64 protein-coding genes and 1 CRISPR repeat array (2 of these 65 cut by a window edge) are annotated in these 55,632 nt (G+C 39.0%); of the genes, 45 read left to right on the top strand and 19 right to left on the bottom strand.

Annotated elements, in window-relative coordinates:
• The 5 genes from H7T93_RS01235 to H7T93_RS01215 form a co-directional block, all read left to right on the top strand.
• A protein-coding gene (locus H7T93_RS01235; RefSeq protein WP_175057489.1) for a CPBP family intramembrane glutamic endopeptidase crosses the window boundary here: on the top strand, nt 1-423 show its 3' portion. The gene continues 327 nt to the left of window position 1, outside the view; the window shows 423 of its 750 coding nt (coding positions 328-750); its start codon lies beyond the left edge, outside the window; it ends in the stop codon at nt 421-423.
• Nucleotides 424-586: 163 nt separating this feature from the next.
• Complete coding sequence (locus H7T93_RS01230; protein WP_201041591.1) at nt 587-1,630, top strand: FecCD family ABC transporter permease; 1,044 nt, start codon at nt 587-589, stop codon at nt 1,628-1,630.
• A gap of 4 nt (nt 1,631-1,634) precedes the next feature.
• The gene (locus tag H7T93_RS01225; protein ID WP_002886099.1) at nt 1,635-2,390 is read left to right on the top strand and encodes an ABC transporter ATP-binding protein; all 756 of its coding nucleotides are present in this window, start codon (nt 1,635-1,637) and stop codon (nt 2,388-2,390) included.
• 20 nt (nt 2,391-2,410) lie between these two features.
• Nucleotides 2,411-3,427: an ABC transporter substrate-binding protein gene (locus H7T93_RS01220; RefSeq protein ID WP_175057490.1), complete on the top strand. Its 1,017-nt coding sequence runs from the start codon at nt 2,411-2,413 to the stop codon at nt 3,425-3,427.
• Nucleotides 3,408-4,097 carry an alpha/beta hydrolase-fold protein gene (locus H7T93_RS01215; protein ID WP_037611460.1) on the top strand — a complete coding sequence of 230 codons (690 nt, stop codon included), beginning with the start codon at nt 3,408-3,410 and terminating at the stop codon, nt 4,095-4,097. Before H7T93_RS01220 ends, H7T93_RS01215 begins: the two co-directional genes overlap by 20 nt.
• A 293-nt stretch (nt 4,098-4,390) precedes the next feature.
• Here the strand turns inward: H7T93_RS01215 and H7T93_RS01210 are convergent, their stop codons facing one another.
• The 3 genes from H7T93_RS01210 to H7T93_RS01200 form a co-directional block, all read right to left on the bottom strand.
• Nucleotides 4,391-5,272 (bottom strand): diacylglycerol/lipid kinase family protein, encoded by an 882-nt coding sequence (locus H7T93_RS01210; protein WP_155222274.1) that lies wholly within the window; start codon nt 5,270-5,272, stop codon nt 4,391-4,393.
• Between the two features lie 102 nt (nt 5,273-5,374).
• Nucleotides 5,375-6,400, bottom strand: coding sequence for a DUF389 domain-containing protein (locus H7T93_RS01205; RefSeq protein ID WP_201041590.1), 1,026 nt, complete (start codon nt 6,398-6,400; stop codon nt 5,375-5,377).
• Nucleotides 6,375-6,869, bottom strand: coding sequence for a hypothetical protein (locus H7T93_RS01200; RefSeq protein ID WP_230310551.1), 495 nt, complete (start codon nt 6,867-6,869; stop codon nt 6,375-6,377). The genes H7T93_RS01205 and H7T93_RS01200 overlap by 26 nt, the downstream gene beginning before the upstream one ends.
• A 581-nt stretch (nt 6,870-7,450) precedes the next feature.
• On the opposite strand from H7T93_RS01200, the gene H7T93_RS01195 reads away from it, so the two are divergent.
• From H7T93_RS01195 to H7T93_RS01155, 9 genes are all read left to right on the top strand, one after another.
• On the top strand, nt 7,451-7,690 hold the full coding sequence (locus H7T93_RS01195; RefSeq protein WP_201041589.1) for a GlsB/YeaQ/YmgE family stress response membrane protein: 240 nt from the start codon (nt 7,451-7,453) through the stop codon (nt 7,688-7,690).
• A gap of 61 nt (nt 7,691-7,751) precedes the next feature.
• Nucleotides 7,752-8,318: an alkaline shock response membrane anchor protein AmaP gene (amaP, locus tag H7T93_RS01190; protein WP_070574846.1), complete on the top strand. Its 567-nt coding sequence runs from the start codon at nt 7,752-7,754 to the stop codon at nt 8,316-8,318.
• Between the two features lie 11 nt (nt 8,319-8,329).
• Entirely contained in the window at nt 8,330-8,500 is a 171-nt protein-coding gene (locus tag H7T93_RS01185; protein WP_070574849.1) for a DUF2273 domain-containing protein, read from the top strand.
• Nucleotides 8,501-8,514: 14 nt separating this feature from the next.
• On the top strand, nt 8,515-9,075 hold the full coding sequence (locus tag H7T93_RS01180; protein WP_049546105.1) for an Asp23/Gls24 family envelope stress response protein: 561 nt from the start codon (nt 8,515-8,517) through the stop codon (nt 9,073-9,075).
• Nucleotides 9,076-9,160: 85 nt separating this feature from the next.
• A complete protein-coding gene (locus H7T93_RS01175) occupies nt 9,161-9,364 on the top strand; it encodes a CsbD family protein (RefSeq protein ID WP_038675683.1) in 204 nt (67 codons plus the stop codon).
• Nucleotides 9,365-9,922: 558 nt separating this feature from the next.
• A complete protein-coding gene (gene lpdA, locus H7T93_RS01170) occupies nt 9,923-11,263 on the top strand; it encodes a dihydrolipoyl dehydrogenase (protein ID WP_201041588.1) in 1,341 nt (446 codons plus the stop codon).
• Nucleotides 11,264-11,367: 104 nt separating this feature from the next.
• Nucleotides 11,368-12,441, top strand: coding sequence for a thiamine pyrophosphate-dependent dehydrogenase E1 component subunit alpha (locus H7T93_RS01165; RefSeq protein WP_014634179.1), 1,074 nt, complete (start codon nt 11,368-11,370; stop codon nt 12,439-12,441).
• Nucleotides 12,442-12,457: 16 nt separating this feature from the next.
• Nucleotides 12,458-13,489 (top strand): alpha-ketoacid dehydrogenase subunit beta, encoded by a 1,032-nt coding sequence (locus tag H7T93_RS01160; RefSeq protein WP_004182823.1) that lies wholly within the window; start codon nt 12,458-12,460, stop codon nt 13,487-13,489.
• A gap of 10 nt (nt 13,490-13,499) precedes the next feature.
• Complete coding sequence (locus tag H7T93_RS01155) at nt 13,500-14,729, top strand: dihydrolipoamide acetyltransferase family protein (protein ID WP_201041587.1); 1,230 nt, start codon at nt 13,500-13,502, stop codon at nt 14,727-14,729.
• Nucleotides 14,730-14,928: 199 nt separating this feature from the next.
• On the opposite strand, the gene H7T93_RS01150 is transcribed toward H7T93_RS01155, so the two are convergent.
• A complete protein-coding gene (locus H7T93_RS01150; RefSeq protein WP_201041586.1) occupies nt 14,929-15,522 on the bottom strand; it encodes a class I SAM-dependent methyltransferase in 594 nt (197 codons plus the stop codon).
• A 154-nt stretch (nt 15,523-15,676) separates the two neighbouring features.
• Here H7T93_RS01150 and H7T93_RS01145 point away from each other — a divergent pair, with 154 nt between their 5' ends.
• The 3 genes from H7T93_RS01145 to H7T93_RS01135 all read left to right on the top strand — a co-directional run bounded on the left by H7T93_RS01145 (nt 15,677) and on the right by H7T93_RS01135 (nt 17,532).
• Nucleotides 15,677-16,264 carry a TetR/AcrR family transcriptional regulator gene (locus H7T93_RS01145; protein ID WP_201041585.1) on the top strand — a complete coding sequence of 196 codons (588 nt, stop codon included), beginning with the start codon at nt 15,677-15,679 and terminating at the stop codon, nt 16,262-16,264.
• A 110-nt stretch (nt 16,265-16,374) separates the two neighbouring features.
• Nucleotides 16,375-16,686, top strand: a complete 312-nt coding sequence (locus tag H7T93_RS01140; RefSeq protein ID WP_037600327.1) for a hypothetical protein — start codon at nt 16,375-16,377, stop codon at nt 16,684-16,686.
• A gap of 96 nt (nt 16,687-16,782) precedes the next feature.
• Nucleotides 16,783-17,532, top strand: coding sequence for a CPBP family intramembrane glutamic endopeptidase (locus tag H7T93_RS01135; protein WP_037600331.1), 750 nt, complete (start codon nt 16,783-16,785; stop codon nt 17,530-17,532).
• A gap of 257 nt (nt 17,533-17,789) precedes the next feature.
• On the opposite strand, the gene H7T93_RS01130 is transcribed toward H7T93_RS01135, so the two are convergent.
• Complete coding sequence (locus H7T93_RS01130) at nt 17,790-17,987, bottom strand: hypothetical protein (protein ID WP_048674353.1); 198 nt, start codon at nt 17,985-17,987, stop codon at nt 17,790-17,792.
• Between the two features lie 99 nt (nt 17,988-18,086).
• The gene (locus tag H7T93_RS01125; protein WP_038675691.1) at nt 18,087-18,506 is read right to left on the bottom strand and encodes an SP_0198 family lipoprotein; all 420 of its coding nucleotides are present in this window, start codon (nt 18,504-18,506) and stop codon (nt 18,087-18,089) included.
• Nucleotides 18,507-18,681: 175 nt separating this feature from the next.
• Here H7T93_RS01125 and H7T93_RS01120 point away from each other — a divergent pair, with 175 nt between their 5' ends.
• The 5 genes from H7T93_RS01120 to H7T93_RS01100 all read left to right on the top strand — a co-directional run bounded on the left by H7T93_RS01120 (nt 18,682) and on the right by H7T93_RS01100 (nt 20,905).
• Nucleotides 18,682-19,074 carry a YbgA family protein gene (locus tag H7T93_RS01120; protein ID WP_145516292.1) on the top strand — a complete coding sequence of 131 codons (393 nt, stop codon included), beginning with the start codon at nt 18,682-18,684 and terminating at the stop codon, nt 19,072-19,074.
• Nucleotides 19,071-19,433 (top strand): TIGR02328 family protein, encoded by a 363-nt coding sequence (locus H7T93_RS01115; protein ID WP_145516290.1) that lies wholly within the window; start codon nt 19,071-19,073, stop codon nt 19,431-19,433. The genes H7T93_RS01120 and H7T93_RS01115 overlap by 4 nt, the downstream gene beginning before the upstream one ends.
• A 12-nt stretch (nt 19,434-19,445) precedes the next feature.
• Nucleotides 19,446-19,823: a hypothetical protein gene (locus H7T93_RS01110; RefSeq protein WP_145516288.1), complete on the top strand. Its 378-nt coding sequence runs from the start codon at nt 19,446-19,448 to the stop codon at nt 19,821-19,823.
• A 202-nt stretch (nt 19,824-20,025) separates the two neighbouring features.
• On the top strand, nt 20,026-20,190 hold the full coding sequence (locus H7T93_RS09925; protein WP_254594409.1) for a hypothetical protein: 165 nt from the start codon (nt 20,026-20,028) through the stop codon (nt 20,188-20,190).
• A 103-nt stretch (nt 20,191-20,293) separates the two neighbouring features.
• On the top strand, nt 20,294-20,905 hold the full coding sequence (locus H7T93_RS01100; RefSeq protein WP_145516284.1) for a CPBP family intramembrane glutamic endopeptidase: 612 nt from the start codon (nt 20,294-20,296) through the stop codon (nt 20,903-20,905).
• Between the two features lie 84 nt (nt 20,906-20,989).
• On the opposite strand, the gene H7T93_RS09895 is transcribed toward H7T93_RS01100, so the two are convergent.
• Nucleotides 20,990-21,145: a hypothetical protein gene (locus H7T93_RS09895; RefSeq protein ID WP_207185596.1), complete on the bottom strand. Its 156-nt coding sequence runs from the start codon at nt 21,143-21,145 to the stop codon at nt 20,990-20,992.
• A 171-nt stretch (nt 21,146-21,316) separates the two neighbouring features.
• Between H7T93_RS09895 and H7T93_RS09890 the strand changes: the two genes are divergently transcribed.
• The 7 genes from H7T93_RS09890 (at nt 21,317) to csn2-St (ending at nt 30,190) form a co-directional block, all read left to right on the top strand.
• Nucleotides 21,317-21,589, top strand: coding sequence for a hypothetical protein (locus tag H7T93_RS09890; protein ID WP_260313900.1), 273 nt, complete (start codon nt 21,317-21,319; stop codon nt 21,587-21,589).
• Between the two features lie 95 nt (nt 21,590-21,684).
• A complete protein-coding gene (locus H7T93_RS01090) occupies nt 21,685-22,299 on the top strand; it encodes a hypothetical protein (protein WP_048790566.1) in 615 nt (204 codons plus the stop codon).
• A 239-nt stretch (nt 22,300-22,538) separates the two neighbouring features.
• Nucleotides 22,539-24,200: a SulP family inorganic anion transporter gene (locus tag H7T93_RS01085; RefSeq protein ID WP_107372847.1), complete on the top strand. Its 1,662-nt coding sequence runs from the start codon at nt 22,539-22,541 to the stop codon at nt 24,198-24,200.
• Nucleotides 24,201-24,341: 141 nt separating this feature from the next.
• A complete protein-coding gene (gene cas9, locus H7T93_RS01080) occupies nt 24,342-27,728 on the top strand; it encodes a type II CRISPR RNA-guided endonuclease Cas9 (protein WP_201036173.1) in 3,387 nt (1,128 codons plus the stop codon).
• A gap of 176 nt (nt 27,729-27,904) precedes the next feature.
• The gene (gene cas1 / locus H7T93_RS01075; protein WP_155212942.1) at nt 27,905-28,816 is read left to right on the top strand and encodes a type II CRISPR-associated endonuclease Cas1; all 912 of its coding nucleotides are present in this window, start codon (nt 27,905-27,907) and stop codon (nt 28,814-28,816) included.
• Between the two features lies 1 nt (nt 28,817).
• Entirely contained in the window at nt 28,818-29,141 is a 324-nt protein-coding gene (gene cas2, locus H7T93_RS01070) for a CRISPR-associated endonuclease Cas2 (RefSeq protein ID WP_002946754.1), read from the top strand.
• Nucleotides 29,138-30,190, top strand: coding sequence for a CRISPR-associated protein Csn2-St (csn2-St, locus tag H7T93_RS01065; RefSeq protein ID WP_155212943.1), 1,053 nt, complete (start codon nt 29,138-29,140; stop codon nt 30,188-30,190). The genes cas2 and csn2-St overlap by 4 nt, the downstream gene beginning before the upstream one ends.
• Nucleotides 30,191-30,253: 63 nt before the next feature.
• Nucleotides 30,254-31,673: a CRISPR direct-repeat array (repeat unit 36 nt; unit sequence GTTTTTGTACTCTCAAGATTTAAGTAACTGTACAAC).
• Nucleotides 31,674-31,714: 41 nt separating this feature from the next.
• Here the strand turns inward: csn2-St and H7T93_RS01060 are convergent.
• The 3 genes from H7T93_RS01060 to H7T93_RS09920 are packed head-to-tail and all read right to left on the bottom strand — an operon-like array spanning nt 31,715 to nt 33,569.
• The gene (locus tag H7T93_RS01060) at nt 31,715-32,530 is read right to left on the bottom strand and encodes a TIGR03943 family putative permease subunit (RefSeq protein WP_014634199.1); all 816 of its coding nucleotides are present in this window, start codon (nt 32,528-32,530) and stop codon (nt 31,715-31,717) included.
• On the bottom strand, nt 32,530-33,432 hold the full coding sequence (locus tag H7T93_RS01055; RefSeq protein WP_201041584.1) for a permease: 903 nt from the start codon (nt 33,430-33,432) through the stop codon (nt 32,530-32,532). Before H7T93_RS01055 ends, H7T93_RS01060 begins: the two co-directional genes overlap by 1 nt.
• A gap of 5 nt (nt 33,433-33,437) precedes the next feature.
• A complete protein-coding gene (locus tag H7T93_RS09920; protein WP_002885949.1) occupies nt 33,438-33,569 on the bottom strand; it encodes an SPJ_0845 family protein in 132 nt (43 codons plus the stop codon).
• Nucleotides 33,570-33,910: 341 nt separating this feature from the next.
• Between H7T93_RS09920 and H7T93_RS01050 the strand changes: the two genes are divergently transcribed.
• From H7T93_RS01050 to H7T93_RS01020, 7 genes are all read left to right on the top strand, one after another.
• Nucleotides 33,911-36,043, top strand: coding sequence for a Tex family protein (locus H7T93_RS01050; RefSeq protein WP_014634201.1), 2,133 nt, complete (start codon nt 33,911-33,913; stop codon nt 36,041-36,043).
• Nucleotides 36,030-36,470, top strand: a complete 441-nt coding sequence (locus H7T93_RS01045; RefSeq protein ID WP_014634202.1) for a SprT family protein — start codon at nt 36,030-36,032, stop codon at nt 36,468-36,470. Before H7T93_RS01050 ends, H7T93_RS01045 begins: the two co-directional genes overlap by 14 nt.
• A gap of 65 nt (nt 36,471-36,535) precedes the next feature.
• A complete protein-coding gene (locus H7T93_RS01040) occupies nt 36,536-36,799 on the top strand; it encodes a PspC domain-containing protein (RefSeq protein ID WP_002885986.1) in 264 nt (87 codons plus the stop codon).
• 126 nt (nt 36,800-36,925) lie between these two features.
• Entirely contained in the window at nt 36,926-37,855 is a 930-nt protein-coding gene (hprK, locus tag H7T93_RS01035) for an HPr(Ser) kinase/phosphatase (RefSeq protein ID WP_155198148.1), read from the top strand.
• A complete protein-coding gene (gene lgt / locus H7T93_RS01030) occupies nt 37,855-38,646 on the top strand; it encodes a prolipoprotein diacylglyceryl transferase (RefSeq protein WP_175057496.1) in 792 nt (263 codons plus the stop codon). Before hprK ends, lgt begins: the two co-directional genes overlap by 1 nt.
• Nucleotides 38,647-38,770: 124 nt before the next feature.
• The gene (locus H7T93_RS01025; protein ID WP_002885965.1) at nt 38,771-39,169 is read left to right on the top strand and encodes a DUF948 domain-containing protein; all 399 of its coding nucleotides are present in this window, start codon (nt 38,771-38,773) and stop codon (nt 39,167-39,169) included.
• Between the two features lie 12 nt (nt 39,170-39,181).
• Nucleotides 39,182-39,622 (top strand): YtxH domain-containing protein, encoded by a 441-nt coding sequence (locus H7T93_RS01020; RefSeq protein ID WP_002885903.1) that lies wholly within the window; start codon nt 39,182-39,184, stop codon nt 39,620-39,622.
• A 53-nt stretch (nt 39,623-39,675) separates the two neighbouring features.
• Here H7T93_RS01020 and H7T93_RS01015 read toward each other — a convergent pair whose 3' ends face one another.
• On the bottom strand, nt 39,676-39,972 hold the full coding sequence (locus H7T93_RS01015; protein WP_002886140.1) for a DUF3270 domain-containing protein: 297 nt from the start codon (nt 39,970-39,972) through the stop codon (nt 39,676-39,678).
• Nucleotides 39,973-40,210: 238 nt separating this feature from the next.
• Between H7T93_RS01015 and H7T93_RS01010 the strand changes: the two genes are divergently transcribed.
• The 3 genes from H7T93_RS01010 (at nt 40,211) to H7T93_RS01000 (ending at nt 42,838) form a co-directional block, all read left to right on the top strand.
• A complete protein-coding gene (locus H7T93_RS01010; RefSeq protein ID WP_037603903.1) occupies nt 40,211-41,140 on the top strand; it encodes a peptidase U32 family protein in 930 nt (309 codons plus the stop codon).
• Between the two features lie 94 nt (nt 41,141-41,234).
• Entirely contained in the window at nt 41,235-42,521 is a 1,287-nt protein-coding gene (locus tag H7T93_RS01005) for a peptidase U32 family protein (protein WP_004182776.1), read from the top strand.
• Nucleotides 42,521-42,838, top strand: coding sequence for a CHY zinc finger protein (locus tag H7T93_RS01000; protein ID WP_014634209.1), 318 nt, complete (start codon nt 42,521-42,523; stop codon nt 42,836-42,838). Before H7T93_RS01005 ends, H7T93_RS01000 begins: the two co-directional genes overlap by 1 nt.
• Before the next feature lie 45 nt (nt 42,839-42,883).
• Here the strand turns inward: H7T93_RS01000 and H7T93_RS00995 are convergent, their stop codons facing one another.
• Both H7T93_RS00995 and H7T93_RS00990 read right to left on the bottom strand, forming a co-directional pair.
• Nucleotides 42,884-43,423, bottom strand: a complete 540-nt coding sequence (locus H7T93_RS00995; protein ID WP_014634210.1) for a biotin transporter BioY — start codon at nt 43,421-43,423, stop codon at nt 42,884-42,886.
• 95 nt (nt 43,424-43,518) lie between these two features.
• The gene (locus H7T93_RS00990) at nt 43,519-43,803 is read right to left on the bottom strand and encodes a hypothetical protein (protein ID WP_037603900.1); all 285 of its coding nucleotides are present in this window, start codon (nt 43,801-43,803) and stop codon (nt 43,519-43,521) included.
• Between the two features lie 124 nt (nt 43,804-43,927).
• Here H7T93_RS00990 and H7T93_RS00985 point away from each other — a divergent pair, with 124 nt between their 5' ends.
• The gene (locus H7T93_RS00985) at nt 43,928-44,140 is read left to right on the top strand and encodes a YdbC family protein (protein WP_002886106.1); all 213 of its coding nucleotides are present in this window, start codon (nt 43,928-43,930) and stop codon (nt 44,138-44,140) included.
• 36 nt (nt 44,141-44,176) lie between these two features.
• Here H7T93_RS00985 and H7T93_RS00980 read toward each other — a convergent pair whose 3' ends face one another.
• Nucleotides 44,177-45,511, bottom strand: coding sequence for an Nramp family divalent metal transporter (locus H7T93_RS00980; protein WP_049545282.1), 1,335 nt, complete (start codon nt 45,509-45,511; stop codon nt 44,177-44,179).
• Between the two features lie 197 nt (nt 45,512-45,708).
• Here H7T93_RS00980 and H7T93_RS00975 point away from each other — a divergent pair, with 197 nt between their 5' ends.
• The gene (locus H7T93_RS00975; RefSeq protein ID WP_138261750.1) at nt 45,709-46,017 is read left to right on the top strand and encodes a hypothetical protein; all 309 of its coding nucleotides are present in this window, start codon (nt 45,709-45,711) and stop codon (nt 46,015-46,017) included.
• 40 nt (nt 46,018-46,057) lie between these two features.
• On the opposite strand, the gene dcm is transcribed toward H7T93_RS00975, so the two are convergent.
• Complete coding sequence (gene dcm, locus H7T93_RS00970) at nt 46,058-47,332, bottom strand: DNA (cytosine-5-)-methyltransferase (protein WP_038675708.1); 1,275 nt, start codon at nt 47,330-47,332, stop codon at nt 46,058-46,060.
• A 202-nt stretch (nt 47,333-47,534) separates the two neighbouring features.
• Here dcm and H7T93_RS00965 point away from each other — a divergent pair, with 202 nt between their 5' ends.
• Nucleotides 47,535-49,040, top strand: a complete 1,506-nt coding sequence (locus H7T93_RS00965; protein WP_038675709.1) for a Sau3AI family type II restriction endonuclease — start codon at nt 47,535-47,537, stop codon at nt 49,038-49,040.
• Nucleotides 49,041-49,157: 117 nt separating this feature from the next.
• Here H7T93_RS00965 and H7T93_RS00960 read toward each other — a convergent pair whose 3' ends face one another.
• Complete coding sequence (locus H7T93_RS00960) at nt 49,158-49,703, bottom strand: hypothetical protein (protein WP_201041583.1); 546 nt, start codon at nt 49,701-49,703, stop codon at nt 49,158-49,160.
• Nucleotides 49,704-49,754: 51 nt separating this feature from the next.
• Nucleotides 49,755-51,245 (bottom strand): lysine--tRNA ligase, encoded by a 1,491-nt coding sequence (gene lysS, locus H7T93_RS00955; RefSeq protein ID WP_201041582.1) that lies wholly within the window; start codon nt 51,243-51,245, stop codon nt 49,755-49,757.
• A gap of 227 nt (nt 51,246-51,472) precedes the next feature.
• Here lysS and H7T93_RS00950 point away from each other — a divergent pair, with 227 nt between their 5' ends.
• From H7T93_RS00950 to H7T93_RS00940, 3 genes are all read left to right on the top strand, one after another.
• Complete coding sequence (locus H7T93_RS00950) at nt 51,473-52,783, top strand: LysM peptidoglycan-binding domain-containing protein (protein ID WP_201041581.1); 1,311 nt, start codon at nt 51,473-51,475, stop codon at nt 52,781-52,783.
• Between the two features lie 13 nt (nt 52,784-52,796).
• Nucleotides 52,797-53,276: a hypothetical protein gene (locus H7T93_RS00945; protein WP_002885961.1), complete on the top strand. Its 480-nt coding sequence runs from the start codon at nt 52,797-52,799 to the stop codon at nt 53,274-53,276.
• A 320-nt stretch (nt 53,277-53,596) separates the two neighbouring features.
• Entirely contained in the window at nt 53,597-54,499 is a 903-nt protein-coding gene (locus H7T93_RS00940; protein ID WP_002890593.1) for an HAD family hydrolase, read from the top strand.
• Nucleotides 54,500-54,648: 149 nt separating this feature from the next.
• Here the strand turns inward: H7T93_RS00940 and H7T93_RS00935 are convergent, their stop codons facing one another.
• A complete protein-coding gene (locus H7T93_RS00935; RefSeq protein ID WP_014634220.1) occupies nt 54,649-55,287 on the bottom strand; it encodes a histidine phosphatase family protein in 639 nt (212 codons plus the stop codon).
• A 2-nt stretch (nt 55,288-55,289) separates the two neighbouring features.
• Nucleotides 55,290-55,632: the 3' portion of an aminoacyl-tRNA deacylase gene (locus H7T93_RS00930; protein WP_014634221.1), read on the bottom strand. 131 nt of this gene lie beyond the right edge of the window; the window shows 343 of its 474 coding nt (coding positions 132-474); its start codon lies off the right edge, out of view; the stop codon is at nt 55,290-55,292.

The following is a 55,632-nucleotide window of genomic DNA, read 5'->3' as shown; positions in this document are numbered from 1 at the left end:
GCTTGGTATCTCCCCATTGTGTTATTTTGCAAAGCCCTTGTCTTTGGTGGAATCGAAGAAATCGGTTGGCGCTATTTTTTCCAGCCTGCTTTGCAAGAAAAGTTGACCTATCTAGTGTCCACGCTCTTTACATTTTTGGCTTGGTCACTATGGCATATCCTCTATTTTTACATTGATGGGTCTCTGGCCACGATTCATTTATTGCCTTTCTTGCTAGGCTTATTAAGCAATTGTTTCATCTTATCCGCCATTTATACAAACACCAGAAGTCTTTGGCTTTGTGTGATGACACATGCGCTTATCAATGCTTTATCGCAACTGTCATCAGCGGAGAGCCTTTGGTTGTCCCTTGTGATTAAGGTGTTGATAATTCTTCTTGCCATGAAAATTGCAAGTAGCAGTATGGAGAAAGTGAAATCCTAAGCTGGCTTGATTTTCATTGCTTCAGTTACTTATAATTCCCAAGAGTAGTTCAATGACTGCTCTTTTTTTCCACTCAAATGACCTTGCCCATCTTTTTGAGGCATGTTATACTAGAAGAGTATTGTCAAAATTTTCTGACATTACAGGTGGAAAGGAGGTGCTAATGCCTTTTAAAAAAACAAAACACCTTGTTTTTTCCCGCTACCTAAGCCTGCTCTGTTTGCTTCTAGTTTTACTAGTAGCGTCAGTTTTTGTAGCAGTGTCTTTAGGGGCGGTCACTATAGATATAGGTGATACCTATGGTGTCATCTTCAGTAAATTGGGGCTTCCGATTGCCAGTCATAGCATAGCCAAGCCACTTGAAGCTATTATCTGGAATATGCGAGTTCCTAGGGTTCTCCTAGGGTTAATAGTTGGTGCAGGTCTTTCCATGTCTGGGAGTGTCATGCAGTCAACCGTCAATAATCCGATTGCCGAACCCTATATCCTGGGAATCTCAGCAGGGGCAACTTTTGGAGCAACCTTGGCCATCATTTTAGGCCTTAAGGCTGTGGTAGGCTTGGGTGCCTTTGTGGGGGCTATCCTAGCGACGATTCTTGTCCTAATCATTGCCTCTATGCAGGGGAGAGTGACCACATCTGGCCTGATTTTATCTGGAACGGTTGTCAATGCCCTCTTTATTGCCTTTGCTAATTTTATAATCTCTATTGGAGCGACTGCAGACAGTGTCATGACCATTAAGTTTTGGACCATGGGTTCATTGACAGGAACATCTTGGTCAGATTTGCTGCTTCCAGCACTAGTAGTTGGTTTGGCCTTTCTTTTTTTCTCAACTCAGTATCGTGTCTTCAATGCCATGATGATGGGAGATGAAGCAGCTTTGACTTTAGGGATTCCACTTAAACTCTACTGGTATCTTTATATTGTCATTGTTGCGATCATAACGGCCGTCTTGGTTGCTAGCTGTGGGATTATCGGTTTTGTCGGCTTGATTACCCCTCATATTGCTAGAAGTTTAGTCGGGACTAACTATCGTAAGCTTTTCCCGGTGGCAACGCTCTTAGGTTCCTTGTTTGTGGTTTGGGCAGACGTCTTGGCTAGAATCCTCGTTAAAAATGTAGAGCTACCGATCGGTATCTTTACTGCCTTAGTTGGTGCACCTTTCTTTATTTATATTGTGACTAAAAATCGTAGAAAGGTGGTTTAGACTTATGGATGTAAAGTGTCAGGATATTCATTATTCGATTGGAGAGAAAAAAATATTAAACGGTGTCTCTCTAGAGGTTAAAGGTGGGCAATTCCAGACCATACTGGGACCAAATGGGAGTGGCAAATCAACCTTGCTCAAAACCATTTACCGCCAGTTGAAACCAGATAGCGGTCAGATTTTTCTTGATGGAAAATCCCTAGACCAGGTGAGCCTAAAGGAAACTGCAAAAGAAATGGCCGTTGTGACACAGTTTAACACCCTTCAATTTGATTGTACGGTGGAAGAAATTGTCATGCTTGGCCGAACGCCTCATCTTTCCTTTCTGCAAAAAGAATCGGAGCGAGATTACGTCCTCGTTCAGGATGCCCTAGACAAGGTTGGCATGTCTGAAAAGAAGGCCCGCTATTATTCGTCCTTATCAGGTGGCGAAAAACAAAGAGTCATCCTGGCGCGTGCCTTGGCTCAGGAACCTAAACTCCTTTTATTGGATGAGCCTACTAATCATTTGGACATTAAGTATCAGTTGGAGATGTTGGCCCTGGTCAAGGAACTCGGCATTAATGTTCTGGCAGTTCTCCACGATATTCAATTGGCCTGTCGTTTTTCAGATTATATCTACTTAATGAAAGGGGGTGAGATTGTTGCCCAAGGTGTCCCAAGGGATGCCGTAACCCCACAATCCTTGCAGGCGGTTTATGATGTTCAGAGTCGTATTACTTGGACAGATGACCAGCAGGCAATGATTCAGTATTTATAAGCCTAGGAAAGGAAGGCCTTATGAACAAGAAAACATTTCGTATCGCATTAATCGCTGCAGCAGTCCTCACATTGACAGCATGCAGTTCTACATATAAAAACAGCACATCATCGTCATCAGCAGCAAAAGAAACGGTGAAAAAGACTAACTCAGAAACCCAGTATCCTTTGACTGTCAAAACTTATGACGATAAAGGAACTGAGCTAGATCAAGTCTTCAAAAAGGCACCAGAAAAGGTTATCACCAATAACCTTTCATCAACTGAAATCTTGATTGAGCTTGGTTTGAAAGACAAAATTGTCGGTATGCTTAACCCCGACAATGAAGTAACCGATAAATATAAGGATGACATTGCTTCAATCCCACATATCGGTGATAAGAAAACAATTTCTCAAGAAGCCATCTTGGCTTACGGACCAGATGCTCTTATTGGTCGTAATATGATGTTCTCAGACAAGTCAATGGGAACCATCAGCACATGGAACAGCAACGACATTCCTGTTTATACCCAAAAAGCTTCTGTCTCAACAACCAAACAAGATTTGAATAATATCATCGAAGATGTTAAAAATATTGGTGACATTTTCAACGTCCAAGACAAGGCAGACAAGTATGCGGGACAACTTCAAAAGCGTATCGACGCTGTTAAAAAGAAAAACAAGTCTTCTGACAAAGACTTGAAGAAGGCTCTTATCATGTGTGCCTACAACGATGAGACCTTTGGAACTTACAAATCTGCCCTTCAAGAAAGCATGCTCAATCAGCTTGGTTATACCAATGTTGCGACAGGAACATCAGATTTGACTCTGGAAAATCTCGTGTCAATGGAACCAGAATTGATTATCTATGTAACCAGTGACCGTAATAAGGCCATGGACAAGGAAGCAACAGACAAGATGGAAAAGAACGCTGTTCTTGAAAATGTTCCAGCCGTTAAAAACAAGAAAATCATGACTATTTCTTATGATGAGCTTATGGATTACGGTCCATCTGTGATTGATTCTCTTGAAAAGGTTAATGACTTTGTTAATAAATAAAGACTTTGTCTGCCATGACATTCAGGTTACGGTTGCCCTTCCTGAGTCTTATGATTTCAAGAAGGCTTATCCAGTTGTTTTTTTGAACGATGGGCAGCTTGAGTATCTGGGAAAAATCGCAGATTCTGTTATCCTGGTTGGGCTTGAACCTCAGAATCGCTTGGATGATTTTACGCCTTGGCAGGCTCAGGCTCTGAGACCTGGAAGCCCTGATTTTGGCGGTAAGCTAGCCAGCTATCATGACCATCTATTTGGCCATATTTTCAAAAGCATCGCACAAGAGTTTCGACTGGATGAAAGTCGCATGGCTTACGGAGGCTATTCGCTGGGTGGTTTGGCTGCTATTTCCAGTCTTTATAGCAGTGATAAGATGCCTTTGATCTTCTCCATTTGTGGATCCTTCTGGTATCCAAATTTTGTAGCTTACTGCAAAGCCCACCAGCCCATCAATAAGTCTTGCTCGGTCTATTTACGTAACGGTTTGACCGAGGGGGCTAATCATAAGAATAGATTGGCCAAAGCTCCTAGTTATGCCAAAGAAGTGCATGAACTTATCAAAAAACAGAGCGTGTCTACTTATTCAGCATTTGACCCCTACGGACATCATGACCATCTCCAAAAAAGATATGACGCTTTTTCGGATTGGTTGATTGAGCAGTGGAAGCTTTAGTTTTAACATGGTGTAAGAAAGAGCACTAGACAGACTAAAAAAGTAGTGAAGAAAATTCCGACGATGGAATCTCTTCACTACTTTTTGTTATGCTCGAAAACTACCATCACAGTTGATGCTTCCGAAAAGTTTTTAGACATGAATCAAAAGACGCCTTAACTCTGTATATTAAAGGTAATTTATTTACCTTTGACTTATATCCTAACTTCAAAAAGGATAGGACTATTATTGTTGCTGATGCAGTAACTTATATAATTTAAAACTTTTTTGTTGGAGAAGTAGAAGGGAAAAAACTATACTTTGGTGCCTGAGAATACTTCGATATGGTTCCCTAGTATTTTTATATCTACTGGAAGATTATCCGATTTGTCTCCATCAACATCTGACTCTAACTCAACCTCTGAAGAAATCCTAATATTACGCGCTTTGATATATTCGATATTATCGTTACCTACTAGATCCCCTTTTAACAAATCTGGGATAGTCGATAATTTAGAAATGATGGATGCATCTTTTAAAATCAAGATATTTCCATATCCATCTGTATTTTCATCAAATAGTTTTTTGTCTGCATAGTAATTAGATAGAAGAACTAAGACCTGACTAGCTTCACCTTCATAATTGCCATTTTCGCTTTCAATACGAACATTAAATACATCGTCTTCTACAACGGACTTCATCGTATTGATTGCATATGCAAAGATACCGTACTTTGTTTTATCTTCAATATCAACGTTATGAATAGCTTCTGGTAAAGATCCAACACTAAAAATATAGCCAAAATAATTTTGATTAGCTTTTCCAACATCAATGGTTTTAGTAAAATTGAAATCAAGTTCTTCAATCGCTTGATCAATATTTTGGTTGATTTCTAATAGCTTAGTGATTAAATTACCAGTTCCACCAGGAATAATCCCAAGTTTTGGAATGTGATTTTTTTCAGCAATCCCTGAAATAACCTCATTTACAGTACCGTCTCCACCAAAAACAATTACTGCATCATATTTTTCTTTAGAGGCTTTTTCAGCAAATTGAGTTGCATCTTTGGCTTTTTGCGTAATCTTAGTTTCAACATAATCAAAATACTCTTTAGCCTTATTCTCCAAGCTCTCTTTATAATCTAATGCTGTTTCTCCTCCAGAAGTTGGATTAATAATTATCATTACTTTTTTCATTGATATTTCTCCTATGGACCACTAGTGACAATACTTTTCAACGGTTTCTTATGCTTATCAGATTAATATCTCACATTACTTGTTGTTATTTGGGGATTCTTTTTACTTATCCTTTTCTATTTGTTGAAGATCATCATCGTTTTTATATTGAATGATGTAGTCGACTAATTCTTTTTCAGTTAATCTATCATTTGTTAATTGTGAAACCTGAATCGAGATATTTTTCAAACCATATTCATTTTGTTTGTTAATGATACCTTGTAACTCAGCTTCTGAAAGATATTTACCTGAAATGGTTAGCTTTAGTGTATTATTTTCTTTACTATATTTCTTTTTCAAAATAGTATGGTTTTCAAATTGATCAGATAGATAATTATTGATAGACTCATTGATTAGCGTATCTCTAACTAAGGTAGTTGCAGAAGCTAAACTTGGAATAATAAGAACAAGCGAGACTAGAATTAATATTTTTCGCATTTTAGAGACTTCACGATTATGTTTAACATAAGGATTATTAACCATCATCACATTAGTGCCAATATATGTAGCAATCATAATAAAACTGCAGTTAATGGAGAACAAATATGACGCCCCTATCATATACTCAAGATTTCCTGTGGCAATAGAATACCCCACGGTACAAACGGGTGGCATAAGAGCAGTTGCAATGGCGACACCAGGAACAATGTTATTAGCTTCTTTCTTTCGTGCTCCAATAATGCCGGCTAATCCACCGACGAATGCTATTACAACGTCCCAAATTGTGGGCGAAGTTCTAGCAATAATTTCCGTACTTGCGTAAGAAATGGGCGAAAGTAAAAAATAAAGTGTAGAGGCTAAAAGGCTTACTGCAACTTGAATAAAAAGAATTTTAAACGACTTTTTGAGAAGTTTTATATCTAATATTGCTAACGCAAAACCTACTCCAAGGATAGGTGTCATCAATGGAGAAATCAACATTGCCCCTATGATTGTTGGAATAGAATTCATATTCAAACCAATAGATGCAATCAATATCGCACACAATAAAGTGGTTAAGTCACTTTTTGATAAATCTAAATCCTCATAGATTTTGTCCCTAAATTCTATTAGAGAATAAAGTTTACCATCCTTCAAAACTTTTTCCATAACAGTACTCCCTCTTTGTTAGTATAGTCAACTTTTTAAGCTCACTCTTTGACGACGTATCTAAATCATTGGTTATTATTATTGTAACTTCTTTACGTGGGCGTGTTTTATATTCTACTTTCAATTTGTAATCAGTTCTCTCCTCAAAATTGGTATAAGGATATTGACCAAGTAGTGCATTGATACGTTGATCAAATTCATAATCAATCCACCACTTCTCAAACAATTCTTTGAAAGCTTGCAAATCTGTTTCAGAATCCAATAGGGTTAATGCATCCATAAAACCTGTTTTATATCCATTAATTTCTGAGCATAAACCAACGACCTCATCCTTATTAATTTTGGTCAATTCCTGACGCATTTTAAGCAAATCCTTGTCTGCAAAGAGTCCTTCAAAGCCCTCAAGCTGTTTACTAAATTCGTCTAATTTAGTGTAATCCTGACGATTCAATGTTTCTCTAATATCCATATTTATCTCCTTTTTGAATTTTAAACTCCTACTGAAAATAACACAGTATCCTGTGTAAGATTTAGGCTTTTTATTGGATGATACTTCATAAAGAAAAAGTGTGTAAGGGTTTACATGTTTCAATTATACATTTTATTTCCACTTTCGTCACTCTTACTTCTTAGGGCGTTTTTTTTTAACGTTTCAATTGGCTAAAAATTTTAAGGTCATACCACCATAATCAAAGGTTTTATTGATGAATTATTCAATTATCAGAATGGTCTGATAGTAATAACCATGTATGTAGAGTATTTACAAAACTGTTCAAAAAACTACAAGAATCATAACATAAACATACTTGCAAATCTATGCAATCGTTTGCAAAACAATTGACAATTTTCATTCTATTTTTTTGTAAGCGCAAACATTTTCATTGACTTATCAATTTGATTAACTTATACTGTTATTAACAGGTATATACTAACATTAATCTTATGATTGTTAAGATTAATATAAAAAATGTTTTAGCTAAAATGTAACTCTTTAGATTGTTTGATTTCCAAACAACCTAACTTTCCTCAATTTAGAAAGGGGGAGACATTATGCTTTGGGCTATTATCGTAGGAGGCTTTATCGGTCTTATTGCAGGTGTAATCACTAAAAAGGGAGGTTCCATGGGAATAATCGCTAATATCTTTGCAGGTTTAGTAGGTTCATCTGTTGGACAATCACTTTTCGGTGCATGGGGACCTAGTCTAGCAGGAATGGCATTAATTCCATCAATCTTGGGAGCGGTCATTGTTGTTGCAGTAGTATCATTTTTCCTAGGGAAAAAAGAATGAACTTGAATCTTTTTGACAGGAATAGATCACAGTTCAAATTCTGTTGATGAAAGGATTCAATATGTCAAAAACCAAAAAAATACTTTACCTTATTTTATGTATTTTAATCTTGACAATTTTGATTCCTATTTTGCTAGATTATCATAAAGTCAGTGGCTTAGGACTTCATTTAGTTGATTGGAAACAAATTTCCTTTCTGGAATTTTATCTTTCAAGATATATTTTCTGGGGTACTCTAGTTCTTTCAGCTGTAGTGTTGTTCCTAATGCTTGTTATACTCTTTTATCCTAAACAATATTTAGAGATTCAATTACCTGATGTTGATGGTGAACTAAAATTAAAAAATTCAGCTATTGAAGGATTTGTGCGTTGTGTGGTTGCTAATCACAATTTTATAAAGGATCCTACTATTAAGGTAAACAGTCGTAAGAATAAATGTTTAGTTCACGTAGAAGGACAAATGCTTCCATCAGACAACATTATTAAACGAACTCAAATAATTAAAGATGAGATTGCTGATGGATTGACACAGTTTTTTGGAATGAATCATCGTGTAAAACTGTATATTTCTGTAAAAGAATACAAGCCAAAACCACCACGTAAAAAAACTGTTAGTCGTGTAAAGTAAGGAAGTAAAAAATGGAATGGTTTAAAAAATACCAATATCCATTTCTTTCCGGATTAGCGGGTGCTATCTTAGCTTGCTTCATCCTATCCTATGGTTTTTTTAAGACTTTATTTGTCTTGATTTGCGCCACTCTAGGAGTTGGAATTGGATATTATATTCAACAAAAACAATTATTTAAATAGTAAAGGAGATTCATATGTCAAAAGTAGAAAAAAAAGTAGAAGAAGTAAAAGGCGAATTGACCTACGAAGATAAAGTCATTCAAAAAATTATTGGTCTTTCTTTAGAAAATATTCCAGGCTTGTTGGCTATTGATGGAGGCTTTTTCTCAAACCTAACTGAAAAACTTATCAATACTGATAACGTTGCAAGCGGAGTCAATGTTGAAGTTGGTAAAGAGCAAGTTGCTGTTGATTTGAACGTAATTGTCGAATATCAAAAGAATGTTCCTGAACTATACAAGAAAATCAAAGAGGTTGTTGTTTCAGAAATTTCTAAGATGACTGATTTGGAAGTGGTTGAAGTTAATGTAGATGTTGTTGATATCAAGACTAAAGAGCAACATGAAGCAGACTCAGTAAGCCTACAAGATCGAGTAACTGGAGTTGTTGAATCAACAAGTGAATTTACTTCCGATAAATTTGAAAGCGCAAAACAGGGATTGAGTGATGGCTTCTCAGCTGCAAAGGAAAAAGTTAGTGAAGGTGTTGAAGCTGTCTCTGAAGCGACTGCTAAAGCAGAACCAAGAGTTCACTAAATTCTTTTATGCCTAAAAAAATTTAAATGAATTGTTTAAAAACGTTCATTTTCAATAATCTGATTTTCCAATGGAGGGTAACACTATGTCAGTAGAAGAAAAACTTAATCAAGCTAAAGGCGCTATTAAAGAAGGTGTCGGAAAAATAACTGATGATAAAAAAACTGAAAAAGAAGGAGCTGCTGAAAAAGTAGTTTCAAAAGTTAAAGAAGTTGCCGAAGATGCCAAAGAGGCTGTTGAAGGGGCTATCGAAGGCGTTAAAAATATGGTTAAAAAGGACGATAAATAGTTCTAAAATCGATTGATTTTTCACTTAAAACATGGAAATTGCTCTACAAGAAATTTAAGGTTGTTTTACTCCTAACTACTCACTTTTAAAACAACACCAAAAACTATGACAAATCCTTAACATTACGATATTACTCAGGTGAAAAATCAACTTTCTTTAGATTAATTTAAATTCCTTTTTAAATCCATATATTCTTTCTAATAGTAAAAGCACTCTAATTTCTATAGTTTTATCCAAGCTATAGACGCTAGAGTGTTTTTTATAACATTTTGAAGAATTATTTAATGATTGGGGGAGATTTGTATTTATCTAGTGTCTATAAAAATCAGCAAAGTATAAGTGCTAACGTCATCCCGAATAGGGAATGGCAAACGTTTGCATTACTTGTGAATGTTTTCACCACCAAAACATCGCATTTTCAGTGAATTACTTGATTTTCATAAGTATTAGTTTTATAATCAAAGTATAGAAAACGCTTTCAAAAATATCTCCGAGTTTTTGTCCTACTTGAAGTGGTTCGGCTAACAGCCGACTTCCATTCTAGAAAGGAGTATTGTTTTGAGTCAATGTGATATTCTCATTATAGGGGCAGGTCCTGGTGGTTATGTTGCTGCTGAAGAAGCTGCCCGTTTAGGTAAAAAGGTAACTGTCATTGAGAAAAACTTCATAGGTGGCACCTGTTTGAACGTTGGATGTATCCCATCCAAAGCCTATCTTGAACATGCCCATTGGCTATTAGCTGCTAAAGAAGCCTCTCAGTATGGAGTGACAGTTTTAAATGATAATCTTGATTTTCAAAAACTTGTTGCTCGCAAAGATCAAGTCGTAGCAACACTACAGTCTGGTATTCAATCAAGTTTTAAACAATTAGGTATCACCTATATTGAAGGTGAGGCAGTTTATATTTCTGATAAAACCTTCCAAGTTAATGGTGAAAGAGTCTCAGGTAAGTCTGTTATTTTGGCGACGGGGAGTCATCCATTTATTCCTCCTATTCCTGGTATTAACGATGTTGACTACTTGACAACAGATAACTTTTTCAACTTAAAGGAACTTCCTCAACGTTTGGTTATCATTGGTGGAGGTATTATTTCCGTTGAGTTAGCTTTTGCCATGGCTCCACTTGGTGTGGATGTGACAATGATAGAGGTTGCACCAACAATTTTAGCAACTGAAGATGACGAAGCACGTTCCATTATTAGAGAAAAGATGGAACAACTTGGAATTACTATTCTGGAGGGAGTTAGCATAGATAGGGTTAAAGAAAATGCTGTAATTTTAGCAGATGGCAAGTCCTACTCTTATGATAACTTACTTGTAGCAACAGGGCGTAAGCCAAATATTGAGTTAGCCCAAATGATGGGCTTGGAGCTGACCGAAAAAGGCTTTATTAAGGTAGATAGTTATTACGAGTCATCTCAATCAGGTGTTTATGCGATTGGGGATTTGATTCCTGGATATATGTTAGCTCATGTTGCTAGTAGCGAGGGAATCAAAGCTGTTCGAGCCATTTGTCGTCAGGCTGAGGAACCGGTTGATAATTCAAGTGTTCCACGGTCTCTCTTTACAACGCCAGAGATTGCTTCCTTTGGCTTGTCAGAAGAGGAGGCGGTACAACAAGGATATGATATATCAGTTGGTCAACTTCCTTATGTTTATAATGGTCGAGCCATTGCGTCTAATTCAGCAAAAGGTTTTGTTAAAATTGTCTCCGAAAAACGCTATCAACTACTATTAGGTGCCGTTATCGTTGGTCCACATGCAACTGATATTCTACAATCCTTGATTGTCTTGAATGATGCTGAAGGAACACTTGATCAGCTTGATAAGACAATTTTTGCACATCCAACAATTTCTGAATTGGTTCAGGAAGTTGTAAGACTGATTTTAAGGTCCTAAGGTCGATGGATAGGTTTAGCACAGCCATTCTCATTTTTTCAAATCTATATATCTGTCAATAATATTTGTTTTTTATAAAGCTCTCTATAGAAGGAGGAAACAATATGACACATTATCAAGAATTGCCACAAGCCCTAATGAAAGAAAAACATCAGGGACAAACCTTAACCAAGGAAGAAGTTAAGGTTCAAACTGCCCATGATCTTGGTGTGGAAAATGTTTCAAAAGAAGAGGCTAAATCCATGTATAAGACTATGTGGGATATTCGAAATTTTGAAGAAAATGCACGACATTTCTTTTCAATCGGTCAAATTCCAGGATTTGTTCACCTTTACTCAGGTGAGGAAGCTATTGCGACTGGGGTATGTGCTAACTTGACTGATAAAGACTACATTACTAGCACACATCGAGGACATGGACACTGTGTGGCTAAAGGTGGAGACCTTAAAAAAATGATGGCTGAAATCTTTGGTAAGTCTACTGGGCTTGGTAAAGGTAAGGGTGGCTCTATGCATATCGCTGACTTGGATAAAGGAATCCTTGGTGCTAATGGTATGGTAGGCGGAGGCTTTGGTCTTGCGACTGGGGCTGCTATGCGCAACAAATATCTAAAGACTGATGATGTTGCTGTATGTTTCTTTGGTGATGGTGCTGCCAATGAAGGTAATTTTCATGAGTGCTTAAACATGGCCTCTATTTGGAATCTACCTGTGGTATTTGTAAATGAAAACAACCTTTTTGCAGAATCAACACCACAATGGTATTCATCAGGTTCTCCAACAATTGCTGAACGTGCACAAGCTTACAATATGCCTGGCGTTCGCGTTAATGGTAAGGACTTATTTGCTGTTTATCAAGTGGCTAAAGAGGCCATTGAACGTGCGCGTCGTGGAGATGGTCCAACGTTAATTGAAGCTATTACTTATCGTAACCATGGCCATTTCGAAGGAGATGAGCAAAAATACAAAGCACCAGATGGAATCGAAAAAGAATGGGCAGATGTGGATGCCTTGGAAGTATTTCGTGACCTGGTAACTGAAAAGGGTATCCTTAGCCAAGATGAATTGGATGAGATTGTTGCCCAATCACAAAAAGATGTTGAAGATGCAATCCACTTTGCTCAAGAGAGCCCAATTCCAAAAGAAGAAGCTCTCTACGAAGACGTATTTGCAGACTGATTGAGGAGGATTCATAATGACTAGAGAAACATTATTTATGAAAGCCATCAATGAAGGGCTCGATCAAGCCATGGAAAGAGACGAGCGAGTTGTTCTTCTAGGAGAGGATATCGCAGGTGGTGTTAATGTTGAACACTTAGAAAATAATAACGAGGATGCCTGGGGCGGTGTCATGGGGATTACACGAGGACTGATGCCGAAATATGGCAGGGAACGAGTTATTGATACTCCGATTTCTGAGCACGGCTATTTATCAGCTTCGGTGGGGATGGCGCTTACAGGACTAAGACCTGTACCAGAGTTGATGTTTAATGATTTTATTGGATTCTGTTTTGATGCCCTATTAGGACAGGCATCTAAGATGCGTTACATGTTTGGAGGAAAAGCTAAAGTTCCGATGGTTGTGCGTACTATGCACGGTGCAGGTGCTTCAGCTGCGGCTCAACACTCAGGATCATATTACGGACTCTTTGGATCTATTCCAGGTATTAAGGTAGTCGTTCCTGCTACACCATATGATGCTAAAGGTTTACTCCTAGCATCAATAGAGGACGATAATGTAGTTATCTTTTCTGAGGACAAGACTTTATATGGACTAAAAGGGGAAGTGCCAGAAGAATACTATACTGTACCAATTGGTAAGGCTGCCGTTCGTAGAGAAGGTAAGGATTTAACAATTGTGACAATTGGTAAGATGTTGTATGTAGCCTATGAGGTCGCCGACCGCTTGGCAAAAGACAACATTTCTGTAGAAGTGATTGATCTTCGTACAGTTGCTCCATGGGATGAAGAAACAGTGTTAAATTCCGTGAAGAAAACTGGTCGTTTAATTATTGTGGATGAGGCCAATCCACATAACAATACTGCAACTGATATTGCATCTGTAGTTTCAGATAAAGCTTTTGATTATCTTGATGGACCAGTGAAATGTGTTTGTGCTCCAAATACTCCTGTTCCATTTGCGACAAACTTAGAACAAGCCTATATCCCTGATGCGGATAAGGTTTTGAAAGTAGCTGATGAATTGATTCAGGACTTGAAAGGATAGGAGGGCGCTTATGGCAACAGAAATTTTAATGCCCAAGCTCGGCCTAACCATGACTGAAGGACTCATTCAAAAGTGGTTGGTCCAAGTTGGTGATACAGTAACAAGTGGTCAGCCTTTATTGGAAATTAGTTCTGAAAAATTGACTAGTGAAGTCGAATCCCCTGCTTCTGGGGTTGTTCTAGACATTGTGCATGGTGAAGGTGTTACAGTTAAATGTAAGGAAGTCGTTGGATGGGTTGGTCAGGAAGGAGAGGATGTAGGAACCGAAGAGGCTCCTGCACAAGAGGAAGCTCCAACTGAAGTCGCTAAAGATTCAACACCGCCTAGTCCTAAATCTACTACAGCACCTATAGCTCGTACTAGTGGGGAACGCATTTTCATTACACCGGTGGCTCGTAAGATGGCTGCTGAGAAAGGCTATGATATCTCCCTTATTAAAGGGACAGGTGGAAATGGTCGTATTACAAGACGTGATGTAGAAGCTTACCAACCAAGTCTTGTTGTTGATAAGGTCGTTGAACCTCTACCACAAGATATGACCTCAGGTCAATACGGTGAGGGACTCCAAGGCATGCGTAAGATTATTGCCGAACGTATGATGAACAGTCTTCATTCTTCTGCTCAAGTGACACTTCATCGTAAGGCTGATTTAACTGAGCTTTTGAAATTCCGTAAAGAACTTAAGGCCAAGGTCCATACTCCACTTGAAAATGGTGAACTAGGTATCACAACTCTATTAACTAAAGCAGTAACCAAAGCTTTGAGAGATTTTCCAGCTTTGAATGCTTGGTATGGCGGCGGAATTCATCAGATTCAAGAAAGCATTCATATTGGTATGGCAACAGCTTTGGATGATGGTTTGGTTGTCCCTGTGATTCGAGACGCAGACCGTATGACTTTAGCAGATCTTGGTCAAAGCATTAAGACTCTGGCTAATCAAGCTCGAAAAGGTACACTTCCATCTGACCTATATAGTGGTTCTACTTTCTCAATTACGAACCTAGGGGGGCCAGGTGTAGAATACTTCACACCAATCCTTAACTCCCCAGAGGTGGCAATTCTTGGAGTAGGAGCAACTCAACAAGCTTTGGCATTTAATGAGGAGGGAGAGGTTGTTCAAAAAGACTATCTTCCATTGAGTCTGAGCTTCGACCATCAAATCATCGATGGCCTTCCAGCAGCTGAATTTTTAGCACAAGTTATATCTTATCTGGAAGACCCTTATCTCCTTATTTTCTAGTGGATTTAAATTTTGCAAGGTTAAGATTATCAACTAATAGACATATTATAGGTTAAAATATAAAGTTTTTTGCTAACCTTGTCTAGCTCAATAGCTAGCGTAAAGCTTACACAGAGAGAAGACTAACTTAGTCTTCTCTTTTCGTGTTGCTAAGGGGAGAGCTTTTCTTAAGTCAAGTGGGAATTTGTCTATCAATTTCCTAATTTCTTTTAATAACAATGTACAAAACCCATTTGTGATTTTGCCTTTCTTCAATCTTTGAAAAGCCAATACTTGTTAATAACTGACTCAATTCAGAACTTGTTCCATAATCTGTCATATGATACTGTATTTTTTCTTTTTCGGAAGCAATAATCAGAGTAGAATGATTGGACATGACTCGATAGATTTCCTGAAAGCTTTGTTTTAAATCTATCCAGAAAAAATGGGTCTGAATGGCAAAGACAAGATCAAAATAATGATTTTGGTAGGGAAGGTTTTCGACATTGCCAACCATCAGCTGGACACTATCATTTTCTATTGACTTTAAAAGCATCCGTCTAGCAGTTTGATAAGACTCCTTGGAAATATCAATGCCATGAATGTCAAGATTTTTATCTAAAGCAAGTAGGTTTTTGATAGTGCTACCACCGCCATAACCGACTTCTAAAATACGACTATTGTTAGGGATAGTGGTTTGTTTTATTGCCCAAAGGCTGAGTTCCTTAAAATAGGACGACCAGATGTTGGTAATCACTCGGCCAACAAGACCACTCGGATTTATAGATTGCTTTATAAGATATTGAATGAGCATGTTCCCTCCCATTTTTGAAAATAAAGTTTGAAATATAGATGGTTTAAATTCAAACTTTATTATAGAGAAAGCTAGTAAGAATAGCAAGAAAAATGAAATATATACTCATATATTTCAAACTTATGCTACAATTGGTAATAACAGAGGTATTCACATGAATCAATATCAAAAGACGACTGAGAAAAAGAAGCAAGCGATTATTCAAGCAGCTTTGCGTTTGTTTAAAGACAAAGGTTTTAAGGAAACGAGTATAAAATCTATTGCAGAGGCAGCAGAAGTATCTCCTGTTTCTATCTACAATTATTTCGGGAGCAAAGATAACTTGGTAACTCTCTGTGTTAATGACTTGTTTGAAGAAATAACCCAGCAAGCCGAGGATATTTTAAAAAGTAATCTAGCTTTTAATACAAAATTAGACCAGGCTTTAGACCTATGTCAGGAGAAAATGAGTCAGCAAATCTCGGACTATTTTCAAGATAAAATGGTGGAAGATTCTGTTTTCTCAACTCTCCTAACGAAAGCAATCACTGCAAAAAAACGTGACATCTATCGTGCTTATATTCATCTCGGAAAAGCAGAGGGCCTTATTGCTGAAGACCTATCGACAGAGCTTATCTTAAATGTCATGGATGCTCTTAATGGTATGGGAAATCAATTAGCCCATAGTGACAATTTAGAGACAGAGGTTGAGCAAATTCATCAGATCTTTTTGTACGGTATTTTAGGAAAAAAGAAATCATGATTTTCCTAATTCTATTATTGTTCACAGCTAGCAACATCCCATCCCAATCAGTTGTATATTCTCATGCATGGGTGTAAAATTTACTATATAAAGATAAAGAGGAGCAAGTTATGGAATTAAAAGATTTTACAGAACAAGAACAAAAGCAAATCGAAAAAGGTTTGAGCACAGCTGAGATTTCTGATAAGGAAGCGGCTAAGAAGTTACTCGCTCTCGTACCACAAGAATGGATTAAACGCATTCCTTTCTTTGTCAGAGGGCATGCGACGACTAAGACAGTCGAGCGTGTAGCCAAGCAATATCCTGAACTTTATGCAGTGGCTAAGCGCCAAGGGGACCTTCCTGAAAAAGAGAGAGAAGAGTTACGTAAGATTATGACAGACATCTTTGAAGAAAAGATGAACAAACACAAGATTAAATAAGATTTTTAAAGACAATGTGTTTATTTCTACAATTACGAATCAACCTTCCATAAAAAAGAGATATTGTCAATTTTACCATCCCGTTACGGAGAAAAAATGAGCAAATTTATTTCAAAACAATCAGTTGCTATCTGGTATGTACTGTCTGCCCTCTTTGCTACATATATAGTAGGGCAAGTTATCCTATGGTGTTTCCCAGACAGGAGTAGTCTGGGTGCCTCACTACTGTTTATCCTAATGAACTGTGTTCCCCTGATTATGGCGGCTGTCTTTTCTCTTGTGTTGAGTGAAGTCAAATCCTTGGGTGAATTTTTCAAAAAGGTCTTTCTTCAAAAAGAAAGTCCCCTGTCCTGGATTCTAGCTCTCTTCATTCCAGTCATCTACTATGGAACCTCATTCTTTCTCAGGAATGTTAGCTTTACTGGGAACACCCTCTTGGCCTTCTTACTATATTTTCCCTGGACCTTTTTATATGGGGGGCTGGAAGAAGTAGGTTGGCGTTGGTTTTTACAAGAACATCTTTACTTTAGTAAGCACTTTATAACTAAAATGATGGTTCTTTCCATTGTCTGGTTCCTCTGGCATATCCCTATCTATCAACTCCCTTGGATTACAGCAGGTTCCTCCAACTATCTCATTTTTTACCTGATGATTTTAGGAAATACTTTTCTATTTGGAGCTCTCAAAGAGTATTCGAAAGGAGCTGCTCCTTGTATCCTTGCCCATATGCTGATCGATAGTCTGGCTGTCCTTTTGCTAGTTCAGAGTTCTATTACTCAGATTATCCTTCTGGTTATTTGCGAAATCCTACTAGCCTCTTGGCTGGTGGTGGTACGAAAATCATAGAAATAGAGTTGAACCTCCCACTGAATTTCGGTGGGAGCTTTTCTTTCCTATCTGTTGATATAATGACACAGTTTCATTTTTAGGAGGTGACTCGTTTGGCCAAGGATACATTTCATCATCAAAAGGCTGAAAAAGAATGCCAAGAGTTACGTAAGATTATGACAGACATCTTTGAAGAAAAAATGAATAAACACAAGATTAAGTAATGTTGTATCAAAAGAGGTATAAGTCTACAAACTTATACCTCTTTCATATCTTTACTTCTTACTTGATTTGGATAGGGTGATGGCAACCATTGTCGCACACAGGAAAAAGGCTGCTAGTAAACCTTTTGTAGTCGTAGTCATAAAGGGTTTATCAAAGACATAATAGTTATAGACAGAAAATCCCAGTCCAATAAGAGTTACAATAATCGACACAACAAATAGCGTCACCCATAATCTTCTTTGAGTCATCGTCAACCTCCTGTTTGTATTCGTTTTCTTTCTGCCTATAGTATAACATAAAAAACCTTAGCTAAATTCCAGAGAGTGGATTGGCTAAGGTTTTTCATTTTATTTCGTCAAGATAACCGTATCATTTGGATCGTGGTCATCATCTTCAATAGTCAGCTGATTGCCGTCAAGTTTATAGTGTTTGGTATCGTCACCAATTGTTAGACTTTGATTGTCAGGGTTAACTGTTACAGACTTGCTTTCCTTCTCGCCATCTGCTTCGTCCTCTTCCCAAGTTCCAGTATTTCCAGAGATGGTTAGGGTAATGCGATCATTTTCATCAGTTCCTTTATAGGTGCCATCTAGCCCTTCAGTCTGTTTAGAAACTTCAGAACTTTGTGAAGATGAAACCTTACTTGAACTTTGTTGGGTGCTAGCAGAGCTTTCAGGTGTTTGAGCTTTCTGGTTTGAGCAGGCTGCTAAAAGACCAAGAACTGCCATAGAGGCAAGAGAAAGTGTGAGTTTTTTGGACAATGTCATAGGCTTTGTCTCCTTTCTTTGATACCTTAAGTATAGCAAACGCTTACAAACAAACCAAGCAAAAACCCTTTTCTGAAAATAGTTGGAAATCACTCTTCAAATTCTCAAAGGCCTAATCTATTATCCCCATTTAAACTATGCTATACTGATAAAAAGCAATCAAGGAAGGTTCCTAATGACAACTACCAATCCACGTCGCCAGTGCGAGCGACTTTGGGCAGCCAATAAGTACCTGGTGCTCAGCCATTCAAACAAGATTTACTTAGAAATCCGTAACTATCTCAAGAATGATGAGGTTAGTTTGGATCAGGTTCAGGCCTACATTGATCAAGCACTTGACCTTCCTGAAAATCCTGGTCAGGTCGTCAATGCCTTCCAACATATCTGGGGGTATTTTAAGAAAAAAGCAACCACTAGCGAGAAGGAAATGTTTATGGCCCAACTGGATAGCTATGCAGCAGGCCAAATTCCTCAGCATGGTTTAGTGGAATCTGTCAAAGAGCTCCTCAGCAAGTATCCTAATCGCTATCTGGAGGAGTCAACCTTAATTAATGGGGGTTCAAAATGAGACTGTGGCATCAAGAGTTGATTGCAAAACTACCTCGTCAGCAATTATTAGGGCAGCACCGAGAATGTTGTGCCCTTCGTGGTAAGGGATGGCAACGAAAACATGCGACGGTTAACTATGTTTTTGACTATTCCCCTTACCGCTTGTTTAAATACCATGAGCTTATTATGCAAGAAATGACGGAACGTGGCTATCGTGTTAGCCCAGAGTGGTTGGACAAGGAGTATCGAGGCAAGCAGATGCCAGCCTACGATAAGCTTGAAGTGGAGAAGCTACCAGTCATCATTTACCCAGAGCATGATACTGCCTATTTACAGGAATGTCTGGACAATCTCAAGCAAAAAGGAATCATCATCTAAAGGAGGAAAACGATGCATTTGTTTAAGTGGCTTGCACCTAAAAAGAAAGCAGCAGAAGGCCTTGTCATGCGTATTTCGACAGCTGATCAGGTAGACTATGCGACGATTACAAACCCAAGTGACAGTGATATCTGGGATGCCTTGGTGCAACTTCCAGTATCCTACGATAGTCTCTATCTCACTTATAGCGAAAAAGGGTCAATGAGTTTTATCTTTGTTGAATCCGAGGATGACAAGTATCGCTTGGAACACGACACACCTGAGCTAGGATTAGAATTGACAAATGTCGCACGTGTATCCCAACAAGTTGCCAGAGACATCCTTATTCGCTTTTCTAAAGAGCACACAGTGATTTTGGACGACTATTGGAAACAAGAGAAAGTAAGGTAATCCTATGGCCTACCTCACCCCAGAAACCAGACGAAAACGACGAAAAGCCTTTTGTTTAATTATTGAAAACATTTGTCTGGTTCATTTTGCAATCATTGTCCCGCGAGACCGGATTTTTACTCCTGAAAAATGGGCTCGTACCCCAGATCACATGCGTCATAAACTCATGTGGAGTTTTCACCGGCAGTATCAGCTTGAGGGCATGACGAGAAAAGAAGTGGAGAAGCTCTTGGGCAAGGGTGACGATCTTCAAGGAAGTGTTGAGTACAAGCTGAAGGACGATTGGATTGGTGGCTGGCGTGTTTACCATATTGACTATAAGCAAAACCGTGTGATTCGTGCCAAAGAAACCTGGCAAGACTGGTGAAAATGGGCTTTTTCTTCCCCTAAAAGTAGTATAATCAAGGTGTAAAGGTAATCGTTTTCAAAAGAACGAAGCTGTCTTTTGACTAGAAGAGGAGGAAAAACTCATGACCCTATTTATGTCTAAACTGATGAGCGGTATTATGGAACTGCTCATAGTCTCTGTCATTCTTTTTATCACTTGGTTAATTTGGAGCAGGAAAAAGGTCGGTTTCTTTGACTGGATTGGGTTGAAGAAATTTGAGAGTCAGAAGAAGAGGCAATTACTACTGACCATTTTGGGTATTAGTCTAGTTTTTCTTCTTTTTTCAATTATCGTCTTCGCTTGGTTCGACTCTAGCCAAACGGCCACAGCAGATTTTTCTGGAAAGGGAATTGGAGCTCTTCCTGCTATTCTAGCCTATGCTATCTTAGGGACTGCCTTGCCAGAAGAAATCTTCTTTAGAGGTTTTCTATTAAAAAGGATGCAAGGAAAACTAGGATTTCTAGGAGCAAATCTGGTTCAGTCTCTCTTATTTGGTCTCATCCATGCACTTATGTTTATCCAACTAACTGGTTACCTTAAGGCTTTTGCCATTTTGGTCTTTATCAGTCTCATAGCTTACGTTTTTGGTGCTATCAATGAGATAAAAGCAAGTGGGTCCATTCTTCCTAGTGTCTTTATCCACGCCTTGGCCAATACGGTTGTAGGGTTGCTCTTTGCCTTCTCCCTCATTTAGATAAAATTATATAGAAGAAAGTTAACATGGATGAATTAAAAGATATCAAACTTAAAAACTATCAAACTTAAAAACTATCAGTACCTAAATGAGGTTGCTATCAAGGGGGAAACGCTTTTCACGGGCTCCTCTCTCATGGAGCTTTTTCCCATTTGTGAAATCGCTAGGAGTAGAGGTATCGACGATATCATCTACAATCGGGGCATCAGTGGTTTGAATACGGATGAATTTCTCCAGCATATCCATCCCCTACTTTTGGATCTGCAACCGAGTAAGGTTTTCATCAATATCGGTACCAATGACATGACCGAGGAGCCTTATGGAGATCAGTAGTTCCAACATATGACGGCAAATATCAGCCAAATTCTGGAGCAAACACTTGCTATTTTGCCCCATACCAAGATTTAACTGATGGCTTTTTACCCAGCCAATCTACATCTGCCTTGGCAGACACCGGCATCTATCCAGTGGATGAAACTGCGGACTCCTGAAAATCTTGACCGTTGCAACCAGGCTCTTGAGGAAATTGCCAAAACCTATGGCTGCCACTTCATTAATTGTAATGCTGATTTGGTTGATGATAGAAAAGAGCAGAAGGCAGAGCATACCTATGACGGCGTCCACCTTTATGCCAATGCTTACTTAAAAGTCTTTGAAGTTCTGGAGCCATATCTCCTGCATTAAGAAAATATGAGAGAATTTCCAGTTCTTACTCGCTTTTTTCCCTTGATTACAGTACAATAGACGTCAAAAGTGAAAAATTGAAATGAGGTATCCCTATGTGGAAATGGTTTAAACGACTCATTGTCCTCGTCATTGTGCTCTTTTTTGCAGTGGCGGCTCTACTTATTCCGGACAAGATCGACAGTCAGGACCAATTAAAAAATGTATCAACACAAACATCCCTTGCTGATTTAGCCCAGGCTGGTATTGGTGGGGCGTCCCTTTCATCAGGCGGAGTTTCAACTGAGATTAATCTTGACAGTAATCAGTTTCGTCAAATCCTAAAAGCAAGCATGGCTGATTCTAATGACGAGACCTTGCAAAACAGTAGCGTAGAGTTGAATGATTCCTATCTAACAGCTAAGGTTCCCGTATCTCTTGGACCTATCGAATCAACATTCAGCCTTGATTTTACGGTCAGCACTAACAAGGAAGTCATCCTACTAGATTTGGCAGGTGCCCACCTGGGTCGCCTTCCAGTTCCAAAATCACTGGTTCTGCCTTACCTCAAGAAGAGCATTGCCCAGTCAAGCAGTGGTGTTCAAATGGTTAATGACCAAATTCAGCTCAAGCTTCCAGAAATCGGCTATGAAATTGAGCAAGCCTCTGTGACCAATAGCAAGATGAAGGTTAAACTTAACATTCCGATTTCCTTGCCAACAAGTTGGTAATCCATAATGAATCTTTCAAAACAAGTCCATAGTCTGGACTTGTTTTTTGATACCTTCACTTCTAAACTAAGAAAGTTAAAAAAATCTTGAAATAATAGCTTTAAATCCCTCAATCCCCTAGAAAATGAGCTTTTCCTATGCTATCATAAGATTGTAAATTTGATAAGCGTCTGACACTCATTGAAAAAGAGTTATTTCACTGAGTTAAAGAGTTTTAGGATAGTAGTTAGGAGGAAAAAATGGACGCTTTAAAATATATCACACCCAAATTTTTCACCACCATCAGTTATTATTCTAAGGGCCAGTTTCTCAAGGACTTAATCGCAGGACTCATCGTGGCTATCATTGCTCTCCCCTTGTCGATTGCCCTTGCCATTGCCTCTGGTGTCAATCCCGAACAAGGTCTTTACACAGCAGTCGTTGCAGGCTTTTTTATTTCCTTTTTAGGAGGTAGTCGGGTTCAGATTGGTGGACCGACTGCAGCATTCGTTGTTATCATCTATGGCATCATTGCCCAGTATGGTATGGCTGGTTTGACCCTTGCCACGCTCATGGCGGGACTCATGCTTATTATCATGGGGCTCCTACATTTTGGTGACCTGATCAAGTTCATTCCCAAAACCATCACACTTGGTTTTACCTTGGGGATAGCTGTTGGGATTGTGGCTGGACAGGTTAAAGATTTTCTGGGCCTTGAGATGAAGTCCGTGCCAGCTGAGTTCTTAGAAAAACTTCTAGCTTATGAGAAGCATCTTTCAAGTATTAGCTGGCCGACACTTGCAATTGGTATCTTGGCCCTAGTCATTCAAATCTTTTGGCCACGCCTTTCTCAGAAAATTCCGGGGTCTTTGGTTGCAATTATTGTGACCACAGCCATCGTAGCTTTTGGTCATCTGCCAGTCAAAACCATCGGTGATCTTTACACCATCAAAGCAGGACTTCCAAGTTTCACAGTTCCTGACTTATCATTTTCTTTGATTCGTCAAATGATGTCGCCAGCCTTCACCATTGCCATACTAGCAGCCATCGAATCCCTACTTTCTTGCGTTGTTTCAGACGGGATGATTGGTGGTAATCATCGCTCTAATGCTGAATTGATTGGCCAAGGTGTTGGGAATATCATGTCAGCCCTCTTTGGCGGGATTCCTGCAACGGGTGCCATCGCCCGTACCGCAGCCAATGTCAAAAATGGAGGACGAACACCAGTAGCGGGGATGGTTCATGCCCTTACCTTGCTTCTGATTTTACTCTTTCTCATGCCTTATGCCTCATTGATTCCTATGACCTGTTTGGCCTCAATCCTAATGATTGTCGGTTATAACATGAGCGGTTGGCGTACTGTCGTTCGTATGATTCAACGTGCCCCTAAGAGTGATGTAGCAGTCCTTATCGTAACCTTTATCTTAACCGTTTTCTTTGACCTAGTGGTTGCCATCGAATTTGGTATGGTCCTAGCAGCCTTCCTCTTCCTCAAACGCATGTCAGACGTGGCTCAAATCCGTCAGTGGGTGGACAAGGAAAATCTGGACGATCCTATATTGTCTGAGGACAGCGACTTGAAACAAGTCCCTAAAAATGCAGTCGTATATGAAATCTTTGGTGCCCTCTTCTTTGGTGCAGCCAATAACTTCTTGAATGTTATCAATGACGATGGTAAGAATGTCCTTATCCTACGCATGCGCAACGTTCCAGCTATGGATATCTCTGGTCTGGATGCCCTTGAGGAAACGCTTGCTATCTGCCAAAAACGTGGCATGACCTTGCTTCTTTCTCACGTTAACGCCCAACCCTACCGAGTTCTCGAAAAATCAGGCTTCATCCAGACTATCGGTCCAGATAATATCTGCGAGTCGACGGACCAAGCCCTTGAAAAAGCAATAGCCCTAGCAAAAGAAGTCTAGACAAATCCATTTTGCACAAGAAGAAAAAGCCAGTTCAACTGAACTTGGCTTTTTAAAATAATAACAGTGCTAACAAAATAATGTTGTGAATTTTCAGATATTATTGTAAAATATTAGAAAAAAGCATAAGGAGATTCTTAAATGAGCGACTTAGTTTTAGGACTTGATATCGGTATAGGTTCTGTTGGTGTAGGTATCCTTAATAAAGTGACGGGAGAAATTATCCATAAGAATTCACGCATTTTCCCAGCAGCCCAAGCGGAAAATAATGTAGAACGTAGAACAAATCGTCAAGGGAGACGATTGACACGACGTAAAAAACATCGTAGAGTTCGTTTAAATCATCTATTTGAGGAAAGTGGATTAATCACCGATTTTACGAAGGTTTCAATCAATCTTAACCCATATCAATTACGAGTTAAGGGCTTGATCGATGAATTGTCTAATGAAGAATTGTTTATCGCTCTTAAAAATATGGTGAAACACCGTGGGATTAGTTATCTCGATGATGCCAGTGATGACGGAAATTCATCAGTAGGAGACTATGCACAAATTGTTAAAGAAAATAGTAAACAATTAGAAACTAAGACACCGGGACAGATTCAGTTGGAACGCTACCAAAAATATGGTCAATTACGTGGTGATTTTACTGTTGAGGAAGATGGAAAAAAACATCGCTTAATTAATGTCTTTCCAACATCAGCTTATCGTGCAGAAGCGTTAAGAATACTACAAACCCAACAAGAATTTAATCCACAGATTACAGATGAATTTATTAATCGTTATCTCGAAATTTTAACTGGAAAACGTAAATATTATCACGGACCAGGTAATGAAAAGTCACGGACTGATTATGGAAGGTATACTACTAAGAAAGATTCTGAAGATGAGTACATAACTTTAGACAATATTTTTGGTATCCTAATCGGGAAATGTACATTTTATCCAGAAGAGTATAGAGCAGCAAAAGCATCTTGCACGGCTCAAGAATTCAATTTGCTAAATGATTTGAACAATCTAACAGTTCCAACAGAAACCAAGAAGTTGAGCGAAGAACAGAAGAATCAAATCATTAATTATGTCAAAAATGAAAAGGCAATGGGTCCAGCGAAACTCTTTAAATATATCGCTAAGCTACTTTCTTGCGATGTTGCAGATATCAAGGGATACCGTATCGACAAATCAGATAAGGCTGAGATCCATACTTTCGAAGCCTATCGAAAAATGAAGACACTTGAAACCCTTGATGTTAAGAAAATGGCAAGAGAGGAACTTGATAAATTAGCCTATGTCTTAACATTAAATACGGAGAAGGAAGGTATCCAAGAAGCGATAGAGCATGAGTTTGCTGATGGGACCTTTAGTCAGGAGCAAGTTGACGAATTGGTTCAATTCCGCAAAGCAAATAGTTCCATTTTTGGAAAAGGCTGGCATAATTTTTCTGTCAAACTTATGATGGAATTAATCCCAGAATTGTATGCGACGCCTGAAGAGCAAATGACTATCCTGAAACGACTTGGAAAACAAAAAACGACTTCGTCATCGAATAAAACAAAATATATAGATGAGAGACTACTAACTGAAGAAATCTATAATCCTGTTGTTGCTAAGTCTGTTCGCCAAGCTATTAAAATCGTAAATGCAGCAATCAAAGAGTATGGTGATTTTGACAATATTGTCATCGAAATGGCCCGAGAAACGAATGAAGATGATGAAAAGAAAGCTATTCAAAAGATTCAAAAAGCCAACAAAGATGAAAAAGATGCAGCAATGCTTAAGGCTGCCAACCAATATAATGGAAAGGCTGAATTACCACATAGTGTTTTCCACGGTCATAAGCAATTAGCGACTAAAATCCGCCTTTGGCATCAGCAAGGAGAACGTTGCCTTTATACTGGTAAGACAATTTCAATCCATGATTTGATAAATAATCCTAATCAGTTTGAAATAGATCATATTTTACCTCTTTCGATCACCTTCGATGATAGCCTTGCCAATAAGGTTTTGGTTTATGCAACTGCTAACCAAGAAAAAGGACAACGAACACCTTATCAGGCTTTAGATAGCATGGATGATGCATGGTCTTTCCGTGAATTAAAAGCTTTTGTACGTGAGTCAAAAGCACTTTCAAACAAGAAAAAAGAATACCTTCTTACAGAAGAGGATATTTCAAAATTTGATGTTCGCAAGAAATTTATCGAACGAAATCTTGTAGATACAAGATACGCTTCAAGAGTTGTCCTCAATGCCCTTCAAGAACACTTTAGATTTCACAAGACTGATACAAAAGTTTCCGTGGTTCGTGGTCAATTCACATCTCAATTGAGACGCCATTGGGGAATTGAGAAGACTCGTGATACTTATCATCACCATGCTGTCGATGCATTGATTATTGCTGCTTCAAGTCAGTTGAATTTGTGGAAGAAACAAAAAAATACCCTTGTAAGTTATTCAGAAGATCAACTACTTGATATTGAAACAGGTGAACTTATTAGTGACGATGAATACAAGGAATCTGTATTCAAAGCTCCTTATCAACATTTTGTTGATACATTGAAGAGTAAAGAATTTGAAGACAGTATCTTATTCTCATATCAAGTGGATTCTAAGTTTAATCGTAAAATATCAGATGCTACCATTTATGCGACAAGACATGCTAAAGTAGGAAAAGATAAGAAGGATGAAACTTATGTCTTAGGGAAAATCAAAGATATCTATAGCCAGACTGGCTATGATGCCTTTATAAAGATTTATCAGAAGGATAAGTCAAAATTCCTCATGTATCGTCACGACCCACAAACCTTTGAGAAAGTTATCGAACCAATTTTAGAGAACTATCCCAATAAGGAAATGAATGAAAAAGGGAAAGAAGTACCATGTAATCCTTTCCTAAAATTTAAAGAAGAACACGGCGACTATATTCGTAAATATAGTAAAAAAGGCAATGGTCCTGAAATCAAGAGTCTTAAATACTATGATAGTAAGTTAGGTAATCATATTGATATCACTCCAAAGAATAGTAACAATAAGGTTGTCTTGCAGTCAGTTTCTCCATGGAGAGCGGATGTCTATTTCAATAAGACTACTGGAAAATACGAAATACTTGGATTGAAATATGCTGACCTACAATTTGAAAAAGGGACAGGAACATATAAGATTTCTCAGGAAAAATACAATGCCATTAAGAAGAAAGAGGGTGTAGATTCTGATTCAGAATTCAAGTTCACACTTTATAAAAATGATTTGTTGCTAATTAAAGATACGGGAACAAAAGAACAGCAGTTATTCCGTTTTCTTTCTCGATCAATGCCAAATAAAAAGCATTATGTAGAGTTAAAGCCTTATTCAAAAGATAAATTTGAGAAGAATGAGTCACTTATTGAAATTTTAGGTCCTGCAGATAAGTCAGGACGATGTATAAAAGGACTAGCAAAATCAAATATTTCTATTTATAAAGTAAGAACGGATGTTCTAGGAAATCAGCATATCATCAAAAATGAGGGTGATAAGCCTAAGCTAGATTTTTAATATTAATTGTTAAAAAGTGTTGCAATTATAGTTGCTATATACTATAATAATCGTGTAAGGGACGCCTTACACAGTTACTTAAATCTTGCAGAAGCTACAAAGATAAGGCTTCATGCCGAAATCAACACCCTGTCATTTTATGGCAGGGTGTTTTCGTTATTTAAAAAGGAGAAGAAATGACTTGGAGAGTTGTACATGTCAGTCAAAGTGAGAAGATGCGCTTAAAGCTTGATAACTTGTTAGTGCAAAAGATGGGACAAGAGTTTACGGTGCCACTTAGTGATATTTCGATAATAGTTGCTGAAGGTGGGGATACAGTTGTTACTCTTCGATTATTAAGTGCCCTAAGTAAATATAATATTGCCTTAGTTGTTTGTGATAACGAACATTTACCAACAGGGATTTACCACTCTCAAAATGGGCACTTTAGAGCTTATAAGCGCTTGAAAGAACAGATGGACTGGTCTCAGAAGCAAAAGGATAAGGCATGGCAGATTGTGACTTACTATAAAATCAATAACCAAGAGGACGTCCTAGCTATGTTTGAAAAAAGTCTGGATAACATTAGACTACTTTCAGACTATAAAGAGCAGATAGAACCAGGTGATAGAACCAATAGAGAGGGACATGCTGCCAAGGTCTATTTTAATGAGCTCTTTGGTAAACAATTTGTCAGAATAACCCAACAAGAAGCCGATGTCATCAATGCTGGTTTAAACTATGGCTACGCTATCATGAGGGCACAGATGGCTAGAATAGTGGCGGGTTATGGTTTAAATGGCCTATTAGGTATATTCCATAAAAATGAATACAATCAGTTTAATTTGGTTGATGACTTGATGGAGCCATTTAGACAGATTGTAGATGTTTGGGTTTATGATAATCTACGAGATCAAGAATTTCTTAAATATGAGTATAGGTTGGGATTGACAGATTTACTCAATGCTAAAATCAAATATGGCAAAGAGACTTGCTCAGTGACAGTTGCTATGGATAAATATGTCAAAGGCTTTATCAAATATATTTCGGAAAAAGATATTAGTAAATTTCACTGTCCGGTGGTATCAAGTTTAGAGTGGAGAAAATAAGATGAGGTATGAAGCATTGAGATTATTATGTTTTTTTGATTTGCCAATGGAATCCAAGGATGAAAAAAGAATTTATCGTAATTTTCGTAAAGAATTAATTTCAAATGGATTTGAAATGTTACAATTTTCGGTCTACTATCGCACTTGTCCTAATAGAAGCTTTGCAAATAAATTTTATAAGAAGCTAAAGATGAGTAATCTGCCTGCTGGAAATGTGAGACTTTTGGCGGTTACTGAAAAGCAATTTTCAGAGATGACATTAATCATAGGTGGTAAAACTAAGCAAGAAGAAATCGTCAGTGATAATAAGTTGGTGGTCATATGAAATTTTTTGTTCAACATCCTTACAAAGAACGTCTTGAATTAAATATTGGTGCAATCACACAAATTGTTGGTCAGAATAAAGAACTCAAATATTATATTTGGCAGATTTTGAGCTGGTATTTTGGCGGAAAAAAATACTCGAGTGAGGACTTAAGTATTTTTGATTATGAGGAACCTACTATACTTGATGAGTCTGGAGAAATAGTGAAGCGAAGTAGCTATCACTATATCGACATTTCAAGTTTTAAGGATTTACTTGAGCAGATGGAATACAAGAAAGGAACACTTGCTCACGGTTACCTTAGTAAAATTGTCAATCAAGTTGATATTGTAGCCCATTTGGAGAAAATAAATGAACAAGTAGAGCTTATAGAAGGAGTGATGAATGGGGATATAAACTTAAACTGTGGTCAGGTGGAATACCATTTAGAGAATCGTCCTATAACACTAGACCAACTCCTCACAAAAAATTTTAGTCCATTTTTTGTCATTGAGAATAAGAATCTATCTTTTGAATGGGTTTCAAATACAGATAAACTTTCCCTCTTTTTAGAAATGTTAGACGGTCTACTTTCACAAACAACAGAGAAATATCTCATTGTGCTAAAAAATATTGATAGCTTTATTTCAGAGGAATTTTATGATAGTTTTTATAAGGAGATTGGTCAGCTAGTCAAAAAGTATCCAAACCTAACCTTTATTTTGTTTCCAAGTGATCAAGGCTATTTAAAGATTGATGAAGAAAATAGCAAGTTCGTCAATATTTTATCTGACCAGGCTGAGCATTTGTACGATGTTGAGTTTATGTATGAAAGGGTAAAGAAACATTATCCAAGTAATAATTTTCCAACGAGAGAGGATTTTAGGATGTCATTAGAGACCGTAACGCCTTATTTATTGACAAAAATGCTGAGACAACCTAGTCTCTCACTTATTGATTCAGTAATTTTGAATATACTAAATCATTTGTTTCACTTTAATTACCGTATAAGATATTCAAAAACTCCTGATGAGGAGCTATTGCATAGATATTTAGAAAGTAAGAATTGACAAGTACAGTGATTGATTCTATAATCACTATGTGGGTATAAAAACGTCAAAATTTCATTTGAGGTTTTTGTACTCTCAAGATTTAAGTAACTGTACAACACTACCACTTTGCCCGTTTTGGTGGCGATGGTTTTTGTACTCTCAAGATTTAAGTAACTGTACAACCCAGCAGAAGAGACAAAAGGGAAAGGAGCGGTTTTTGTACTCTCAAGATTTAAGTAACTGTACAACCTGCTCAACCTACTACACCAGCTCCAAGTGTTTTTGTACTCTCAAGATTTAAGTAACTGTACAACTGTTAAACAAATTTCTGTTACTGGAAGTGGGTTTTTGTACTCTCAAGATTTAAGTAACTGTACAACAGGAGACGGAACGTGAATTAGCAGGATGGTGTTTTTGTACTCTCAAGATTTAAGTAACTGTACAACTCTTGTTTCGTGATGCTGTACGATTCAACCGTTTTTGTACTCTCAAGATTTAAGTAACTGTACAACCATCACTTGAATTTGCGACTTTATTGAATGGTTTTTGTACTCTCAAGATTTAAGTAACTGTACAACAGTTGAGTTGTCTTACGAAATGGCTATTGAGTTTTTGTACTCTCAAGATTTAAGTAACTGTACAACGAATATCTCGCATAAGAGCGATATAGTGAGTTTTTGTACTCTCAAGATTTAAGTAACTGTACAACACGTTCGTTTAATTCTCCCACTTCACGCCTGTTTTTGTACTCTCAAGATTTAAGTAACTGTACAACAAGGTTGCATCCCGTCTTGGTATGGTGCGGTTTTTGTACTCTCAAGATTTAAGTAACTGTACAACTACCTTTATTTCATTTGTCTATTCTGTTCAGTTTTTGTACTCTCAAGATTTAAGTAACTGTACAACCACGGGCTATATTTCCCATTACCGTTAGAGAGTTTTTGTACTCTCAAGATTTAAGTAACTGTACAACCATCACTTGAATTTGCGACTTTATTGAATGGTTTTTGTACTCTCAAGATTTAAGTAACTGTACAACTTTTACCAACTCCTGTAGGCCCGACAAACAGTTTTTGTACTCTCAAGATTTAAGTAACTGTACAACCCTCAGCGTTGCCAGAGACCTCAGCGTCGCGTTTTTGTACTCTCAAGATTTAAGTAACTGTACAACGCGTCATCGGTTACTTTCGTTTCCTCCATAGTTTTTGTACTCTCAAGATTTAAGTAACTGTACAACAAGTTGATGAAGTGACCTCACAAGGCATCTGTTTTTGTACTCTCAAGATTTAAGTAACTGTACAACGTGGTATGTTGATGCGTTTGGTCAATACATGTTTTTGTACTCTCAAGATTTAAGTAACTGTACAACTTTTAATATCATTTGTGGGTAGTTGGGATTCTTTTTGTACTCTCAAGATTTAAGTAACTGTACAACTAATCACTGCTGTGGTTGCTGGAGTCAACCGTTTTTGTACTCTCAAGATTTAAGTAACTGTACAGTTTGATTCAACTTAAAAAGCCAGTTCAACTGAACTTGGCTTTTTAAAATACGCGATAAACATAGGGATTGTCAGGTTGACCGACCTCTTTGACCTCAGTCAAATTGAGGATAGGGAGGCTCTGTTTAAGATTTTGATAATAATCCACAGTGATGGTACCAGTGACTTTTACCCAGGTATTATCCTTGAAGGTTTGGTCACTTCCTCTCGTCGCCAGTCCGTAAACACCTGAATCGGCGATACAGTGGATAATACCGAAACGGAAGATGAACTGATAACCCTTGGTCTGTGGGTCATTGTAAACAAAGCCGGTATAGGTGACCTTCTTGCCCACAAAATCGTTAGGATAGAGGTAGATGAGCTCCATAACTTCCATGTAATTTTCCGTGGTAATCTGGATGGTCTCACGTCCCTTGTACTTGGCTAGCTCCTTGGTCATCTCCTTCTCATAAGCAGAGGAGGTGAAGTAGGAGCTGGTGTCTGGCTTCAAGTACTGGATAGTCGTTCCCTCTTGGTCGGCCTGGTTAGGATCGCTCCCTGCCGCCAGTGGAAAATGATACCCCTTAGCTGATACGGTATTGGCATCCAAGGTTACTGTTGGCACCAAGAGCCCCGTAAGGACTGGAAAGGCCAAGAGAACGATGCTGGCTACCTTGGCTACTCGACCTGACAAATGCGAGTGAACCTTCATCTGCTTCATCCAAACAATGAGTTGAACCACAGCGAGGATAAAGGAAAGCACCATGGAAATGTAGGCCAAGTAGGAGTAGTGGATATTAATGTACTGGTTGAGCTTGCCAGAAACTTGCAAGTACATGACCAGCTCAAAATACCCAGATAAGATGAGAAAACGTAACATTAAATCACCCCCAATACCAGACAGTAAATGATTGTCACCAGACTTGCGGTTCCTACGAAGAGACCAACAAAGCGTGTCTTAAACTGGTGTTTCATCATGATTAGGTTCTTGATATCAACCATAGGACCGATGATGAGAAAGGCCACCGTTGGTGCCACTCCAAAACTAGAGAGTAAGGAAGCCCCGATAAAGGCATCGGCCTCTGAACAAAGCGAGATGATAAAGGCCAAAAGCATCATGATGAGGATGGCTGTCACCGAATTGTGCCCGATTGTCGTGAGAATACGGGTAGGTAGGTAGGTCTGCATACTTGCGGCCACCAGGCTCCCGAAAATCAGGTAACGCCCAGTGTCGAAAAATTCATCTACCGCATGAATCAAGGCTTGAAAAACTTTCTTACCAGCTGACAAATCACTATAGTCGTGCACATGACTGACCTTACGATTGTCCTTAAGAATCTGGTCATCCACCACAAAGCCGAGCAAAATTCCCAAAATCATGGCAATCAAGAAAGCTCCGAGAAAACGTAAAATTACGTAGTACCAAGAGTTCCCAAAGGCCGTATAGGTCGCAAAGAGAACGACTGGATTGATGATAGGAGCTGTTGCCATGAAAGGAATAGCTGTGTAGCTAGGCACTTTTTTCTCTAAAAAGCGCGTGATAATGGGAACAATCCCACACTCACAAGAAGGGAAAATAAAACCAATTAGAGTTCCAAAGAGAATAGCCAGGACCTTGTTTTTCGGCAGGAAGTTTTGTACCTTTTCAGGGGTCACGAAGACTTCGATAAAGCCAGACAGAATACTTCCCAACAAAACAAAGGGCAGGGCTTCGATAATAATAGATAGAAAAACTGCCAGAAGCTGCAAAACGCTATCTGGTAGTTGATGAAAAATAGCCATAAAAATTATTTCTTCTTATCTTCTTGAAGACGTTTGTCCTTCTTAGGATCAGTTCCCGCCTTTTCAAAATCAGGGATAGCCGCAAAAGATGCCATCATGCTTTCAAGTTCATTTGTTTTTTTCTGAATAACCGCCATAAAAAGCCTCCGAGTTTAAATAAGATACTAAGGGCGTCATTTCTAAGAGAAAATTAGGGCATCGGCCGAAGAAGCTCTGCTTCTAGGAAGATGCATCTATTTTCCGAAAGAAATAGCCCGAGTTCAGTTGCAATAAGATACTAAGGGCGTCATTTCTGACAGAAAATTAGGGCATCGGCCGAAGAAGCTTTGCTTCTAGGAAGATGCATCTATTTTCCGAAAGAAATAGCCCCTAACAATAGGTTTACCTTTCTATTATACTACCTCTTGCTTAAAAATTCTCGCTTCAGCTACAAGGTTTTCTACCCAAGCAAATCTCCTATCGTGGTATAATAGAACTTATGGAAAATCGTAATTTAGAGACATTGGCTCAGGAATTGGGCCTAAAAAAACAACAAGTTGAAACAGTTTTGGAATTGACCGCAGAAGGCAATACCATTCCTTTCATTGCCCGTTACCGTAAGGAAAAAACAGGCAATCTGGATGAAACGCAAATCAAGGCTATCATTGATATGGACAAGTCCTTGACTACTCTTCAAGACCGTAAGGAAACGGTTCTGGCCAAGATTGAGGCTCAGGGTAAATTGACTGACCAACTCAAGGCAGCCATTGAAGCGGCTGAAAAGTTGGCAGACGTGGAAGAACTCTACCTTCCCTATAAGGAAAAACGCCGCACCAAGGCGACGGTTGCCCGTGAAGCAGGTCTTTTCCCCTTGGCTCGTCTTATCTTGCAAAATAGTCCAAACCTCAAGGCTGAAGCTGAAAAGCTGACATCTGAAGCCTTTCCAACAGCTGATAAGGCTCTTGCGGGTGCTGTGGATATTTTGGTTGAGGCCTTTTCTGAGGACAATAGCTTGCGCTCTTGGACCTACAACGAAATCTGGAACAACAGTGACATCACTTCAACCCTCAAGGATCAATCGCTGGATGAAAAAGAAATTTTCAAGATTTACTATGATTTTGAGGACAAGGTGTCTAAACTTCAAGGTTACCGTACGTTAGCCCTTAACCGTGGGGAGAAACTAGGCGTTATCAAGGTAAGCTTTAAGCACAATCTTGAGAAAATGCACCGTTTCTACAGTGCTCGTTTCAAACAAAAAAATGACTATATCGAGGAAGTTATCAATCAATCTCTCAAGAAGAAAATCATTCCAGCTATGGAGCGTCGTATCCGAAGTGAATTGACTGAAGCAGCAGAAGATGGTGCTATTCAACTTTTCTCTCAAAATCTTCGAAGCCTCCTTCTAGTATCGCCACTTAAAGGCAAGATGGTACTTGGTTTTGACCCAGCCTTTCGTACAGGGGCTAAGTTGGCCGTGGTTGACCAAACTGGTAAGCTCATTACAACGCAGGTTATCTATCCAGTAGCTCCAGCAAGTCAGGCTAAAATCGCACAGGCTAAAAAAGACTTGGCTGACCTCATCAAAAAGTATGCCATTGAGATTATTGCGATCGGTAATGGAACAGCAAGCCGTGAAAGTGAAGCTTTTGTGGCAGAAGTCCTCAAGGATTTCCCAGAAACTTCTTATGTCATTGTCAATGAAAGTGGTGCCTCTGTCTACTCTGCATCAGAGTTGGCTCGCCATGAGTTTCCAGATTTGACGGTCGAAAAACGCTCTGCCATTTCTATTGCCCGTCGTCTCCAAGACCCATTGGCCGAGTTGGTTAAGATTGACCCTAAATCAATCGGAGTAGGCCAATACCAGCATGATGTTAGTCAGAAGAAACTGTCTGAAAATCTTGATTTCGTCGTTGATACCGTGGTTAACCAAGTCGGTGTCAATGTCAATACGGCAAGTAGTACCCTCTTGTCACACGTGTCAGGACTCAACAAGACCATCTCTGAAAATATCGTCGCCTACCGTGAGGAAAATGGTGAGATTGCATCACGTGCTGAAATCAAAAAAGTTCCACGTCTCGGTGCCAAAGCCTTCGAACAAGCAGCTGGTTTCCTCCGTATCCCAAATGCCAAGAATATCTTGGATAATACAGGGGTCCACCCAGAGTCTTACCCAGCGGTAAAAGACCTCTTCAAGCAGTTGGATATCACAGATTTGGACGACTCTGCCAAAGAGAAATTGAAGGCTCTTAATCTTAAAGAAACAGCAGAAGAGCTAGGGCTTGGTCAGGAAACCCTTAAAGATATCATCGCTGACCTTTTGAAACCAGGTCGTGACCTCCGTGATGATTTTGAAGCACCAGTGCTTCGTCAGGATGTTCTTGAACTCAAAGATTTGTCAGTAGGACAAAAACTTGAAGGAACAGTCCGAAATGTTGTGGACTTTGGTGCCTTTGTGGATATCGGTGTCCATGAGGATGGCCTTATCCATATCTCTGAGATGAGCAAAAGCTTCGTTAACCACCCAAGTCAGGTCGTTTCTGTTGGGGATTTGGTTACCGTGTGGGTATCAAAAGTTGATTTGGAGCATGAAAAACTCAACCTCTCCTTGGTGAATCCACGTGAATCTAACTGATTATGTTAAGACTGTTTCTATAGAAGATTTTGGCTGGGAATTTAAGCATCAAGCCTTGTGGAACAAGCGTCTCCGGACCACTGGAGGGCGGTTCTTTCCCAAGGATGGACACTTAGATTTCAACCCAAAACTCTATGAGGAACATGGTCTTGAGACTTTTCGAAAAATCGTCCGCCACGAGCTCTGTCATTATCACCTTTATTTTCAAGGTAAGGGCTACAAGCATGTTGATAGAGATTTTAAGGACTTACTAACCAAGGTTGAAGGCCTTAGATACGCTCCAAAGATGCAAGGTCAAAAGGAGAAGTACTACCTCTATCAGTGCCAATCTTGTGGTCATATCTACCGTCGCAAACGCCGTGTCAATACACAGAAGTTTGGATGCGGTCTGTGTCGAGGCAAGCTCATTTTTCTAAATCAGTCCTAGGGCTGATTTTTTAAATTTAAAAAAATCATATAATTAAATCAAAGAAATGATGGGAGAAGAAGACCATGTCAAATCGTTTTTATAAGACACGAAAAAATAGACTCGTCGCCGGTGTTGTTGCAGGTTTGGCAGATAAGTTTGGTTGGGACCTAGCTTTGGCTCGTATCTTGGCTATCATTCTCATGGTTTCAACACAGTTTGGAATCTTTCTATACTTGGTTTTAGCCTTTCTCCTTCCTTACAAAGAAGATATTTATCCCGAAATCAAACTCAAGGATGGACGTAAACGTAAAAACGCTGAACCTGTAGAAGACGAGTGGAATTGGTGAGTAAATTATAATAGAAAAGATCTATGATTGGCCTTAGTGCTAGTCATAGGTCTTTTTTGCTTTGAGAACCGCATTGAAAACCTTTTTATGATACAATGAAACTAGTAAATAATCGGAGGAAATAACATGACAGTAACTGTTAAAATGCTGGTTGATAGGCTTAAACTCAAGGTTGTCTATGGAAATAAGGAGCTTTTGGCAAAAGCGATAACAACAGCTGATATCTCTCGTCCTGGTTTAGAAATGACGGGGTATTTTGACTATTATTCACCTGAACGACTTCAGTTGGTTGGGATGAAGGAGTGGTCCTACCTTAAAACCATGACTGATTACAACCGTTATTCTGTTTTTGCGAATATGTTTAAAGCGGAAACTCCAGCTGTTATCGTGGCGCGTGGTCTTGAGATTCCGGAAGAGATGCTTCGAGCTGCTAAGGAAAATGGTGTAGCAGTTCTTCAAGGACGAAACGGCACATCGTCGCTTTCAGGTGACATGTCTTGGTATCTTAACTCGCAATTAGCTGAACGAACTAGTGTCCATGGTGTTTTGGTAGATATCTACGGGATGGGAGTTCTTATTCAAGGAGACTCTGGCATCGGTAAGAGTGAGACAGGGCTTGAGTTGGTGAAACGTGGTCACCGTCTTGTCGCTGACGACCGTGTGGATGTTTATGCTAAGGATGAGGAGACTCTCTGGGGTGAGCCCGCGGAAATCCTCCGCCATCTTCTTGAAATTCGTGGGGTTGGTATCATTGATGTCATGAGTCTCTACGGAGCTAGTGCTGTCCGTAATTCCTCTCAAGTTCAGTTGGCCATTTATCTTGAAAATTTTGAAGACGGTAAGATCTTTGATCGTCTTGGAAACGGAAACGAAGAAATAGAATTGCAAGGCGTTAAGATTCCACGTGTCCGTATTCCTGTTAAGACAGGACGTAACGTATCAGTTGTTATCGAGGCTGCAGCTATGAACTACCGTGCTAAGCAAATGGGATTTGATGCAACCAAAACCTTTGAGGAACGTTTGACCAACCTCATTAGTAAGAATGGTGAAGACTAATGTTAGCTACTATTGATCCTATTGCTCTAAGGATTGGCCCCATTAGTATTCATTGGTATGCCATCTGTATCGTATCTGGTCTTTTACTAGCCGTTTATCTGGCTCAGCGTTGGGCTCCTGAAAAGGGAATTGACCCTGAAAACATCCTAGATTTTATTCTTCTTGCCTTTCCTATAGCCATTGTTGGTGCAAGGCTCTACTATGTGATCTTCCAGTGGTCTTACTACAGTCAGAATCCTTCAGAAATTTTTGCGATTTGGAATGGCGGAATTGCCATCTATGGTGGCTTGATTGCTGGAGCAGCTGTCCTCTATTGGTTTTCTAAACGTCATGCCATTGCTGTCTTGGATTTTCTAGATATCGCAGCACCGGGCGTAATGATTGCTCAGAGTATCGGTCGCTGGGGAAACTTTATTAACCAGGAGGCCTACGGAAGAGCAGTTAGTCATCTGAATTATGTTCCAGAATTTATTCGCCAGCAGATGTATATTGATGGTAGTTATCGTGTACCGACCTTTCTTTACGAAAGTCTCTGGAACTTGGTCGGATTTATCATTATCCTAGGACTAAGACGCTTTAATAAGAAACTGCGTCAAGGAGATGTGACCTCATTTTACCTTATCTGGTATGGTCTTGGACGTTTTGTCATTGAAGGCATGCGTACAGATAGCCTCATGTTTGCTGGCTTGCGTGTTTCTCAATGGGTCAGCATCGTCATTATCATCTTAGGTGCTACCTTGCTCTATTTACGAAAGCAACGCCCAGAGGCAGATTATAAAATGAAAAACTAGTCATATAGCTCAGACTTTGTTATAATATAATGAAAATTATCATAACAAAGGTCACTGGAAACTGGAGGTTCTACTTCAGTTTTCTTGTAGCGACCTTTTAAAAAGGTCAAAGGAGTCCTAAACTATGGCAGAAATTGCATTTCTTATTATCGCAATCGCACTTGCTGCGTTCCTCATTGCATTAATCCCTACTCTACTTCGTACCCGTCATGTGGTTAAAGAAGTTGAAGAAACAGTTGCTGTGCTTCGTACAGATATCAATGTAACCCTTCATCAAACAAATGAAATCTTGGCTAAGGCAAACGTCTTGGTTGAAGATGTTAATGAAAAAGTTCAAACAATCGATCCTCTCTTCGTAGCAGTAGCTGAGCTTTCAGAAAGTGTCTCTGACTTGAATACTGAAGCTCGTTACCTCGGTGCTAAAGCAAGTGCAGCAGGAGCAAGTGTCGGTAAGGCAGGTTCAGCCTTTGCTATCGGTAAGGTTGCTTCAAAACTATTTGGTAAAAAAGACAAGAAAAAATAAGGAGGTCTTTTCATGAGTAAATTTTTAAACACCCTAATCATTGGTGCAGCTTCTGGAGCTGCAGCAGCTTACTTCTTTACAACTGAAAAAGGTAAAGCTGTTAAAGCACGTATTGATGAAGAAATCGCTTCATTCAAAGAAGATCCTAAAGCTTATCAAAATCAAGTGGTGGAAAAAGCTAGCGACTACAAAGATTTGGCAGTCGATACTTTCCAAGACTATAAAACAAAATTTGAAAATGGCGACATCACTGCGGATGATTTGACAAAAGCTGTCCAAGAAAAAACAGCTCAAGTTGCTGACTTTGCAAAAGAGAGCTTTGAACTTATCAAAGAGAAAACTGCTCAAGTAACTCCTGAGCAAGCAGATGTTGAAGCAGAAACAAAAGCTATCGTTGATGACATCGTGATTGATATCAAAGACATCTCTGAAGAAGCAGCAGAAGCAAAATAAAAAAGAAAGCCCTTGAGGCTTTTTTTAGTACGAAAAAAACGTTGACTCGAAAGTCAGCGTTTTTGTGCTTTATAATATTCGATTAGGACATAAATGCCTATCTGACCAATGACGCTGATGGTAATTGCCCAGAAGAAGGCCCAGAAGGTAGCCACCTGTGCTACCAAGAAAAGGAAGGCAACTAGGACTGTTGAAACACAGAAGCTTGAGATACGTCCAAAGAAAATCATATCTTGTAGCTTAATACTATTACTATTTAAACCTTGATAATCTTGATAATTCGTCGTTTGAGGACGCTCAGTCTCGAAATCTTCTATGTGATCAAATTGACGGTGTAAGTTGTCAGCCATGTCTGCCTCCTTTCTATATAAAATATCTAAATCACTTTTTCGTGTAGGTTAAAATACTTAGTCAGTATTTCACTATTTAGAATCTCATTAATAATACCATAAAAAATTTATATTGCAAAGTTTTTTTTGATTTTTGTGAAAATTGTAGTATTCGAAAACTAATTTAAAATATTTAGATACAGAGTATTGAGCCTAAAAATTCTAAAAAAATCAAATCATTTGTGCTATAATGTGAGTTATGGAAAAAATAGTGATTACAGCGACTGCTGAGAGCTACGAGCAGGCACGTGAGCTCCTAGAACTTGGCGTAGATCGTATTTATATCGGCGAAAAAGCCTTTGGCCTTCGTTTGCCTAAGCCTTTTTCATTCGCAGAAATGCGAAAGATTGCAGAGCTGGTACATGAGTCAGGCAAGGAATTGACTGTTGCCGTTAACGCCCTCATGCACCAAGGTATGATGGATGCTCTTCCAGACTATCTTGATTTTCTTGAAGAAATCAAGGCAGATTATATCACGGTTGGTGATGCAGGAGTTTTCTACATCTGTAACCGTGACAAACGTCCCTTCAAAATGATTTATGATGCTTCAACTATGGTAACCTCTAGCCGTCAGATTAATTTCTGGGGCAAACAGGCAGGAGCATCTGAAGCGGTTTTGGCTCGTGAGATTCCATCTGCGGAACTATTCATCATGGCTGAAAATCTTCAGATTCCAGCTGAGGTTTTGGTTTATGGTGCAAGTATCATTCACCACTCAAAACGTCCACTTCTTCAAAACTATTACAACTTTATCAAAACGGATGAAGCTGTAACCAAAGAACGTGACCTCTTCCTTTCTGAGCCAGGGGACCCAGATTCTCACTACTCAGTTTATGAAGACATGCACGGGACACATATCTTTGCCAATAATGACTTGGATATGATGACTAAACTTTCAGAACTCGTTGAACATGGTTTTGACCACTGGAAGTTGGACGGTGTTTATTGCCCAGGTGAAAACTTTGTAAAAATCACTGAGTACTTTGTGAAGGCTCGTGACCTCATCGAGGCTGGCGAATTTTCACAAGACCAAGCCTTTCTCTTTGATGAGGCTATTCATAAATTACACCCAGCCAACCGTGGTTTGGACACAGGTTTCTACGACTATGAACCTGACCGTGTAAAATAAAAAACTTCCTCCTTCGTTTGTGAGTTTTCCATTTTCAGGGAACGAAGGAGCCTTCTCAAAACTAAAATCGACAATCTTGCAAATTGGAGAAATTATGACTACAACTAAAAAACGCCCAGAGGTTCTGGTACCTGCTGGGACTTTGGAAAAATTGAAAGTCGCTGTAAATTACGGCGCAGATGCTGTTTTCGTTGGTGGACAAGCCTATGGTTTGCGTAGCCGTGCCGGAAACTTTACCATGGATGAGCTTCGTGAAGGTATCGAATACGCTCACGCTCGTGGCGTTGATGTACACGTTGCTTCAAACATGGTTACCCATGAAGGAAATGAAAAAGGTGCTGGTGAATGGTTCCGTGAATTGCGTGATATGGGACTCGATGCTGTTATCGTATCTGACCCAGCCTTGATTGAAATCTGTTCAACCTACGCTCCAGGACTTAACATCCACTTGTCAACGCAAGCATCTGCGACAAACGTTGAAACCTTCCATTTTTGGAAACAGTATGGCTTGACCCGTGTTGTTTTGGCACGTGAGGTAACTATGGAAGAATTGGCTGAAATCCGTAAACGTACGGACCTTGAAATTGAGGCCTTTGTCCATGGTGCTATGTGTATCTCATACTCAGGTCGCTGTACCCTTTCTAACCACATGTCAGACCGTGATGCCAACCGTGGTGGTTGTTCACAGTCTTGTCGTTGGAAATATGATCTTTACGACATGCCATTCGGTCAAGAGCGAAAGAGTATCCACGGTGAAGTTCCTGAAGAATACTCAATGTCAGCCGTTGACATGTGTATGATTGAAAATATCCCAGACCTTATCGACAATGGTGTTGACAGCCTTAAAATCGAAGGTCGTATGAAATCTGTCCACTACGTATCAACAGTTGCCAACTGTTACAAGGCTGCTTGTGACGCTTACATGGAAAGTGCAGAAGCCTTTTATGCCATCAAAGATGATTTGATTAACGAACTCTGGAAAGTTGCCCAGCGTGAATTGGCAACAGGTTTCTACTACAAGACACCAACAGAAAACGAACAACTCTTTGGAGCTCGTCGTAAGATTCCACAATACAAATTCGTTGGTGAAGTCGTAGACTTTGATCCAGCAACTATGACAGCTACTATCCGTCAACGTAACGTTATCCTCGAAGGTGACCACGTTGAATTCTACGGACCAGGCTTCCGTCATTTCGAGTGTGATATCAAAGACCTTCACGATGCCAATGGTAACAAGATTGACCGTGCACCAAACCCAATGGAACTTCTTACAATTACCGTGCCACAAGAAGTTAAACCTGGTGACATGATTCGTTCAACTAAAGAAGGTTTGATTAACCTCTACCAAAAAGACGGTTCAAGCAAAACTGTTCGTGCCTAATGACAAGTCAAATCAATGGGCTCCTGGTAGATGATCAGAGTAGGTGTCAACACTACCATTCTCCACTAGATATAGTTGCCCTAAAATGCTTCGAGTGCCAGAAGTATTATGCCTGTTATCAGTGTCATGATTGCTTAGAGAAACATAGCTTTCGAGCTTATCCTTGTCAATTGAAGCAGGACAAGGTCCTTATCTGTGGCGTTTGTAGGCATGAGATGACAATTGAGGAGTATCAAGATGTAGAAGCTTGTCCCAATTGTCACAGTGCCTTCAACCCAGCTTGTTCAAAGCACTATGATATTTATTTTGAAAAATAAAAAGATTGAAGATTCTGTTCACATGAACAAAGTCTTCAATCTTTTTTAGTTAAAGTAACTATGATTTTTAAGAGCTTTTAAGACTGGCTTAGTCACCAAAGCGACGATGAGACCTTTTAAGAGGTCAGGAATAATAAAGGGTGTCAAGCCAACAGCTACAGCTGCAGACCATCCCATTTTTCCGAGAAAGTGCAGGCTGAGGATACCACCAACAAAGACAAGTGCATCTCCCAAAACAAAAGCCACAAAGATTTTCCAGATAGGAGTCTCAGCATGAGTTAGTTTTGAAGTGACAAAGGCGAAAAATGGATAGGCCAACAAATAGCCAGCTGAAGGTCCAAAGAAGGATTGGAGCCCACCGCCTCCACCTGCAAAAACTGGTAGACCAATGGCGCCTAGAATCAGGTAGAGGGTAGCAGCAAGTGTCGCCTCTCTTGGCTTAAGGATAGCAGCAACAAGTCCGACAGCAAAAGTTTGCAGAGTAATGGGAACTGCACCGATAGGAATAACAATTTGAGCTAGGGCAGCAATGATGGCAGCACCAAAAGCTGGAAGAATAAGTGACAGTGTACGATTTTGTGTCATTTTTAGTTAACCTTTCGTAAATAAATAGTTAACTTATTATAGCAAGTGGTTTCAAAAAAGTCAACCTAATAATAAAACGAGGTTAACTGATAAACTTAACCTCGTTGTGATATGATTTTTAGACGTTTGATTTCATCAAGTTCAATCATGCTGATGATCTTATCCTGCTCGATAAAGATGGCTTGTCGCTCCCTGTCATAACGGTTGATGTAGCCCTTATAGGTCTTCTGATTGGATGTCAGCATGACCATTTGATTATGATCAATAGCATGATAGATATCGTTAATAAGTTGATTCTGCATTAGGTGGACAGGTTTGCTGTGACCTATTTCCACAAACTGATGAAGCTGATGCTTTACGGCTTCTAAAAAGTTTATCATGGTCATTTCCCTCGTTTCTTGATAAAATAATTATAGCATGAAAGGTGAATTTTTGTGGATAACTTCATTCTAAAACAGACAATTTTCACAGAAAAAAACGAATAAAGCTAGTGGAGGTAAGCAAATGGCAGAATTTTCATTTGAAATTGAAGAAAAACTCTTGGTCTTGTCTGAGAATGACAAGGGTTGGACTAAGGAACTCAATCGTGTGAGTTTCAATGGCGCACCAGCTAAGTATGACATCCGTACATGGAGTCCAGACCATACCAAGATGGGCAAGGGGATTACCCTCAGCAACGAAGAATTCCAAGTTCTCGTTGACGCCTTCAAAAACTAAAACAAGGTCAGCATGGCGCTGGCCTTATTTTTTTGTTTAAAACGTATCAAAGATAAGTTTGAGATTGAGAATGGTTAGGACAATAGCGATGGCATAACCAAGGAAGGTATTCCACTTGGCATTGACGTGTTTTCCCATGAGTGATTTCTTAGAAGTATAGTAAATCAAAGGGAAGATAGAAAATGGCAAGGCAAGTGAAAGGAAAACCTGTGAATAAACCAGCAGTTGATCCAGAGTCTTTTCTTGATCACCGTAGAGAATAGCTACAACGATAACAGGTAGCAAGGCGAAGAGACGTGTGAATAAACGAATTACCCACTGCGGTAACCTCATGTGGAGAAAGCCTTCCATGACAATTTGGCCAGTCAGAGTACCAGTAATGGTAGAGTTTTGACCACTAGCCAAGAGCGCCAAGGCAAAGAGTGTTGAAAGTGTCGAACTAGCTACCGCACCAGCAATCTTAGAGTCCTGAAGAGCATTGTACATCTGTGAGAAAGCTGAAATATCAGAAGCATGACCAAAGAAGAGAGCTGCTCCCAAAATCAAGAGGAGGGAGTTAACCACAAAGGCCAAAGTCAACTGGATGTTAGAATCCCAGGTCATGAAACGGACAGCCTTAGTCACGTCTTTGCCATCAGAATAGTCAACCTTACGAGTCTGTGACAAGGATGAGTGCAAGTAGAGGTTATGTGGCATAACGGTTGCACCCACAATCCCAAGTGCCAAAGTCAACTGGTTGGTGTGCCCAGCAGCATGTGGCTCAAAGAGCGCTGGCGTAGGGAGATAACCCTCGAGGATTCCCGTAATACTAGGCTCAGACAAGGCTACCAGGTAGACAAAGATAACCAAGATGGTCAAAATCAAGGTTGAAACAATAGCCTCGATTTTCTTGAATCCCAGCTTCATGATGAGTAGGAGTAGGAAGACATCTAGGACTGTCACCAGAATGGCAACCATAATTGGAATACCAAAGAGCAGGTTCAGTGCGATGGCAGAACCAAGCACCTCAGCCAAATCCGTCGCCATTAAGGCAAGCTCCAGAATCACCCAAAGCGTGTATCGCAACCATTTGGGCGAGTGGTAGGCAGTCGCTTGGGCCAGGTCCATTTGGGTCACAATCCCTAATTTCCCGGCCATTTGTTGCAACTGCATAGCTATTAAAGATGAAATTAAGATGACAAAAAGAAGACTGTACTTGTAGGTCGCCCCACCGACGACACTGGTAATCCAGTTCCCTGGATCCATGTAACCCACGGCCACAAGAGCCCCAGGTCCCAAGAAAGCCTTAAGATTTTGCCAAAAGCGATTATTATTTGGTGTATCTATGGATTGGTTTACCTCAGAAAGGGAAACCTTTTTTGAATATGTCATAAACACCTCTTTCTAAGTCTTATCTGAATGGAAGCATCACCATTACCACTCAGCCAGACAACCTAATTATAACACTATGAGAAAGATGTGCAAGGTTTTGACTTATCTTACATTGGTGTCATAGAGGACTTTTCAGAATTGCCTTTTTATACTAAACTATATGAGTAGATTATTTCATAAATGAGGGAGAAAAATAATTGAAAACATTTCAACTAACAGCTAAGAAAAAGATTACCCTGGCACTCCTAGTTGTCATTGCGCTTGCTTTGCTTATCTTTATCATTAACGTGCAGATGAATCAGCCTGATAACCTACCTGCCAATTACATGGAGCGCCTTAAAAATCCTGGAATGACGGGCGATTACATCGGCCTTTGGAAGTCTCGCTGGCATGAAGAAAACAAAGCCTGGCTTTATCCTGCGAAACAATACGCTATCTATGCAGTAGTAGCACTAGCTTGTCTATCAGCTTGGGTTGTTGCTTCAAAAGCAAAATTTTGGAAATAAGAAAATGCTTCTCTCGACTTGAGGGAAGCGTTTTTAAATATTATCCAGCAATATCGATTTCTACAATAAATTCACCGATTTTTCTTACAATGTCTGTCACTAATGCATTTCCCATAAAGAACATTCGCATCTTATCAGAAACCTCGGTAACAGTACCGTCAGATAATCTTTTTAGAGCTGTCCAGTTATCAGGGAAATCTTGTAAACGTTCTGCCTCGACAGGAGTAATAAGCCTATATTTTCCATTAACATTCAAGAAATGAGTAGAGCGATTAACTGTCCCTTCTGAAGTTAGCATGGTACGACCGGGAAGGTTTAAGTCGTCGGTTGGTGACATTCCTCCCTCAGAGTAAATATAGGTGTGTCCATCCGCAGAGGTACGTTCGATTCGTTTAGGCCCTCGCAAATACTGGAACTTTTCGAGTTTGGCTGGATCATTAATAAAGAACTTTTCAGGGACTTCCTCTTCATTTTGAAGAATCTCACCTAATGTAATTGGTTCACCATCATAGTTAGGTGCAGTATCAATAGAATAGTACCTACCATGACGCATAACACCAGTATTCCAAACAGTTCCTGAGAAGTTATCAGAAACCTCAACGATATCCTCAGGGAGTTCATAGTAGACATGGCGTTTTTTGACTGGTGTATTCAAAATAGGAAATTGGGTTGCAAACAGTCCTTCATGAAAAATATAATCGTCGTATCTATTTTCATCAAAAACTTGTTCTTGTTCTTCAAATCGTTGATCCATTTGATGTGCGAATGGAATATCATTTCGATAGATAAAGAAAAACACACGACGACGTCTTTGACTGCGACCGTAATCAGCAGCGTTGATTACACGCCATTCAACAGAATATCCAAGATTATTAAACGCAGTCAACATAATAGCAAAGTCTCGACCACGCTGTTTTGAAGGAGCTTTTAGAAGTCTGTCAACATTTTCTAGAATAAGAAATCTCGGTCTAATAATCCTAGTCGCTCGAATGATTTCCCAGAAAAGGACACCCTTTTGTCCTTCAATACCTTGTTCGTTCTTTTTGCTACGAGCCACAGAGTAGTCTTGACAGGGAAAACCACCGACAATCATATCCGCATTCATTTCAGCAAACTGTTCATCCGTAATATCAGCGATGCTAACATTAATATTTTCACTGTCTGGAAAATGATAATTGTATACTTCAAAAGCATCCTGAGACTTCCTCGAAGGTTCCCATTGGTTGCTCCATAATGTTTCGAAATAATCAGGGTGAGCATTTTCGAGTCCTATACGGAACCCCCCAACACCCGCAAATAATTCTAAAACGTTCATTCTATTCTCCTTTTCAGTATGTTAATTATATCTTATTATTCGTAATTGATCAAGTTTTAAAATCGAAATATTAAGAACAATGTAAGTGATGTAATTTATATAAAGTTGCTTAATTTTTACTGTAGATTGCTAATAATAAACATTCTTAATTGTATTTTGTTAGAATATAGGTAATATCCTATTTATATACAGAGGGCGTAAAATGACAAAATGGAATTCAGTAGAAGAAGTTCATAAGCATGCAAAAAAAGCAGTGGGACAAAAAATTCGTAATCTAGTTTCAGAAGAAACAGTTGAAAAATATTATGCATCGCCAAATAATAAAGGTTGGTTAGGTAATGCGATAGAAAGTGATTGGTTTCATATTCCTAATAATTCAAGGGCAGAGGCAGATATTCCTTATTTAAATTTAGAGATTAAGGTAACTCCTATAATAGAAACAAAAAAAGGTTGGAGTGCAAAGGAAAGGCTGACATTAAATATTTTTGACTTTAATGATGAATACAAAAGGTCTTTTGAAAATGCTTCTTTTCTCGAAAAGGCAAATCTCACGGAATTATTATACTATCAATACTTAAATAATATTGATTATCCAGATATGTGTATTGTTAATGCACATTTATTTGATATTATGAAAGATATATCTGAAGAGGATTTATTAATCATTAAGTCTGACTGGGAAAAAATTGTAGATAAGATAAAGGAAGGAAAAGCAGAAGAATTATCAGATAAACTGACGAAATATTTAGCTGCGACAACAAAAGGTTCGAAAACTGAAAGAAACATGACTTCCCAGCCTTTTAGTGATGTTAAAGCACACAGAAGGGCATTTACATTTAAACCTTCATATATGACGCAGTTTGCTAGAAGGTTAATGGGGGATAAAACTAGTGAAACAATATTTAAAGATATTAATGAATTAAAAGAAAAATCATTTGAAGAAATTATTGTTGATAGATTTGCTCCATTTATTGGAAAAACGAAGAGAGAATTGGCATCTCAATTTGATGTAACTATAAAAGACAAAAATGATAAATCAAGCTCAGCTCTTCTAGCAAGAAAAATGTTGAATATATCATCAGATATCCAAGAAACCGATGAGTTCAAAAAATCAGGTATTGCTGTAAAAATTGTAACTTACGATTCTACAAAAAAACATACCTATCCAAAGTTGAAAGAAGGATTAAAGTTACAATTACCAGATGGAAATTACAATGTGGATCCAAATGAAATGCTTGCCGTTGATTGGGAAGAATCAGATGTATATAACTATCTATCGACTTATAAGTTCCTGTTAGTAGTTTTTGAGAAGAAAAATGAAGAAACTATCTTTAAGGGTGCTAAGTTTTGGTATGTACCCGATGAAGATTTGATTACAGTGGGGCAAATATGGACAAAAGCTAAGCAGATATTTGAGAAGGGGGTTGAACTCTCCTATAAAAGTAGTAATCTAAAAAAAGGTTATATTATTGAAAATAATTTACCATCTGAAAGTGGTAAAGGTACTGTTTTTCATATTAGACCATCGAGTAAAAAATCCTGTTACATTCCTAATAAAAAGTTGGCAATGAGACTCCCACACAAAAGTACATGGATTAATGTCCCGGATGATAAAATTAATGAATTTCATGATTATTACATGACGAAACAGTCGTGGTGGTTTAGTCCTGGATATATGTATGAGCAGGTTAAAGAATTCTTTGAATAACATTATCAAGACCCTCTACTGTGAAAAAGCGATTGAAACAATGTCTCGCAGCATCAAAAGCAAAATTTTGGAAATAAGAAAATGCTTCTCTCGAGATGAGAGAAGCGTTTTTTCATATTATCCGATGTGAGTTTTATATTGACTGAATATTTCGTCGATATCCTCTTCAACCAAGTGATAGATTTTCCAATCAAATTCAGTTTTAGCAACATCATCAACCAAGACTGTATAACAGAAATCCATGTAATCTTCATAAAAATCAGAGATGAAGGGGAGGAGTATGTCACTAATGTCAGTTGAATAGAGTTTTTCATCAAGATGTTTAAAGAGATAGTCTGTACCCGTAATCGTTTCATTCTTGAGTTTTTGTGCATCCTCAAGGTTAAATCCATCACTTTGGGGATTCAGAAAATCATGTTTTGCTAGCCAGGCGACGAAGATACTGAGATGAAAAGCAGCTCTTTTACTAATCTCTAGCATATCTGATTTACTTAGTTTTTCTGAAGGGATATTATTTTCTTCACAATAAAATACAAGTGCTTGATCGAAGAAATAATCTGCACGGTCTATGGGAAAGTCTAATTGACTTTCTTCTATCTTTGTCTCAGGCTGTTCAACTACAGTTGATTTTTTCTTAAAAAGGGACTTCAATTTTTTAAACACGTTTATACCTCATATAAAAATATCCCATTATTCAATAATGGGATATGATTATTATTTCATCGTTGGGAACAACAAGACATCACGGATGGTTGTTGTATCAGTGAGAAGCATGCAGAGACGGTCGATACCGATTCCGAGTCCACCTGTTGGTGGCATACCGTATTCGAGGGCTTCAACGTAGTCGTAGTCGATGCCTGTTGCTTCGTCATCACCGAGTTCTTTAGCAGCAGCTTGTGCTTCGAAACGTGACAATTGATCGATTGGGTCGTTCAATTCGGTGAAGGCATTTCCGTACTCTTTTGTCATGATGAAGAGCTCGAAACGGTCAGTGAAGCGTGGATCTTCTGGGTTTTTCTTAGCCAATGGAGACACAGCAACTGGGTGACCGTAAACGAAAGTTGGTTGAATCAATGTTTCTTCAACGAATTCTTCGAAGAAGGCGTTGATGATGTGACCAACTTCAGTGTAGTGTTTTTCAACTGGAACATTCTTTTCTGTAGCGATTGCTTTGGCTTCATCCAAAGTCATATCTTGCCAGAAGTCAACACCAGTGATTTCCTTGATTGCATCAACCATGTGGATGCGTTTGAATGGTTCGTTAATCTTGATTTCAGTTCCTTGGTAGTTGATAGGTCCATCACCTTTAACCGCTTTAGCAGCGTGTTGGATGATACCTTCAGTCAAGTTCATGATATCGTGGAAGTCAGCGTAAGCTTGGTAAACTTCGATAGATGTGAACTCAGGGTTGTGAGTGGCATCCATACCTTCGTTACGGAAGATACGTCCGATTTCGTAAACACGTTCCATACCACCAACGATAAGACGTTTGAGGTGGAGCTCAGTCGCGATACGAAGTACCATGTCGATGTTTTGTGCATTGTGGTGAGTGATGAAAGGTTTAGCAGCAGCACCACCAGCTTCATTGTGAAGAACAGGTGTTTCGACTTCAAGGAAACCTTGAGCATCGAGGTAGCGACGGATTTCAGAAATGATTTTTGAACGTGTGACAAAGCGGTCAAAGCTTTCACGGTTAGAAATCAAATCGAGGTAACGTTTACGGTAGATGGTTTCAACGTCTGAAAGTCCGTGGAATTTCTCAGGCAATGGGCGAAGGGCTTTAGACAAGTGCGTGATATGAGTAGCCTTGATAGAAAGTTCTCCCATATCTGTACGCATAACTTCACCTTCGACGCCGAGGAAGTCACCAAGGTCAGCTTTCTTGAAGATGTCGTAGTTTTCTTCACCGACAGCATCTTTACGTACGTAGATTTGGATTTGACCATCGCGGTCTTGGATGTGGGCGAAGCCAACTTTACCTTTGCCACGTTTAGTCATCAAACGACCTGCGATTGTAGCAGTTTCGTTGATTTCGTGCAATTCTTCTTTTGTTTTGTCAGCGTATTTTTCTTTTAATTGACCAGATGTAGCTGTGCGTTCGAATCGCTTACCAAAAGGATCGATTCCTTGTTCAGCCAAGGCCGCCATTTTTTCACGACGGACAATCTGTTGATCGTTCAATTCTTCCATGTGTTGATTTGACATGTTAGTCCTCCATAAAATAGTCGTAATTATTGTATCATAAATCACCTTCTAAAGATAGGACAAATGATTAAATGTCAGATAAATAAACCTAGGATTTGTCTATTTTTAGGACAAATCGTCAACTAGCATTAACCTTTGATTAGAAAGTTATAGAATTTATTGACAAATATAATAAAAAGAGTGTACAATAGCAAAGTAAGTTTCGTATGATATAAGGAGGAAATACGATGAAAAAGAAAAATTATGTTAGTAAAGCCGTAATGATTGGCGCTTTACTAGCACCTATTGGGATGCCTACGGTATCTGTGTTAGCAGATAGCTTTTATCAAAATCAAACGAGTGCTCACGCTGCTGATATTACAAACTGGATTGCCAGCACACCTGAACAAATTACAAATAATTTGACAACTCAGAATATCAATCCACAGCAGTTAGATGGTCAACAGTACGTGATTCAATGGGGAGATACCTTGTGGGGAATCTCTCAAGCGACTGGAATTTCAATTGAAAAATTAGCCTACGATAACAATATTCAGAATATTGATCTTATCTTTGCAGGTGATGTCCTCATCTTGAAACGTGATGGTGATGTACCAGCAGGTTATCATGTCACTGGTAATGGTTACCGTTGTGCACATTCTAAGATTGTTATCAACAACTACTACGGTGATAACAACCGGGTGATTATCAATAATAGCACTTTTGTCTCTGATGACCATTCTAAGAATACAGTGATCTACGCTCCAGATAATTCTGATAATAGCGTTTCATTCTCAAATAGCACTACTAACAATAATAACGATAAAGACAAAGATACTAAAGAGTCTAAAGATGGCAAGGATTCATCTTCGTCATCATCAGAATCTAAAGATGCTTCATCAAGTTCAACAAGTGGATCATCATCATCTTCTGCATCAAGCTCAACAGCAAGCAGTAGTGAAAGCAAAGCAAGTACAGAAAGTTCTAAGGAAAAAGAATTGACTGATGATGCTTTCCAAGACAAGGTTCAAGAAGAATTCTCAAATATTTATCGACAAAATCGTTCAGGTAATCCTGCATGGAGTTTCTTCTTACATGCAGATGATAAGACTGGTGTAAATGCTACTGCGAAGAAGGACACTGAAAGCAAAGCTCTTTACCTTCAAGGTGAAACACCTAAGGCTCAAGACATTGTAGATGGACCTAAAGATGGTGCCAAAACTGAAGCTAATGCCAAGGCTCTCGCTCAAAAGATTTATGACGCCCTTAACAGAGATAGTAAGATGTCAGATCTTATCAAGTCAAAATATGCCCAAATTCAGGTAAGTTATAAGGGTGATAAGTGGGCTTTCAACGTTGATGTTTACAAAGAAAAAGAAAGTTCATCATCAAGCACTGAAAAATCATCAGAATCTAAGGCGTCATCAAGTGATGATTCTCAAACAGAAACACGCATGAGTTCAAGCTCATCAAGCGTTGAACGCTCTTCATCAAGTTCTTCAAGCCACACTGAAACAGACTCAGAGGCAACTTTCTCTGACCTAACTGGTGACGAATAGAGAGGTGCAAGACATGTCAAAGAGAAATATCATTATTAGTGTTGTTCTTGCTTGTCTCTTGGTTACAGGAGCTGGATTTGGTGCTTTCTATTACTGGGGAACACACCATTTGGATAGTGTTGTACCTGGTAAGGTTTACCAATATTCAAGTACTCTAAACGGTGAGGTCAATAATCGTGTCATGTATGTAGCCTTCCAAGAAGGTGGTAACAAGGCACTTGTGAGTCAAGATCGTACGACAGTGGTTAATGCTGCTAAGAGTCAGACTGACTTTGACAAGGCCTATAATGACCAAACAGCTAAGTGGGAATACAGTGTGACAAAGACAACATTGACTCTTGGTAAAAAAGAGGATGATCAACTGTCACAATGGCAGTACAACAAGGTCTTTGCTTATGGTGACCACTTCACATCAAAAGATTTCTATTACCAGATTGCCAAGGGTGGTCAGGGTGAAGTCAAACAAAAAATGACCTTCAAAGAAATTAAATAAGTGTCTGAATATGACAAGATTCATTAGGTTTGGGACAAAATGTTCCAAACCCTTTTCTATCTTCAAAACACGAATAATCTTTTCTTAAGTGGGGTCGAAAATTGAAATAAGAGGGTAAAAACGGTATAATAAGACTGTTTGGGCAATTGCATTCTGATAAAAAATAGACGAGTAAGATTGCCCCAAGACAGTTGACTTAAAGCTTACTTTTACAAGACTGAAGATTAAATTAGGAGCTGACTAATATTGCAGTTTAGTTATTAGACCTCTTAATTTACCTAAGTCTCTGACAAGAGAATGATATAAGAAAGAACGGACAGATGATTACCTCTATTGTTTTTGACGTTGACGATACTATTTACGACCAACAGGCACCTTATCGTATTGCCATGGAAAAATGTTTCCCTGACTTTGATATGAGTCACATGAATCAAGCCTACATTCGTTTCCGCCACTATTCTGATGTTGGTTTTCCACGTGTAATGGCAGGTGAGTGGACAACCGAGTATTTCCGTTTTTGGCGCTGTAAAGAGACCCTTTTGGAGTTTGGCTATCGTGAAATTGATGAAGAAACGGGTAACCATTTCCAAGAGGTTTACGAGCATGAATTGGAGAATATCACCATGCTTGATGAGATGCGCATGACCCTTGATTTCCTCAAGGAAAAAAATGTTCCTATGGGTATTATTACCAATGGACCAACAGAGCACCAACTTAAGAAGGTCAAGAAGTTGGGACTTTATGATTATGTGGACCCTAAGCGTGTCATCGTCAGTCAGGCGACAGGTTTCCAAAAGCCTGAGAAGGAAATCTTCAACCTCGCAGCTGAGCAATTTGATATGAATCCATCGACGACGCTCTACGTTGGAGATTCTTATGACAATGATGTCATGGGTGCCTTTAATGGTGGCTGGCATTCTATGTGGTTTAACCACCGTGGACGTAGCCTCAAACCAGGTACTAAGCCAGTCTTCGACTTGGAAATCGATAGTTTTGAGCAACTCTTTGGAGCGGTGAAAGTCCTTTTCGACCTTCCAAATAACAAATATATCTTTGATATCAATGATAATGAAAATCCAGTCCTTCAACTAGGTATCAATAATGGTCTTATGATGGCGGCTGAACGTCTTCTTGAGAGCAATATGAGTATTGATAAAGTGGTTATCCTTCTTCGTTTGAATGCGAACCAGGAAAAAATCCTTCGTATGAAATATGGAAGATAAATAGAGCGGCCTCGTATGGCCGTTTTATTTATAGAGAGGGAAGAAATAATGGCGGTGAAGCTCTTAAAGTAATAGGCTTTAAGGGCTTTTTGAGTGCAAAAAAGCGACCCTTGTTCAGGATCGCTTGTCTTATGAAGTCAGTCGATGATTTAGCTGATCTTGTTTTGTTCATCCATATAAGATGTATCATTCCAACATTTGAGAGTGAAGTGCTCGAAATCATTGGTTTCGAGAATAGTGACAGAAGCATTGTCAAGACCTCCTGCCTTACGAAGAAGACCCGGTTCAAAACCAAGGAGGGTACGGATAGAAGCTGTTAGGTTAGCTCCGTGACCAACAATGAGGACATTTTTAGCATCACTATCTTTAAGTGTTTTGACAAATTCGGCCACACGTTTGGTTGTCTGGTAAACAGATTCAGCTTGGAAGTCATTAGCACGGAAGTTGGCTAGGTTATGACGGAAGGCATCCATTTCTTTTGGATAGATGGCCTGAACGAGTGAAATTTTTTGTCCTTCCAGTTTGCCAAGCTGCCATTCACGCAAAGCTTTAGTGTAGGTAACTTTAGCTTTAGGTTTTTGAGACTCCATGATGAGCTCTGTAGTTTTTTTAGCACGTGGTAGGTCACTTGAGAAGACCAAGTCAAAATGAGTGTCACTAAGATAGTGACCTAGCTCACGTACTTGTTCAACAGATTCTTTAAGCAAAGGCGAGTCTCCCTTGGCGCCTTGAAGTCGGCCTTCCAAGTTCCACTCAGTTTTACCGTGACGTACAAAATACAGTTTCATGATTACTCCTTAATATCAGCAAATTCAGCATTAACAAAATCAGCAAGTTCTTGACTATTGATACGGATAGAGCGCCCAATTTCTCCCGCTGAGACAATAAGGAAACCAGCTTCTTGGGCAGACTGATCGATGTAAATAGGGAAATTGTGTTTTTGGCGAATTCCCACTGGGTTGTTGGCTCCGTGAACATAGCCAGTCGTTTTTTGGAGATCCTTTTGTGGAATCATTTGAACTTTCTTGTTCCCTGAAATTTTAGCTAATTTCTTTTCAGACAGGTGCTCGGTGATAGGGACGATGCCGATGACTGGTCCTGTCTTATCTCCCTTAAGGGCGAGGGTTTTATAA

Origin of the sequence: Streptococcus sp. 9.1 (assembly GCF_016648815.1) — a bacterium.
GTDB classification, from domain to species: domain Bacteria; phylum Bacillota; class Bacilli; order Lactobacillales; family Streptococcaceae; genus Streptococcus; species Streptococcus salivarius_E.
The sequence above is the reverse complement of the archived record's forward strand: the minus strand, read 5'-3'. Positions and strand labels throughout refer to the sequence as shown.

Bases quoted from the DNA above. Each gene is read 5' to 3' on its own strand.
- H7T93_RS01230 (WP_201041591.1), top strand. From the start codon at position 587: ATGCCTTTTAAAAAAACAAAACACCTTGTTTTTTCCCGCTACCTAAGC.
- H7T93_RS01225 (WP_002886099.1), top strand. From the start codon at position 1,635: ATGGATGTAAAGTGTCAGGATATTCATTATTCGATTGGAGAGAAAAAA.
- H7T93_RS01220 (WP_175057490.1), top strand. From the start codon at position 2,411: ATGAACAAGAAAACATTTCGTATCGCATTAATCGCTGCAGCAGTCCTC.
- H7T93_RS01215 (WP_037611460.1), top strand. From the start codon at position 3,408: ATGACTTTGTTAATAAATAAAGACTTTGTCTGCCATGACATTCAGGTT.
- H7T93_RS01210 (WP_155222274.1), bottom strand. From the start codon at position 5,272: ATGAAAAAAGTAATGATAATTATTAATCCAACTTCTGGAGGAGAAACA.
- H7T93_RS01205 (WP_201041590.1), bottom strand. From the start codon at position 6,400: ATGGAAAAAGTTTTGAAGGATGGTAAACTTTATTCTCTAATAGAATTT.
- H7T93_RS01200 (WP_230310551.1), bottom strand. From the start codon at position 6,869: ATGGATATTAGAGAAACATTGAATCGTCAGGATTACACTAAATTAGAC.
- H7T93_RS01195 (WP_201041589.1), top strand. From the start codon at position 7,451: ATGCTTTGGGCTATTATCGTAGGAGGCTTTATCGGTCTTATTGCAGGT.
- amaP (WP_070574846.1), top strand. From the start codon at position 7,752: ATGTCAAAAACCAAAAAAATACTTTACCTTATTTTATGTATTTTAATC.
- H7T93_RS01185 (WP_070574849.1), top strand. From the start codon at position 8,330: ATGGAATGGTTTAAAAAATACCAATATCCATTTCTTTCCGGATTAGCG.
- H7T93_RS01180 (WP_049546105.1), top strand. From the start codon at position 8,515: ATGTCAAAAGTAGAAAAAAAAGTAGAAGAAGTAAAAGGCGAATTGACC.
- H7T93_RS01175 (WP_038675683.1), top strand. From the start codon at position 9,161: ATGTCAGTAGAAGAAAAACTTAATCAAGCTAAAGGCGCTATTAAAGAA.
- H7T93_RS01165 (WP_014634179.1), top strand. From the start codon at position 11,368: ATGACACATTATCAAGAATTGCCACAAGCCCTAATGAAAGAAAAACAT.
- H7T93_RS01160 (WP_004182823.1), top strand. From the start codon at position 12,458: ATGACTAGAGAAACATTATTTATGAAAGCCATCAATGAAGGGCTCGAT.
- H7T93_RS01155 (WP_201041587.1), top strand. From the start codon at position 13,500: ATGGCAACAGAAATTTTAATGCCCAAGCTCGGCCTAACCATGACTGAA.
- H7T93_RS01150 (WP_201041586.1), bottom strand. From the start codon at position 15,522: ATGCTCATTCAATATCTTATAAAGCAATCTATAAATCCGAGTGGTCTT.
- H7T93_RS01145 (WP_201041585.1), top strand. From the start codon at position 15,677: ATGAATCAATATCAAAAGACGACTGAGAAAAAGAAGCAAGCGATTATT.
- H7T93_RS01140 (WP_037600327.1), top strand. From the start codon at position 16,375: ATGGAATTAAAAGATTTTACAGAACAAGAACAAAAGCAAATCGAAAAA.
- H7T93_RS01135 (WP_037600331.1), top strand. From the start codon at position 16,783: ATGAGCAAATTTATTTCAAAACAATCAGTTGCTATCTGGTATGTACTG.
- H7T93_RS01130 (WP_048674353.1), bottom strand. From the start codon at position 17,987: ATGACTCAAAGAAGATTATGGGTGACGCTATTTGTTGTGTCGATTATT.
- H7T93_RS01125 (WP_038675691.1), bottom strand. From the start codon at position 18,506: ATGACATTGTCCAAAAAACTCACACTTTCTCTTGCCTCTATGGCAGTT.
- H7T93_RS01120 (WP_145516292.1), top strand. From the start codon at position 18,682: ATGACAACTACCAATCCACGTCGCCAGTGCGAGCGACTTTGGGCAGCC.
- H7T93_RS01115 (WP_145516290.1), top strand. From the start codon at position 19,071: ATGAGACTGTGGCATCAAGAGTTGATTGCAAAACTACCTCGTCAGCAA.
- H7T93_RS01110 (WP_145516288.1), top strand. From the start codon at position 19,446: ATGCATTTGTTTAAGTGGCTTGCACCTAAAAAGAAAGCAGCAGAAGGC.
- H7T93_RS09925 (WP_254594409.1), top strand. From the start codon at position 20,026: ATGACGAGAAAAGAAGTGGAGAAGCTCTTGGGCAAGGGTGACGATCTT.
- H7T93_RS01100 (WP_145516284.1), top strand. From the start codon at position 20,294: ATGACCCTATTTATGTCTAAACTGATGAGCGGTATTATGGAACTGCTC.
- H7T93_RS09895 (WP_207185596.1), bottom strand. From the start codon at position 21,145: ATGCTGGAGAAATTCATCCGTATTCAAACCACTGATGCCCCGATTGTA.
- H7T93_RS09890 (WP_260313900.1), top strand. From the start codon at position 21,317: ATGGCTTTTTACCCAGCCAATCTACATCTGCCTTGGCAGACACCGGCA.
- H7T93_RS01090 (WP_048790566.1), top strand. From the start codon at position 21,685: ATGTGGAAATGGTTTAAACGACTCATTGTCCTCGTCATTGTGCTCTTT.
- H7T93_RS01085 (WP_107372847.1), top strand. From the start codon at position 22,539: ATGGACGCTTTAAAATATATCACACCCAAATTTTTCACCACCATCAGT.
- cas9 (WP_201036173.1), top strand. From the start codon at position 24,342: ATGAGCGACTTAGTTTTAGGACTTGATATCGGTATAGGTTCTGTTGGT.
- cas1 (WP_155212942.1), top strand. From the start codon at position 27,905: ATGACTTGGAGAGTTGTACATGTCAGTCAAAGTGAGAAGATGCGCTTA.
- cas2 (WP_002946754.1), top strand. From the start codon at position 28,818: ATGAGGTATGAAGCATTGAGATTATTATGTTTTTTTGATTTGCCAATG.
- csn2-St (WP_155212943.1), top strand. From the start codon at position 29,138: ATGAAATTTTTTGTTCAACATCCTTACAAAGAACGTCTTGAATTAAAT.
- H7T93_RS01060 (WP_014634199.1), bottom strand. From the start codon at position 32,530: ATGTTACGTTTTCTCATCTTATCTGGGTATTTTGAGCTGGTCATGTAC.
- H7T93_RS01055 (WP_201041584.1), bottom strand. From the start codon at position 33,432: ATGGCTATTTTTCATCAACTACCAGATAGCGTTTTGCAGCTTCTGGCA.
- H7T93_RS09920 (WP_002885949.1), bottom strand. From the start codon at position 33,569: ATGGCGGTTATTCAGAAAAAAACAAATGAACTTGAAAGCATGATGGCA.
- H7T93_RS01050 (WP_014634201.1), top strand. From the start codon at position 33,911: ATGGAAAATCGTAATTTAGAGACATTGGCTCAGGAATTGGGCCTAAAA.
- H7T93_RS01040 (WP_002885986.1), top strand. From the start codon at position 36,536: ATGTCAAATCGTTTTTATAAGACACGAAAAAATAGACTCGTCGCCGGT.
- hprK (WP_155198148.1), top strand. From the start codon at position 36,926: ATGACAGTAACTGTTAAAATGCTGGTTGATAGGCTTAAACTCAAGGTT.
- lgt (WP_175057496.1), top strand. From the start codon at position 37,855: ATGTTAGCTACTATTGATCCTATTGCTCTAAGGATTGGCCCCATTAGT.
- H7T93_RS01025 (WP_002885965.1), top strand. From the start codon at position 38,771: ATGGCAGAAATTGCATTTCTTATTATCGCAATCGCACTTGCTGCGTTC.
- H7T93_RS01020 (WP_002885903.1), top strand. From the start codon at position 39,182: ATGAGTAAATTTTTAAACACCCTAATCATTGGTGCAGCTTCTGGAGCT.
- H7T93_RS01015 (WP_002886140.1), bottom strand. From the start codon at position 39,972: ATGGCTGACAACTTACACCGTCAATTTGATCACATAGAAGATTTCGAG.
- H7T93_RS01010 (WP_037603903.1), top strand. From the start codon at position 40,211: ATGGAAAAAATAGTGATTACAGCGACTGCTGAGAGCTACGAGCAGGCA.
- H7T93_RS01005 (WP_004182776.1), top strand. From the start codon at position 41,235: ATGACTACAACTAAAAAACGCCCAGAGGTTCTGGTACCTGCTGGGACT.
- H7T93_RS01000 (WP_014634209.1), top strand. From the start codon at position 42,521: ATGACAAGTCAAATCAATGGGCTCCTGGTAGATGATCAGAGTAGGTGT.
- H7T93_RS00995 (WP_014634210.1), bottom strand. From the start codon at position 43,423: ATGACACAAAATCGTACACTGTCACTTATTCTTCCAGCTTTTGGTGCT.
- H7T93_RS00990 (WP_037603900.1), bottom strand. From the start codon at position 43,803: ATGATAAACTTTTTAGAAGCCGTAAAGCATCAGCTTCATCAGTTTGTG.
- H7T93_RS00985 (WP_002886106.1), top strand. From the start codon at position 43,928: ATGGCAGAATTTTCATTTGAAATTGAAGAAAAACTCTTGGTCTTGTCT.
- H7T93_RS00980 (WP_049545282.1), bottom strand. From the start codon at position 45,511: ATGACATATTCAAAAAAGGTTTCCCTTTCTGAGGTAAACCAATCCATA.
- dcm (WP_038675708.1), bottom strand. From the start codon at position 47,332: ATGAACGTTTTAGAATTATTTGCGGGTGTTGGGGGGTTCCGTATAGGA.
- H7T93_RS00965 (WP_038675709.1), top strand. From the start codon at position 47,535: ATGACAAAATGGAATTCAGTAGAAGAAGTTCATAAGCATGCAAAAAAA.
- lysS (WP_201041582.1), bottom strand. From the start codon at position 51,245: ATGTCAAATCAACACATGGAAGAATTGAACGATCAACAGATTGTCCGT.
- H7T93_RS00950 (WP_201041581.1), top strand. From the start codon at position 51,473: ATGAAAAAGAAAAATTATGTTAGTAAAGCCGTAATGATTGGCGCTTTA.
- H7T93_RS00945 (WP_002885961.1), top strand. From the start codon at position 52,797: ATGTCAAAGAGAAATATCATTATTAGTGTTGTTCTTGCTTGTCTCTTG.
- H7T93_RS00940 (WP_002890593.1), top strand. From the start codon at position 53,597: ATGATTACCTCTATTGTTTTTGACGTTGACGATACTATTTACGACCAA.
- H7T93_RS00935 (WP_014634220.1), bottom strand. From the start codon at position 55,287: ATGAAACTGTATTTTGTACGTCACGGTAAAACTGAGTGGAACTTGGAA.